Raw genomic sequence first — 57,671 nt, 5'->3', positions numbered from 1 at the left:
AGCTCGTAGACGCGCTCCATGTCTGCTGCGATGGCGTCGCTGTCCTTGCGGAGATAGGCGCCGAGCTGGAGGTTCTCTCGCACGGTGAGCCGCTTGAACAGGCGCCGGTTCTCGGGGACCATCGTGATGCCGCGGGCCACCCGGTAGCTGGTCGGGCGTTCGTTCACGACCTCGCCGTCGAGCACCACCTCGCCCGAGGTGGGCTTGAGCATGCCCAGCAGCGTCTTGAGCGTCGTCGACTTGCCGCTGGCGTTGCCGCCCAGCAGGCACACCAGCTCACCCTCGTAGATCGACAGATCCACATCGCGCAGGGCATGCACGGCCCCGTAGTGCACGTTCACCTTGCGCATCTCCAACAGCGGCGTGCTTGCACCTGCGGCAGCGTTCCCGACGCGGACGTCCGCGCGTGTCGTGCCGCTCATCGGGCGGGGCGACACTGCAGCCGCGCACACCGTTGGTTCCCCTGCATGCTCTAGGGAGCGTAGGAGAACACGATGTTCTCCATGCTGGCTTCGGCATTGGACTCGCCGCCGATGTTGCGAACGACGACGAGCTTGTTGGAGCCGCAGTCGCCGAACGAATCGCAGGCGATGCGGCCGATGAGCCCCTCGTAGCCCCGCACGCTGTCAAGGTGCTCCCGGATGCCTGCCCGATCGATGATGAGGGTGTCCCCGTCCACCCGCGATGCGGCCGCTATGGCGTCCAGCAGCAGTGTCGTGGCGTCGTAGGCATGCGCCCAGAAAGGCGAGCCGGGCTTGTGGCCGTACAGGTCCTCGTATGCGGCCACGAAGTCGTCAGCGGTCTTGCCGGTGCTCTGGTTCACATTGCCCGCAAAACGCCGGTCAGGACCCGTGAAGAACATGCCCTGAGATTGCGGCAGGGACAGGAAATTGAGGTTGAGCAGGCTGTCAGCCGCAACCAGCACGGTGTCTTCGAGGCCCGGCACTCCCGGTGCCTGGTTGGCCACGAAGTCGCCTGCTGGCTGGAAGATGGGCAAGAACAGCGCCTCGGGACGAGCTGCGGCGATCTCGGTGAGCACCGGCACCATGTCGCTGTCTTCCTTGTTGATGGCCGACAGGCGCGTGATCGTGCCGCCCTCCCGCTCGAATGCAGCGGCGAAGGCCCGGGCCAGGCCTTGGGTGAAGGGGTCGCCGTCGTGGATCGCCGCTGCAGTGCTCAAGCCCAGATCGTCATGCACGAACTTGGCCATCGCCGCGCCCTGGAACACGTCGTTGGTGACGGTGCGGTAGAAGCCCGGGCTGTAGTTCGGGCCCGGGTTGCCTTCCAGATCCGATGTGAGCGCGGGAGACGTAGCACCTCCGGAGATCATCACCATGCCGGAAGCCGTCACCAGCGGTGCCGCCGCAATGGCCGCGCTCGAACACGACGTCCCGATGACTCCGACGACATCGGAGTCGGCGACGATGGCTTGGGCAGCAGCCTGCCCGCCGTCGCTCGAGCACAGGTCGTCGAGGCTCGCGCCGAGATCAACATCGAATCCATGGATCTGGCCGTAGTCGTTCACCGCGATAGCGGTAGCGCGGTCGATCGCGAGGCCGACGATCGAATAGTCGCCGGTGATGGCTTCGAGCGAGCGGATCTGGATGGCATCGCCCTGTTGGACCTCCACGACGCCGAGCGAACTCTCGCCGGCCGCTGTGCCGGCAGAGCCGACGTTGAGTTCAGCGTCTTGGTCCGCGTCCGCGCTGCACGCGGCGGCTGCGAACGCCATGGCAGTCACGACTGCGAGCAGAACCGTCAGCCGGGGCACCCGGAGTTTCGACATCGTTCTCATCGAGCGACCGCACTGTGATGCACACGGGCACCGGCGACAGCATCGGGACGTTCGGCGCTCATGAGCCTGCCGCGCTCCTGCCGAGGTACGCCTCGATGACCTGCGGATCGGTCGACACATCGGCGTAGTCGCCCTCGGCAATCTTCACGCCGTGGTCGAGCACCACCACACGGTCGGAGACTTCGCGCACCACTTCCATGTCGTGCTCGATGACCACGATGGCGAAACCCCACTCATCGCGAAGCCGCCCGATCAGGCCCGTCAGCTCGGCCGATTCGGTGGGGTTCATGCCGGCTACCGGCTCGTCCAGCAGGATCAGCTTGGGCTGGGTGGCCATCGCCCGGGCGATCTCCAGCCGCCGCCGGTTGGCATACGACAGGGTGTAGGCGGGCTGGTCGAAGCGGTAGCCGACGAGCCGGTGACCGAAGAATGACAGCACTTCCTTGCCCCGCTCGGTGATCTCGGCCTCTTCGTTGCGGAATGCCTTGGTGAACAGCAGTGCCCCGAACACGCTCTGGCGGGTGCGGCAGTGCTGGGACACCATCACGTTCTCGAGCACGGTCATGTTGGCGAACAGGCGGACGTTCTGGAAGGTGCGGGCGATGCCCCGGGAGGTGACCCGGTTGGGGTCGAGACCGATGAGCGACTCGCCCTCGAAGAGGATGTCGCCCTCGCTGGCGGCCACCGTGGCGGTGATGGCGTTGAACAGTGTGGTCTTGCCCGCGCCGTTGGGGCCGATAACCGAGACGATCTCGCCCGGGTAGACCGCCAGGTCCAACCCGTCGAGCGCATGCAATCCGCCGAAATCCACGCTGAGGCCACGCGTCTCCAGAATCGGCTGCTGCGCCACCGTGCTCATGACTGAGCCTCGCCGTTGTCGTCTTCGGTCTGGCCTCGCAGCCAGGCGTCTTGGGCCAGCTCTTCCTGGTGCAGCTCACGGGTGCGGCGCACGCTGGGGATCAATCCCTCGGGCCGGGCCAGCATCATCCACACCAGCAGCGCCCCGTAGATGAGCAGCTTGAACTCGGAGAACTCCGCCAGCAGGCCCGGCTGCTTGGGGCCGCCGAGCACGCCGATCAGCACCGCCGAGCCGGCGATGACGCCGACGATGTTGCCCATGCCGCCGAAGATGACCACCACCAGGATGACGATCGACACCAGGATCAGGAAGCTGGCGGGGAACACCGAGCCGACCTTCGCCGAGAAGATCGCCCCGCTGAACGAGCCGAGTACGGCACCCACCACGAACGCCAGCAGCTTGACGTTGACGGTGTTGATGCCCATGGCCTCGGCCACCGTCTCGTCCTCGCGCACCGCCATCCAGGCACGGCCGATGCGCGACCGCTCCAACCGCCACGAGACGTAGATGGCGATCGCGCAGAACGCGAGCACCAGGTAGAAGACGCTGCGCGGATCGGTGCCAGCCACCTCGGCCAGGCCGAAGATCTCCGCACCAGGGATGTTGGTGATTCCCTGGGAGCCGCCGAACCATCCCGACAGCCAGTCCGACAGGAACAGCAGGCGGATGATCTCGCCGAAGCCGAGCGTGACGATGGCGAGGTAGTCGCCACGCATGCGGATGACTGGGGCGCCGATGAACAGCCCCACCAGCCCGGTCAGGAGCACAACGCCGATGAGCGCCACAAACCATGGCAGCTCCGGGTGGATCTTCGGCGATGTGGCAGCGGTGAGCACCGCTGCGCTGTAGCTGCCCACGGCAAAGAACGCCACGTAGCCCAGGTCGAGGATGCCGGCGAGGCCGACCACGATGTTCAGCCCCAGCGCCAGCAGCACGAACAGGCCGACGTTGGCGAGCAGCTCGTTGGTGAGCTTGCCGGCGAACATCGGCAAAATGACGAGCACCGCAGCGGTAGCCATGATCAAGCCCAGATGCGCCCGGTTGCGGGCGGGGCCTTCGAGCGCGTCGATGCGGGCCTTAGCCCCCTTGATGCGGCCCCTGCCCACGAACGCCAGCACTCCCGATCCGGCCGCGAGGGCAATCGCACCGGTGATGGTGAGCCCGCCGCGGGGGGCATAGAACCAGTCGATCAGCGCCTCGATGCCCATGCCCTCGGCCAGGTCGGTGGTCAGCGATTCGAGCACCGCAGCGCCGAACAGCGTGAGCACCATGGTCCACAGCACGCGCCGAACCAGAGGCGGCGCCACCCGCAGCAGCCCGCCCGCGGCGCCGACGGCTGCGCCGATGACAAGCCAGATGACCACCGCGAACGCGGTGCCACGGTTGAACGCCAGCAAGTCGGCCAGGATCGGGCTCCAGTTGACCAGCGGTTCGCGCAGGTCGAAGTTGGCGATGAGCACTGCCAGCAGCGACAGTCCCCCGCCGACGAGCGCACCGCATGCGGCCCCGCCGACGACCTCGTGGGCACCTGGACGGTGGAACGGTACGCCCTCGCGCCGGATCTGGTGCCCGACGCGGCTGCCCGCCGCCAGCGGCAGCACCACCAGCGACAGATAGCCCAAGCTGAGGATTCCCTCGATGATCGCCCGGCCGTCCAGCTTGACGGGCATGTTGGACAGCGAGATGAAGATCTGCCCGAAGGCGCCGATGGCGCCCATGCGGGCGATGCGGCGCCAGTCTTGGGCGAACGGCGGGCGCGGCGGCGCGCCGCCTGGGCCGTTGGCAGCGTGGCCGGCGGGACTGGCGACGGCCGGGCCAACCTCGGGGTCAGGCGCTGGTTCGGGCGGCGGCCCCGGTTCGGATGGCGTCGTGAGGCTCATGCCCGGTCCTCCGCGGGCAGCCGCTCGCCGAACAGGCCAGCCGGCCTCACCAGCAGCACGATGATCAGCATCGAGAACGCCACGGCGTCGCGCAGCTGCGACACCCCGCTGACCCCCAGCGGCTCCAGGATCAGCAGCGGCCCGACCGACTCGGCCACGCCGATCGACAGCCCGCCAGCCATCGCACCGCCGAGGTGGCCGATACCACCCACCACCGCCGCGCTGAAGGCCTTGATGCCCGGCAGGAAACCGGTGGTGTGGATGACGCTGCGGAACAGGATTCCCCACAGGATCCCCGCCATGCCGGCCATGGCCCCGCCCACCGCGAACACCTTCACGATGGTGCGGTTCACGTTGATGCCCATGAGCGCCGCTATCTCGGCGTCCTCGGCCACCGCCCGCATCGCCTTGCCGGTCTTGGTGCGATCGACGTAGTACCACAGGGCTGCCATCGACAACGCCGCCACCACGATCACCAGGATCTTGGCGCCCTCGATCTGCAGGAACGTGTGCTTGGCCTTCACCCAGTCCGGCACGTCGGGGTACGACTTGCTGGCCGGCCCCAGCAGCACCACCGACGCGTTCTGCAGGAAGAACGACACGCCGATCGAGGTGATCAACGGGATGAGCCGTGGCGAACCCCGCAGCGGCCGGTACGCGACCCGCTCCATGATCACCGCAGTCAGCGACGACACGATGATCGACACCACCACGATGAACACCAGCGAGCCGACGAAGTTCGACTCCCACAGGCCGGCGTCGGCCAGCTTGTTGGAGGTGATCATGCCGGTCATGGCGCCCACCATGAACACCTCGCCGTGGGCGAAGTTGATGAACCCCAGCACGCCGTAGACCATCGAGTACCCGAGAGCGATCAGCCCGTACATCGATCCTTGGGCGATGCCCGAGATCACCAAGCCGCGGAACTGCGCCCCGGTCAGCCCGGTCGCATCGGGGTTTGCCCAGCGGGCAAACGGGTTGTCGGGGTTGATCTCCTGGGCGATGAAGGCCAGCACGCCGACCGCGACCACAGCGATCACCGCCACCCGCAGGACCGTGAGAAACCAGTCGACTCTTGTACGGCGACTGCGTCGGCGGCCGGTGCGTGCAGCGCGCGAGACGCCTGCGTCAGGCTGGTTCATCCGGGCCCAGGCAGCGCGCGGCCACCCACGCCTCGCACGGGCGCAGTGCGACCGGACACGGTCCAACCGGGCCGCGCCGCGGGCCGCTGAGCGTCACCGCACGACACGATCAGGGGTACTCGAAGACTACGTTTGCCTTGCTCGTAGCGATGTCGTTCGGATCCTCATGATGGATGACGGTGATCCGCTGCGCGCCACAGTCACCGAACTCATCGCAGCTGATGGACCCGATCAAGCCGCTGTAGTCGCTGACGCCGTTGAGATAGTCCCGAACGCCTTGACGGTCGATGACCAGCGTGTCACCGTCCACGTAGGAGGCCGCCTCGACGGCCTCAAGCAGCAACGTGGTGGCATCGTACGAATGTGCCCAGAAAGCGGCTTCGGGTGCCCCGCCATACAGGGTCTCGTACTCGGCCAAGAAATCGTCCGCGGTGCGGCCTGTGCTCTCGTTGGTGTTGTCGCCGAATCGCACGTCAGGACCCGAGAAATACATCCCCGCTGTCTGGGACAGCTCCAAGAATCCGTCCGTCAGCAAGCCATCAGCTGCGAGCAGCACCACGTTCTCGAGTCCGGCGACGCCGGACGCCTGAGCGGCGACGTGATCGCCTGCAGGTTGGAAAATCGGGAAGAACAGCGCGTCCGGTCCGCCAGCCGCAATCTCGGTCAAGACAGGCACCATGTCGGTGTCCTCCTTGTTGACACCCGTGAATCCGGTGACGGTGCCGCCGAGCTCCTCATAGGCATCTGCAAATGCCTGGGCGAGGCCCTGTGTGTAGGGGTCGCCATCGTGAATGGCAGCAGCGCTGGTCAAGCCCAGTTCTTCGTAGACGAACTCTGCCATGGCGGCGCCTTGGTAGAGATCGTTGTGAGCTGTCCGGTAGTAGCCGACGCTGTAGTTCTCGCCTGCTGTGCCTGCCAAGTCAGACGTCAGAGCAGGTGACGTATTCGACGGCGAGATCATCACCATGCCTGCATTGGTGACGAGCGGTGCCGCTGCGACGGCCGCTCCCGAGCAGGATGTGCCGATGACTCCCACGACGCTGTCATCGGCCACGATCGCCTGTGCCGCCGCCTGACCGCCGTCGGCCGAACACAAGTCGTCGAGGCCGGTTCCTATGTCAACTCCGAAACCGTGAATCGAGCCGAAGTGCTCGATGGCCAGCTCGACGCCACGCTGATTGGGCAGCCCCAAGAAGGCCACATCCCCCGTGATGGCGTTGAGCGAACGGATCTGGATCTCCTCGCCCTCATTGACCTCCACCACGCCGAGCGCGCCTGCTTCAGGCCGATCTTCACCGCATGCAGCAGCAATGAGCGACAACGCGACGAGCGCCGCAAAGAGCGTCAGCAGTTTCTTGTTCATGCGCATGTTCCTCCCTGAGTTGGCCCGACGAGGCCCCGCGAGATTCCTCGCGCGCCAGTCACTCGCTGCCGCAGCCACCTGCATCGTGCACGAGCGCCAGCATGGTTCGCCAAGCTGTATGCGTCTTGCCCTGACCCTAGATGACGACTGTCACGGGAAGGTACCTATTGAGCGCACCTGTCGTACGAAGTTGGGGAGCGGGACGCGTCTCGCCGGAGGCGCTGTTCACCGTGGGCGCCATTTCGCAGTACCTGGGCGCCGCCACGGCCGTCGAACTGTTCGCTGAACTGAGGCCGGGCACCGTCGCGCTGCTGCGGGTGGCCGGTGCCGGAGCGGTGGTGGTGCTGCTGCGCCGGTCGTGGCGACGGCACTGGTCCCCGGTGGAGCTGGCGTGGACGGCGGCATTCGGGACGGCGCTGGCGTTGATGAACCTGTTCTTCTACCTGGCGATCGAACGGGTGCCATTGGGGAACTCGGTGGCGATCGAGTTCATCGGGCCGATTGCGGTGGCCGCATTCGGCGCCCGGACGCTGCGGTCTGGCGGGGCGCTGGCGCTGGCCGTCGGCGGGGTGGTGGCGCTGGCGGGATTCGCGCCGCCCGAGGCCCAGCTCGGGGCGCTGTTCTCGCTCATTGCGGGGGCGTTGTGGGCGGGGTACATCGTGCTGGGGCATCGGGTCGCTCGCGCCGGGATGGCAGTGGACGGGCTCGGTGTGGGCATGCTCATCGGGGCCCTCGCGATCAGCCCAGTGGGAATTGCGGGCCCCGGCGGGCTGGGCGCCGCGGTGGGCGCGCCGCTGCTGCTGGCAGGCGGCGTGGCGGCGGGCGTGCTGTCCAACGTCATCCCCTACGGCATCGACCAGCTCGTGATGCAGCGGCTCGCACGGGCGCGGTTCGCCCTGCTGCAAGCGCTGCTGCCGGTCACCGCGACGCTGATAGGGCTCGTGTGGCTGTCGCAGGTGCCCAGCGTGCGCGAGGTGATGGGCATCGTGGCGGTGATTGCGGCGATCGTGATCAACCGGGAGTCGGACCCGGCACCGAGCGACGTCGTTCCCTGAGCAGCCGGCCGTCGCCGACCCGTCGCTAGAAGAGCGGGCTGCGCCAGGTGGTCGCGGCCGCCAGTGCTCCGGCGAACGCCGCTGCGGCGATGAGCGCCAGCAGCCCCCAGATCACGACCGGCGATCGCCGCATCCGCGTGTCGATGGGCTCGTTCGACAGTCGCTCCGCCAGCGTCGGCGGCTGCCGCCGCCGGCTGGTGTCGCCGATCGCGAAGCCGACCACCACGCCGGTGACCAATCCCCCGATGTGCCCGCCGATCGAGATGCCCGGAATCAGGAACGAGATGATGACGTTGATGATGATGAGGCTGCCCAGCCCGTCTCGCCACGGGTTGCCGCCCCGCAGGTACTCCACGACATAGGCGGCGCCCATGACGCCGTACACCGCCCCTGATGCCCCGACAGCCGCGACATGAGGGCTGTGCAGCAGCGCACCCGCCGAACCGCCCAGCAGGGAAGCGACATACGTGCCCGCCAGCAGGGCGGGACCCACCGTGTGCTCCAGCCTGCGACCGAGCAGGTACAACACCAGCATGTTGAAGACCAAGTGACGCAGATCGGCGTGGAGGAACGTGCCCGTGACGATGCGCCACCAGTCCGCTCGCAGGAACGTGCCCGTGAGGAGATGCCTGACCTCGTAGAAGAGGGCGATGTCGGGACCGAACGTGCTGTAGCCCTCGAGGGCCGAATAACGCAGGGAACGGCGGGTGAACGACAGCACCCGCACCAAGTCGTGGGTCAGGAAGAAGACCACCACCGAGACAGCAGCGAGCGCCACGGTCGCCAGCGGCTGCCCGCCCCGCCGAAAGCCAAGTCCACGCACGGCCCTGAACCCTACGAGTTGTGCACATGCCGGCCGCAGCAGCGTTCCGCCTCGGCGCGCGCCTGCGGGCACCTGTCACCCGCTGTAGTTTCGAGCCCTCTTGCGAATGCTCGAGTATGTGCAGTCGCAGCGACGTATCAGAAGGCTTGGTTGCCATGTCGACACTGCAGGACGTGATGGCGCAGTTGCGGCTCGCCGGAACGGCGCAGAATCGCAAGGTGTATGCCCGTCATGGTGCCGCCGAGCCGATGTTCGGGGTCAGCTACAAGGACTTGGGCCGTATCGCCAAGCCGCTCAAGACCGATCATGCGCTCGCGGCAGACTTGTGGACCTCAGCCAATCACGATGCCCGGGTGCTGGCGCTGCGCGTCGCCGACGCGTCCGCGATGACCAAGACACAGGCCCGGCGATGGCTTCGTGATGTCGACAACTACATCCTCGCCGAAGCGTTGGGAGGGCTGCTGTCGCAGTCGCCACATGCACGCGCGCTCAGCGACGAGTGGCGAGATTCGCCCAAGGAGTGGCCTGCGTCGGTGGGCTGGTTCATCGTGGCCTGTACCGCCGAGCAGGCTGACATCTGGTCCGCCAGTGAATTGCGTGGCCTGGTGAGACAGATCGACGCAGAGATCGCCGAGCGGCCGAATCGGGTGCGTCACGAGATGAACGGCGTGCTCATCGCAATCGCGTTGCGAGACGAGAGCCTGCGACGCTCGGTGCTCGAGCTGGACGCCCGCATCGGACCGGTACAGGTCGACCACGGGGAGACGGGCTGCAAGACGCCTGCCATCGCGCCCTACGTCGATCGCACGCTGGAACATCGAAGGAGGATGGCCGCACGCCGAGCCGCCAAGGCAGCAGCCAAAGCGGCTGCGAAGGCCGGCGCTTAGCCCTCGCCGTCCTCGCCGCCGCTGGGGCTGTCGAGGAGCAGACGGGCGACAATCCGAGCGCCGTCAAGATCGTCCACGAATTGATCGACGGGCACGCTGCGAAGCACGTTCAGCTCCCTGACACTCGTCGCCTGTGAGCCTTCGAGACCCATCACGATGCACTTGGTGCCGGAGTCGACGGCGATTTCGACGAGCTGGCCGACCATGTACGCAGCGCTGTCATCCATATAGCGCGTGTCGGCAAAATCGAAGATCACCACCTCGTGCTCTTCCACATCGTGGTTGATCGTGTTGAACAGCTTGATCGACGAGGCTGCCGTGTACGTGCCACGCAGTGACAGCAGGCCGGTGCGGGCTGCGAACGGGTCGGGACCATCGAGGTCGAAGCTGGGGACCGCGGGAGCTGCAGCCTCGTCGGAGGCGTCGGGGTCTGGCACATTCAGGAACGTCATGTCGAGCAGCGGGGTCGAGACCACGTTGTCGAGCTCAAGACGCTCGAATTGCCGTGAAGCAGTCATCGCGGCTGCAAGCAGGCCGGCGCCGACCGCCAAGAGAAGATCGGACACGATCGACAGGCCCAAGGTGAGGCCCATGACGGCGTATTGGTCGAATTGCGTTCGCCGCACCCGCACCACGTATTGCCAGTCGATGATGTCGAAGCCGATCTTGATGAGAATCCCGGCCAGCACCGGATGCGGGATGACCTCCGCGAACCGTCCCAGCCCGAGCACCAGCGCACCCAGCACCACCGCGCACAGCGCTCCGGACACCCGCGAGCGGCCACCCGCCTTGACGTTTGCAACAGTGGCCGACGTGGCCCCCGCACCAGGCACGGCGCCGATGAACGCTGACAGGAAGTTGGCGGTGCCCACGCCGATCAGCTCGCGATTGGGGTGATGCGAATCGCGGGTCATCGAGTCGGCAACCCTCGCCGTCAGCAGGCTGTTGATGGAGCCGAGCAGGGCGAGCGTGATGGCAGGGGGCAAGGCGCCGCCGATGCCGGCCCAGTCAAAACTCGGCACCACCAAGTCGGGCAGGCCGGACGGCACATCGCCGATCACCGCGACATCGTCGATCCACAGCACGCTGACCACCGTGGCGATCAGAAGGGCAGCCACGGAAGAAGGCAGGATCCGCGCCAACGGCCGCGGCCAGAACAAGCAAATCACGATCGCCAAGGCGCCGAGCGCGGCGGCGCTGGCGTCGATGTTCCCGAGGGCATCCGGCAGGGCGCTGATCGAGGCCGCCACCCCGCCGAGCGCCACCTCGTGTCCGAGCAGCGGGATGAGCTGCACCACGATGATGATCACGCCGACCGCCGACGTGAACCCCGAAACGACGGGGTAGGGCGTGTAGGCCACGAAGCTGCCCAGTCGCAGCGCGCCCAGCACAATCTGCAGGGCCCCCGCCATCACCATGATGGCCAGCGCCTTGTTGATGTCGCCCCCGGCGTAGTCGACTACCACCACCGACATCGCCACCGACAGCGGCGCTGTCGGTCCCGAAATCTGTGTCTTGGTGCCTCCCCCGAGAGCGGTGAGCAGTCCGACTGCAACTGCGCCATAGAGGCCGGCGATGGCACCGAGGCCCGAAGCCACGCCGAAAGCCAGCGAGAGCGGCAGCATGACCACCGCTGCGGTGAGACCTCCGAAGACGTCCCCGCGTAGCTGTTCTGCGCTGTAGTTCAGCGTCGGCGTCTTCAGCGTTGGCATGTCAACGCCGAGTCAGGCCGACCGCTGGGCTACTGGCCGAGGAAGGTGTCCAGCGCGGCGAGCACAAGTGCTTTGTCGGGATCCACGAAGACGTGGGTGGCACCCGAGCTGTAGATGGAGTCGCCGATGCGTACCAACACGCCGTAGCGGTTGACCGGCAGCCCCTGGAAGGTGGCCGTGTAGTCGGTGCCGAACGATTCGTCGCCCAGACCGGGGTTCTCGCCTTCGCTGAACGCACCCACCGCACCGGTGGACGGCTCGGGGAACTCACCGCAGGCGATGACCTCCACGATGTAGTTGTTGAAGGCTTGCGAAGCCACGTCGGGCGACTCGAACCGGGAGATGGAGACATCGAGGAACGGACCCGTGAGCGGATCCGCCGCCCAGACCGACTCGGAGTACGCCACCGGCACGATCCCGCCGTAGGCCGGTGTGCCGGGACAGGTCTCAGCCCGCGGAATGTTGGTGGCGGTCTGCAGGGTGTCGAAGCCCTCGGGTGTCTGGCCTTCCAGCAGGGCGCCTTCCACCGCCGGCGGCAATGCGTTGGCCTCCGCGGCGGCTTCGGTGGTGGTGGGAGGCGGAGCCTCAGTGGTGGTGGGAGGCGGGGCCGCTGTGGTTGGCGGCGGGGCCTCCGTGGTCGGGGGCGGCGGTGCTTCGGTGGTGGTGGGCGGCGGAGCCTCAGTAGTGGCAACTGTGGTCGGCGCAGCGGTGGTGGGCGCGGCGGCCTCGGTGGCGGGAGGCGGATCGTCACCGCCGCCGCACGCGGCGGCTGCGAGGGCAAGCACAACGAACAGAGCAGAGATGCGTCGCATAGGGGCAGACTACGACCTACGGCGACGTGGGGAGAGATACACAGTGAAGTTCGGCATGACACTGGCCAATACGGGTCCGCAGGTTGATGGTGAGACGGCCATCGCGTATGCGCAGGAGGCGGAGCGAGCGGGCTTCGAATCGCTCTGGACCGTCGAGCATGTGGTGGTACCGGAGGGCTACCAGACGCCCTACCCGTACGCCGAAGACGGCAAGATGCCCGGCAAGCGCGACGACATCGACATCCCCGATCCGCTGATGTGGATGGCCTTCGTGGCCTCAGTGACGTCGGAGATCAAGCTGGGCACGGGCGTTCTGATCGTGCCGCAGCGCAACTTCGCCGTCACGGCGAAGGCAGTTGCGACGCTCGATCGCCTCTCACGGGGTCGCGTGCTGCTTGGCGTGGGCGCCGGATGGCTGGAAGAGGAGTTCGATGCGCTGGGCGTGCCGTTCGCAGACCGCGGCGACATCACTGATGAGCATCTGCACGCCTACCGAGCGCTGTGGCAGCAGGACGTCTGCTCATTTGACGGCGAGCACGTTTCATTCGACCGCGTGTACTGCCGCCCCCAGCCGTCGGGCCATATCCCGATCATCGTGGGCGGCGACAGCAAGCGTGCCGCCCGCCGCGCAGGCGAGCACGGCGACGGGTTCTTCCCCGTCTCAGGCGACCTCGCCGAGATGGCGATGCTCTTCGACCATGCGAAGCGCTGCGCGGAGAAGGCAGGGCGCGACCCCGACAAACTCGACTTCACGACAATCGGGATGGCCACTCCCGAGTGGGTGGAGAAATACGCAGCGATCGGCATCACCCGGCTCATCACCAATCCGATGTCGCGTTCCCGCTTCGATGACTTCAGCCGCGACATCATCACCGCCTACGCCGACGCGTAAGGGCCACATGCTCGACTCGCTGTTCGAGTTCATCGAGGCGTCGCCGTCGCCGTTTCATGCGGCTGCGGCGGCGGTCGAACGCTTGGCGACGGCCGGCTGTGTCGAGGCCGGCCGCAGCGAGTCATGGAGCGAACTCGACATTGCACAGGGATTCGTGGTGCGCGACGGTGGCAGCGTGCTGGCGGTGCGAGCCGGCGCCCAGGTCGACCCTGAGCGGCTGCGCTTCAGTGTCATCGGCGCGCACACCGACAGCCCCAACCTGCGCATCCGCCCCCGGCCCGACAGCGCCACGCTGGGCTACCGCCAGCTTGGCGTGGAGGTGTACGGCGGCGTGCTGCTGAATTCGTGGCTTGACCGCGACCTCGGCCTGTCGGGACGCGTCGAGGTGCAGCACGGGGACGGCGACGACCCAGCGGCCGGGTCCCGAACCGTGCTGTGGCGCTGCGACCGGGCGCTGCTGCGCGTTCCGCAGCTCGCGATCCACCTCGACCGCGACGTGAACGACGGGCTGAAGCTCGACCGCCAGCAGCACATGACCCCGGTGTGGGGGCTCGGCGAGCCGAGCTCTGCGGGATTCCGCGAGTTTCTGGCGGACGAGCTTGAGGTCGACCCCCACGCCGTGCTGGCGTGGGATGTCATGGCGCACGACCTCACGCCGCCGGCCCGGCTGGGACGAAACGGGGAGATGTACGCCGCCAGTCGCATCGACAATCTCGCATCGTGCCATGCAGCCGTCGAAGCGCTGGCCCGCCTGAATTCGCTTCCCGACGACGCGGCAGCGGTCGTCGTGCTGTTCGACCATGAGGAGATCGGCAGCGACTCCGCCACCGGAGCCGGCAGCCCGATCTTGGCCGATGCCCTCGAGCGCATCGCGGCCGCGCTGGGCGCCAGCCGTGAGCAGTACTTGCGGGCGGTGACTCGTTCGCTGTGCGTCTCAGCCGACGGGGCCCACGCGGTGCATCCGAACTATCCCGAGCGCCACGAGCCCCAGCACCTGCCGCTGCTGAACGGCGGCCCGGTCGTCAAGACCAACGTCAACGTGCGCTACGCCACCGATGCGCGCACGCACGCCCGCTTCGTAGCGGCGTGCGACGCGACCGGTGTGCCCCACCAGCTCTATTCGCACCGCGGCAACCTGCCGTGCGGCTCGACCATCGGACCGATCACGGCTTCGCGGCTGGGCATGAGCGTCGTCGACGTGGGCTCGCCCCAGCTCTCGATGCACTCGGCTCGCGAACTCGGCGGCAGCGATGACCCCGCCATGCTCACTGCCGCACTCGGTGCCTTCCTCGCAGGCCCCTAGAGGCCGAGGATGGCGTTGAGTGTGTGCATCACGGCAGCGACGTCCGGCTCGGTGAACAGGGCCGCAAGGCCCGAGCCGTACAGCGTGTCGCCAATGCGCACCACGGCGCTGTAGCGATTGACCGGGAAGCCGGCCACGTTGCCCGCGTAGTCGACGCCGAACGACTCGTCGCCCAGGCCGGGATCTGCTCCGGGACTGAACGATCCCAGCGCCGTCGTGCCCGGGTCCACGAATTCGCCGCAGGCAATCAGCTCTGCTTGGAAGTCGGCAAGCGCCATCGACGCCACCTCGGGCGATTCGAAGCGAGCGATCCAGGCGTCGAGGAACGGTCCCGTCGTGGCGTCTTGGACCCAGACGGATCCCGAATAGGCCGTCGGCTCAGCACCGCCGAACGCAGCCGTGCCGGGGCAGGTCTCTGCGATCGGCGTCGTGGTCTCGCTGAAGAGATTGTCGATGCCCTCGGGCGTTGACCCTTCGAGCAGCGTGCCGGCGAAGGCGGCGGGGGTCTGCGCAGCCGCCTCGATCTCAGCCAGATCAGGATCGACGTAGTCACAGCCATGCGGCTCGGCAACGCCGTTGAGTCGATCCGCTACCCAGCCGAGCGTGTCTTCCATGGACGTGAACGTGGTGTCGACGTGTCCCCCGTTGGGATACACCTCAAGCGTCACCTGGGTGCCCTGCGAGCAGTACACGCCGTGCAGGTCACGGACCAGCTCGGGCAGCACGACGGCATCGGCCCAGCCCTGCACGAACAGCACCGGCACATCGGCGATCGGCGCTCCGCCGGCCTGATTGGCGGCGAGCACCTCGGCCAGCGGGCCGACCGGCTTGATGCCGTCCCAGCCGTCGGGATTGCGCATCGCGCTGTCATCGAGCCCGAAGAAGGCCTCGAACACGGCTCCGAGGCAGGCCTCCTCGACGATCCCCATCTGTCCGATTGCCTCGGCAGAGAAGTAGTCCTCAAGATCGAGATCGTCGTATGCAGCCGCCATCGCGAACGCCGCCATGACGGCGAAGCCCTGCGCCGTCGTGCCGACGGTGTCCATCAAGCCGCTCATGTCGGCGGCAGGCGCAGCGGCGACGACCCCGGCCAGATCCAGCTCGGGTGCGTATGACGCCGCCAGCTGCCCGGCCCACAATGCGGCGTGGCCGCCTTGCGACAGGCCCCAGACGAGGTAGCGGTCGCTGGCGCCCAGCTCCATCTGGCGCACGGCGCGCACGATGTCGAGGGTGCTTCGGCCTTCGCTGGGGCCGACCAGGTACGGATGGACGCCCGGCGTGCCCAGGCCTTCGTAGTCGGTGGCCGCGACAATGTGGCCTGCGGCGGCGATTGCCATCGGAATCTCAGAACCGACCGGATGTGTCGCCGATGGTGCACAGACATCCGCCACGCCCGTCGTTCCGTGGGCCCACGAGACGACGGGCGAGTTGGCGGGCATGCCGGGCGGCGCGAAGACCAGTCCGCTCACCTCCACCAGGTCGCCCCGCACGCCGGTGGACAGGTACGTGATGCGCCAACCGTTCAGCTCTCCGGCATCGACCGGCTCTGCCGACACCAAGTCGCCTGCGGCCGGCTCGGCAGGCGGCGTCTCGGTCGTCGTTGGAGCAGGTGCCTCGGTCGTGGCCGGCGCCGAGGCAGTGGCGACGGCAGCTGCCGTTGTGGCGGGTGCGGTCTCGCTGATGGTCGTCGTGGTGACGGCCGCCGTGGCGGTGGTGTCCGGAGATGAGTCCGTTGCGCTGTCACTGCACGCGGCAGCGACGAGTGCAAACGCCAGCAGCGGCCCGAAGAGGCGTTTCATCTTCGAACCCTACGGCTTGGGCCGTTGCCCCCCGGACACGCCTCGCAGCAGGGGCGTCGGGTGATTTCAGGGTGGCTGGGCGAAGCCTCAGCCGTGGTGCAGGTGGTTGTCGAGGTGTGAGCAGTCGTTGAATCGGCGCAGCACCCAGTCGCCGTCGCACCGCACCACTTGGGTGACCGAGCAGTTGTCGGAGCCGCCGAAGGAGAACGGTGTGGACTCGGTGATGTGCGCCAGCACAGCGCCGATCACCCCGCCGTGAACGCACGCCGCCACGAGCTGATCCGGGTGGGCGTCGGCGATGCGCCCGAGCGCCGCCATGCACCGGCCGATGAGCTGCTCGTTCGACTCGGCGCCGGGAATGACATCCCAGCGCCGTTCGATGTGCAGGCGCTCGTACAGCGGGTGATTGTCGGCGGCGTACTGGCGGATGCGCCCCCCGTCCCACTCGCCCAGCGCCACTTCGCGCAGATCGTGCTCGATCGTCGGGGTCATGCCCAGCCGTTCGGCAAGGGGCGCGAACGTCTGCTGGGTGCGCTGCAGCGACGACACGTACAGCGCGTCGATCGGCTCGTGCGCCAGGCGGCTGGCCATCGCCTCAGCCTGTTCGTGCCCCTTCGGGGCCAACGCCGGGTCGCCTTGGTCGCCGAGCATGGGGAACGGCTCGCCGGGGATGAAGGCCTGGGACGCACCGTGGCGCACCAGCAGCACCTCGGTCGCGCCCGGCGGCCGGATCCACCGTTCCTGCTCGAACTGGCGGACTTCGGTATCGGACGGCGCGAGGTCGTAGTCGTCGTAGACCTCGCCGCCGGAATCCGGTGTCTCTGTGCGCGTCACGTCGGCAAGCTAACGCCTGCACGGCCGTGTCTCGCGGCTACTCGATCTGGTAAGCGGCCTCGCCATGGTCGCTCACGTCGATTCCGGCCATCTCGACCTCGGCCGAGACCCGGATGCCCATGGTGGCCTTGATCACGCTGGCGATGATCCACGTGGCAGCGAACGAGTACACGGTGACCACGGCGATCGAGAGGACCTGGTTCCACAGCAGCACGCCGCCGCCGAAGAACACGCCGTCGATGAAGTCGCCCCCAGGCACCGCGGAGGCATCGGCGAAGAAGCCGAGCAGCACGCCGCCGACCGCGCCGCCGACCCAGTGGATGCCGACCACGTCGAGGCTGTCGTCGAAGCCCACCCGGAACTTGGCCTCGATGGCGAAGAAGCAGACCACGCCGGCGATGGCGCCGAACGCCAGTGAGTGCATGGAGCCCACGAAGCCCGCCGCCGGTGTGATGGCCACGAGCGCCGCCACGACACCGGAGGCGATGCCAATGGTGGACACCCGCTGGTGCCGTGCGTACTCGGCGAAGGCCCAGCCCACCATGCCGGCCGCCGCTGCGATGAACGTGTTGACGAAGGCCTGCGCCGCCGCACCGTCGGCCGCCAGGGCCGAACCGGCGTTGAAGCCGAACCAGCCGAACCACAGGATGCCCGCACCCAGCATCACGAACGGCACGTTGTGGGGAACGGGCCGGTTGTCGGGCCAGCCGGAGCGCCGGCCGACGACCAGCGCCAGGGCCATGGCGGCCGCGCCGGCATTCACGTGGATGGCGGTGCCGCCCGCGAAGTCGTGGGCAGGCAGGTTGAAGATCCAGCCGTCAGCGCCGTACACCCAGTACACGACCGGCGCGTACACCAGCAGCGACCACACAGGCACGAACACCATCCAGGCCGAGAACTTCATGCGGTCGGCGACGGCGCCCGAGATGAGTGCAGGCGTGATGGCTGCGAATGTCATCAGGAAGGCGAACGTGGCCAGTCCTTCGGCATCGTGAATGCCGGCCATGCCCATCAGCGAGAAATCGCCGATGATCGGCAAGCCGCTCTCGCCCGCCGCGAGGCTGTAGCCGACCAGCACCCAGATCACCGGCACGATGCCGAGGCACCACATGTTCATGTTGAGCATGTTCAGCGCGTTCTTGGCGCGCACCATGCCGCCGTAGAACAGCGCAAGCCCCGGCACCATGAACAGCACCAAGGCCGCTGAAGTCAGTATCCAGGCAATGTTGCCTTCCATCGCTTCTCTCCTCGTCGCGCGCGGGCGCGCCAGCGGGCAATACGGCGGCTGATGCGCACATCATTGCAGGCCAGCCGCTTATGGGCCGTATTTCATACGGCGTCGAGCGCGGCGCCGAGATCGTCCAGCAGGTCCGAGACCGTTTCGAGCCCTACCGACAGCCGGACAAGGTCGTCGGGCACCTCCAAGGCCGAACCAGCCGCCGACGCGTGGGTCATCGCTCCGGGATGCTCGATCAGCGATTCGACTGCGCCCAGCGATTCCGCCAGCGTGAAAACCTTGGTCGACGCTGCAACCTGCTCGGCAGCAGCTCGCCCGCCGTGCAGCCGGAACGACACCATTCCTCCGAAGCCGCTCATCTGGCCGCAGGCGATGTCGTGCCCGAGGTGATGAACAAGCCCGGGATACAGCACCGAGCGCACCGCCGGGTGCGCGTCGAGCAGCTCGACTATCGCCTGCGCGCTGGCACCGTGGCGATCCATGCGCACACCGAGCGTCTTGATGCCCCGCAGCGTCAGGTAGCAGTCGAACGGGCTCGGCACGGCACCCACGGCGTTCTGCGTATACACGAGGTGGTCGGCCAGCTCGTCGTCGTTGGTGGCCACGAAGCCGCCCACTACATCACTGTGGCCGCCGAGGTATTTGGTGGCCGAGTGCACGACGGCATCGGCGCCGAGCGCGAGCGGCTGCTGCAGATACGGCGTGGCGAACGTGTTGTCCACCACCACGATGCCTCCCAGCTCGTGAGTGACGGCGCAGATGGCTTCGATATCGAACACCGTGAGCAGTGGGTTGGTGGGCGTCTCCAGCCACACCATGCGGGTACTCGGCGTCCAGGCGTCGCGGATCTTTTCGGGGGCGGTGAGATCGGCCGCGGCAAGCCCCACGCCGGCGTTGCCGAACACCTTGTCGATCAGGCGGAACGTTCCGCCGTAGGCGTCATCGCCGAGCAGCAGACTGTCGCCTGGGCGCAGCACACGCAGCAGCGCATCCGACGCCGCCAGCCCGCTGGCGAATGCGAACCCGTACCGGGCTCCTTCCAGCGACGCCACGCAGACCTGATAGGCGTGACGGGTCGGGTTTCCCGTTCGGCCGTACTCGTAGCCGTGCCGGGGCTGGCCGACGGCTTCCTGGGCGAAAGTGGTGGCCAGCGAGATCGGCGTGACCACCGCACCCGTGTAGGGGTCGTGGGGTTGGCCTGCCCGGATCGCCCGCGTCTCGAAGCCGAACTCGTCGGGGTCCTCGAAGCCCGACACCTGCGGATCGCCACCCAGCATCAACTGCCTCCAATTGCGTCCGCGCCGAGCGTCGCGACGGGCCTGCCCCGGTCATAGACCACGACCGCCTCGGGTCCTGCGAGCATGTCGGCGCGGGCCAGCAGCTCAGCGATTCGACCGACTGGTTCTCCGATGCCGACGGCAGGCAGAGGCGGTTCGATCGCCGCAGACACCTTTCTGCTGCCCTCCACCGCCAGCAGCCCGTCGTGGGCAACCGAGCCCACCACCTGAGCAGCAGCCAGGGGCATCTCGCCCTCGCATACCGGAACGGCACGCAATCCCGTCCGATCCATGCATCGCCGCGCAGCAGCCACGGTGTCGTCGGGCCGGACGAACACGAACTCGCCATGGACGAGGCTGCTCACCGTTCCGGGCCCAGGCTCCTGCGGCAGGAACCCCATCTGTGCCATCCACTCGTCGTCGAACACCCGGCTGAGGTAGCCCCGGCCCGAATCCGGGATGAGCGTGACCACCAGCGACTCCTCCGAGCGGCCGGCGGCATCGAGTTCCGCGGCAACAGCGAATGCGCCCGTCACGGCCGTACCGCCGGAACCGCCGATCAGCAGGCCCTCGCGCTGGGCAACCCGACGTGCCATCGCGAACGACTCGGCATCGGTCACGGGGATTCCACGGTCGACGACGCCGGGATCGTAGGTGGATGGCCAGAAGTCCTCGCCGATGCCTTCCACCAAGTAGGGCCGCCCGTCGCCGCCGACATACACCGACTCCGGCGGGTCGGCGATCACGACCTGTATGCCGGGATCCTGTTCTTTGAGGTAGCGACCTACGCCGGTGACGGTGCCGCCTGTGCCTGCACCCGCCACGAAGTGGGTGATGCGGCCTTCGGTCTGTGCCCAGATCTCTGGTCCGGTGGTCTCGTAGTGCGCTTGAGGGTTTGTCGGGTTGCCGTACTGGTTCGGCGAGTAGGCGCCCGGCGTCTCGCTCCTCAGGCGCTCAGCGGTCGAGTAGTACGAGCGTGGATCGTCAGGTGCAACGGCCACCGGGCAGACCACCACCTCTGCGCCATAGGCCCGCAGCAGCGCCACCTTCTCGGGCGCCACCTTGTCGGTGCATACGAAGATGCACCGGTAGCCGCGCTGCGCAGCGACCACGGCGAGGCCCACGCCGGTGTTTCCCGAAGTGGGCTCCACGAGCACGCCGCCCGGCTGCAACAAGCCGTCAGCTTCGGCGGCATCGATCATCGCCACCGCGGCGCGGTCTTTCACCGAGCCGCCGGGGTTGGTGGTTTCCAGCTTGGCGACGACCGGCGTTGCGATGTGCGGCTCGACCTTCCTCAGCCGGACCATCGGCGTGCGGCCCACAAGGTCCAGCACCGATGGCGCAATGTCGAGGCCCTTCAGGGCCTCGGGCATCGGCGAAGGCCCTGGGTGGGCGTCAGTCACGACATCACAGCCTACGAAGCAGCGACTCACGCTGCCGCGAACGCGGCGCGATCGAATCAGCTCAGCCGGTTGGCCGCCATGTGGCGCCGCTCAGGCGCCGAATTCGGCGGCGCGGGCCCGGAACAGCTCGACGTTGTTCTCTTTGATCTCCTCGTAGCCGCGGATCATGTCGGGAAGCTGGGCGATCTCGACGGCCCGGGCGTAGGCGGCTTCGTCGCCTGCACTCAACGTGTCGAGTGCCCGTTCGATCATCCCGCGGTACTCGTCGATCAGCTCCCGCTCCATCTTCCGATGAGCGGTCTTGCCGAAGACGTCCAGCGCCCCGCCGCGCAGGCCTTTCATCCGCGCCAGCAGGGCGAACGCGATGTCGCCTGACCGGCCGAGGCCGATCTTCTTCTCCACACCCATGCGCCGCATGATCGGCGGGTGCAGCTTGTAGGTGACATCGGTCTTGTCGCCGAACTGGTCGCGCACGGCCTGCTGGAACGCCCCCGAACGGTGCAGCCGGGCCACCTCGTACTCGTCCTTGTAGGCCATCAGCTTGTACAGGTACGTCGCCACGGCCTCGCTGAGCGCCGTCTCGCTGCCCGCTGCGGCCTCGGCCTCACGCACCTTGGCAATGAAGCTGGCGTACGCCGCTGCGTACGCGTGATTCTGGTAGGCCACCAAGTCGGGCACCCGGATGCGCAGCAGCCGTGCCAGCTCTTCGGACTGGCTGGGCACCGTGTCGATGAGATCCTGCTCACGGCCTGACGGGCCGATGTCACGCTTGACCTTGCCGACCCGCTCGACCTCGAGCGTTCCCAAGAAGTCGGGGTCGAGCACGATCTTGCGGCCGATGCGGAACGCCTGGGTGTTCATCTCCACCGCAACGCCGTTCAGCTCGATGGCCCGCTCGATCGCCGAAGCGCTGATCGGCACCACGCCCGCCTGATAGGCGGCGCCCACCACCAGCACGTTGGCCGGCATGTGCGAGCGGAACAAGCTGTCAGACAGCGTGCCCGCATCGAAGTAGACGTTGCGCTCGGGACTGGTCGACTCGTCGATGACCCGCTGGAAGGCCGTCCACTCGGGGAACTCGGCGGACGTGTCACGCACCATCGAAGTGGTGGGCACCTTCGACGACGACACGACGGCAACGGTCTTGCCCGCCAGCGCCTTGTCGAGGTTCGCCGGATTGGTGCCGGTCAGCAGGTCGAACACGATGTAGGCATCGGCCTCGCCGAGCCCGACCTTGTTGGCCTCGTCGCCGCCGTCATGATCCGCCGCCGAGGTGTCATCGCCGTTCGCACCCATTTTCCGGACCTTGAGGTTCGACAGCACCGGGCCGCCCTTCTGGGCGAGACCAGTCTGATCGAGGCCATTGGCCGTCTTGCCGTCGAGCAGGGCCGCCGTCGCCAGCATCTGGTTCACCGTGACCACGCCCGTGCCGCCGATGCCCATCATCAAGATGTTGCCCTCATCGATCCGGTCGGGCTCGGGCAGGTCGTCGCCGATGTGCTCGATCGCCACCGTGGCCTTGGTGGGGATCTTCCCCGCAGGGACCACCTCGATGAACGCCGGGCAGTCGCCGTCGAGGCAGGTGAAGTCTTTGTTGCACGACGACTGGTGAATCTGCGTCTTGCGGCCGAACTCGGTCTCGATGGGCTGCACGCTCAAGCAGCTCGACTTCTCGCCGCAGTCGCCGCAGCCCTCGCAGACGGCTTCGTTGATGAACACCCGCGTGTTGGGCTCGGCCACCTTGCCGCGCTTGCGGTCGCGCCGCAGCTCGGCTGCGCATGCCTGGTCGTAGATCAGCACCGTGCAGCCCTCGATGTCACGCAGCAGGCGCTGTGCTTCGTCCATGCGGTCGCGATGCCAAACGTCGGTGCCTGGGGCGAACTCGGCATCGGCGGGGTACTTGTCAGGGTCGTCGGTGACCACCATCACCTTGGCCACGCCTTCGGCAAGCACCGAGCGGGTCAGCTCCGGCACGGCCATGCCGCCGTCGATGTCCTGACCGCCCGTCATGGCGACCGCACCGTTGTAGAGGATCTTGTAGGTGACGTTGGTGCCGGCAGCCACAGCCTGGCGCAGCGCCAGCGAACCGGAGTGGTGATAGGTGCCGTCGCCGATGTTCTGGAACCGGTGCTCCATCGTCACGAACGGCGCGGCGCCGACCCACTGGCAGCCCTCGCCGCCCATCTGGGTGGTGCCGCGCACGTTGCGGGTGGGTGTCATGGCCGCCATGCCGTGACAGCCGATGCCGCCGCCAGCCTCGGAGCCCTCGGGCACCCAGGTCGAGCGGTTGTGGGGGCAGCCCGAGCAGAACCCCGGCGTGCGGCCGGCGGCCTTCTCGCCCTTGGAGGTGGTGACTGCGAGCGGGATCGTGATGCGCTCGGGCACAGCGGGTCCGATGCCCTCGGGACCGAGCCGGTCCACCAGGAACGGCCGGATCTTGCGCGCGATGAGATCGGCGTCCATCTCGCCGTGGCCCGGGAACCAGAAGCCGCCCTGCTGGTCGCGCTTGCCGAGCACGACGGGCGCGCCGGCCACGCCGTAGAGATTCTCCTTCATGAGCGTCTCGATGATCGAGCGCTTCTCCTCGACGGCGACGATCACGTCGAGCCCGTCGGCGAACTCGCGCAGGCTGGTGGGCTCGAGCGGCCACACCACGGCCGGCTTCCAGATGCGGACGCCGCGGCGCTCCAGCTCGATGTCGTCGAGGCCCATGCGGTCGAGCGCCTCGCGCAGGTCGTAATAGGTCTTGCCTGCAGCCACGAGGCCGATCCGGGCGTCGCGGGTGGGAACGGTCTGGCGGTTCAGCTTGTTGGCCGCCACGAACTCGTCGACTGCGACCATGCGGCCCTCGTGGATCTCGAGCTCCATGCGCACCGCGTTGGGGCCGAAAAGGGCGTCCTGCTGGGTGTGCGCCCAGGGCTTGCCCTCCCACTCGAATTCGGGACGGGTGACCGACACACGGCCGGGGCCGACCTGCACGGTTGCGTAGCCGTCGGCCACGTTGGTGACGATCTTGAGCGCCGACCAGAACCCGCTGTAGCGGGACAGCTCGTAGCCCCAGCGCCCGTAGTCGATGACCTCTTGGACCGAGCCGGGGTACAGGATCGGCGTCTGGAAGTGGATCAGCACCGGCTCGGACTCCGAAGCCAGCGTCGAGGATTTCGAAGCGGGGTCGTCGCCCGCAACGAGCAGCACACCGCCCTTGGGGTCGACACCGCAGACGTTGGCGTGCTTGATGGCGTCGCCGGAGCGATCGACCCCCGGCGCCTTGCCGTACCACATGCCCAGCACACCGTCGAAGCGGCCCTCGAAGTTGCGATTCGAGAGCTGGCTGCCCCACACGATCGTGGCGCCCAGATCCTCATTGAGGCCGGGCTCGAAGATGATGTTGTTCTGCTCAAGCTCGGTGGCATTGGTCGTCATCAGCGAGTCGATGCCGCCCAGCGGCGACCCGCGGTAGCCCGACACCATGGCCGCGTTGTTCAGCCCGTCACGGCGATCTGCCCGGAGCTGATCCAGCAGCACGCGCAGCAGCGCCTGCACGCCCGACATCGCGACGTCGCCTTCCATTCGGTCGAAGCGATCCTCGAGCTTGAAGTCTGCGAGTGCCATCGAATCCCCCTCATGCGCCGCGGCGGCGGGCGTAGCGGCCACTGGCGAGGCTACCCGTCAGCCCAAAGTGCTGCCGGTGGACTGACCCTGCACGCTCTCGGCATCCGAGAGGCGGTTGCGCTCCGGTCTGTCGGTCTTTTTGATGTGGATGAGCCGCCTGGAGCGGCAAATCCGCACCCAAAACGCCAGCGGCTCCAACGCCGGCCGGCAGGTACGGCGCCCTAGCTCTTGGGAAGCAGGGCAGGGCGCGGGAGGGTGAACGCCAGGCCGAGCGCGCAGGCATTCAAGGCCGCCGCCATGGTGAAGGTCCAGCCATAGCCCCCCGTTGCATTCAGCAGCAGCTGCGCCACGTACGGCCCGATCGCTGCACACGATCCTGCGGTTGCGAAGAAGCGGCCGACTATCGCACCGGCATGGGTACGGCCGAAGTAGTCGGCGACCAGCGCCGGGAAGACCGCCACGCTGCCGCCGTAGGACAGTCCGAACGCGATAGCCGAGGCGTACAGCAGCACCAGATTGTCGGCCACGGCAAAACCGACGAACGACAGCGTCTCGACCGCCAGCGCCAGCCCCACCGCTCGCCGCCGGTCGATGCGGTCTGACAGCGGGCCCGTCACAATGCGCCCCACGAGGCCCCCGACACCGACCGAGCTGATCACTCCCGACGCCCACTGCAATGAGAAACCGAGGCTGCGGGCGTACTGAACGCCGTGTGCGAACGGTACGAACACGACGACGAACGTCAAGGCGAACATCCCGAAGATGCGCCAGAACACCGAGGTGCGCCACGCTGCGGAGGCCGTCCACGCCGTGCGGGGATTCTCGTCGTCGGGGGCGCTGCGGCGGGTGGCTTCCACGACGAATCCCGCCGGCCTCGACACGACCCGCGAACGGGCGAGCGGGCGGTCAGCGGGATCCGGCGTGCGACCGTCGGGATACTGGCCGATCGACTCGGGATCGCGTACGAACAGCATGGCGGTGGCCGCCATGAACACGCCGCCCACTACGGCCATCACGGCGATCGCCGTGCGCCAGCCGAACTGTGAGACGAGCCACGCAGCGATCGGCGGTGCCACGATCCCGCCGGCGCTGCCGCCCGAGCCCACGATGCCCGTCGCCAGACCGCGCCGATCCGTGAACCAGCGCACCACGGTGGCGTTCGCGGGCACCCATGACGACGACATGCCGAGCGGAGCGATCACCCCCAGCCCGATGAAGACCAGCGCCAAGCTCGGAGCAGACGACAGCACCAGGTAGCCGGCGGCCAGCAGCAGGGCGCCCACGCCGATGACCTGGCGGGGGCCGATGCGGTCGGTGAGCTGCCCGCTCCACACGCTGATCGCGCTGTAGCTGAGGATGTACAGCGCGTACGCGAGCTGCAGCCAGTTGGTGGACCAGCCGGTGTCAGCGCTGATGGCCCCTTCAAACGTGCCGTAGCTGAACTGCAGGCCGTAAACGATGAACAGCACCCAGAAACCGGCCCACGCCACGCGCCAGCCGTGGAACGGACGGCCGATCAGCACGCCGACGCCGCCGGGCGGCCGTCTGGTGGGCACAGTCACGAGACGCGCGGTCTGGTGCGCTGCAGCCGCCAAGGGCGGCCGCCGCTACATGTCGCCAGGTGCCAGGAAGAACCAGATGGGCTGCTTCTCGCCGGCGTCGGCCATGGCCTTGCGGGCGGCCATGATCGTGCGGCCCGCCTCGGTGGAGGTGAAGAACCAGCGAGCACCAGCCCATGGGGCCGGTGCGTGCTCGGCCAGCGCCAGCGCGGCCGTCTCGTAGTAGCCGCGGATGTCCTGCGCCACCCGCGCCGGAATGCCCGGTATGCCGGCTTCCTTCCACGGTGTGCCCTCGGCTACACGCACGAACGACTGCACGGCCGCGCCGATGTCGTCGGCGGCCACGACGCGCCCCGCGCCGGTGCGATTGCCCAGCTTGGCCACGGCCCGGTCGTAGGCCTGCCGCAGCCCGTTGGCTTCGTCGACGGCGGGGTGCAGGCTGGGGTCGTGCCGGGGCGGCAGCTCGCACGACATGGTGGCGGTGCCGTCGTCGTCGATCGTCTCGGCGAACTTCTCCACCACTGGCTCTGGAGAGGTGAGCAGCCCGAAGGCGTGGGCCAGCACACGGTGCTGGAAGTCGGCATCGTTGGGCTTGCCGAGTGGGCGCCCGAGCGGGAAGTCGCACCAGAGCCCGCGGGGCGGGGCGGTTCCCTGGATGTGGGCGCCGATGGAGCCCAGCGCCACGGTGGCGATTCCGGCTTCCTCGAAGACGTGGGCGAGCGTACTGACCGTACGCGTGCACAGCGGTCAGACGGGTGTGAACAAGACCACGTCCACCTCGTGGTCACGCAGGAACTTGGCCCCCGCCGGCCCGGAATCCATCCGAACGCCGGACAGGTCGAACTGGTTGCCGGCGTAGGACAGGTGGATGTCGGAGACCTCGCCGATGGTGCCGTCGGCGGCGAGCTCATCGAGACGGTCGATCGGGAACACCGTGTTGAGGTCGAGGGCGATGCCGGTGGCATCGAAGTTGGGGCTCCAGTGGCCGCACATGTAGTCGCGCCGGCTGCCGTCGAGGACGCGATAGCCGATGTCGATCGGCTCGAAATCGTCCTGATCGGGATGGTGCAGTGACGCCGAGGTCACGATGGCGACCTTGGCCTCCGCCAGGGGCGGGGGCGTGGTGAACGCTGCGGTCTCGAAGTCGGGGAGCTCGAGCCCGCCCGTCAGTGCCTTGACATCGGAATCAGCCATGGCGGCAACGCTACGACGTGCCGCACTGCCTTGCTCGGCACGGAGTGCTAAGCGGATTCCTCGACGTCGAGGGAGCGTTGGCGGAGGCGGCGCATGCCTCTGAGCCATCGATCGGGGTCGGAGGCTTTGCGTTCTACGTAGGTCTGGGCCTCAGGGTGGGACAGGATCAGGAACCGCTCCTCGGCCATCGCCTCGGTGATGACCTGCGCCACGAACTCCGGCTCGACGATGCCGTCGGTGCCTCCATCGGCGAGTCGCTGCGGGGCCATGGCGGTGTTCACGCCCTGCGGGCACAGCACCGAGACCCGGATGCCGTCGTCGCCGTGCAGGATCGCCTCCATCTCGGCCAGCTTGATGCAGGCGGCCTTGGTGACCGAGTACGGCGCGGAGCCCATCGCGGCCAGCAGCCCGGCGGCGCTGGCGGTGTGCACGAGATAGCCCTCGCCCCGGGCGAGCATCGAGGGCAGCACGGCACGGGCTGCGAACACGTGGCTCATCACGTGCAGCTCCCATTGGGACTGCCATGCGTCGTTGGAGGCATCCACGCCGCCGTCGGCGCCGGCGCCGGCGTTGGAGAAGAAGACGTCGATCGGGCCATGCGCGTCGAGCGTGCGTTCGACCAGATCGGCAACGGCCGCTTCGTCGGTGACGTCGAGCCCGACGCCCTCGCAGCCGATCTCATCCGCGACCGCCTGCGCAGTCTCAGCGTTGTAGTCGGCGACGACGATGTGGCGAGCCCCTTCGGCCATCCAGTGCCGGGCGGTGGCCCCGCCGATGCCGCCTCCCCCGCCTGTGATGATCGCAACCCGATCGCGCAGTTCCATGATGGCTTCCCTTCTGCCTTCGTGACCTAGGCCGTATCAGCGGTGCCGATGCCGCCGATCTCCTCGCCCTCGTCGATGGCCTTGATGCGCGCCGCGTATGCGGTCTCGGCCAGGCCCTCGGCTCCCAGGAACCGGCCGGGGCTGGCACCGTCGATGTGGCCCATGATCCCCCGGTAGAGGCTGAACCCGCACAGCGCCGCCAGCTCGTCGGGCATGTCGCGGACGTCTTCGGGAGCGAGGCTGTAGTACTGGTTCTGCTGCTGGCGCATCCAGCCTCGGCAGTACTGCACGCTGATGCCCAAGCGCCAGTTGTCGTCAGACGTGTTGGCGCCGCCGCAGTGCCAGGTGCCGCCGTTGACGATCAGCACCGAGCCGGCCGGCATCTCGGCCGCGATGTACTCCGGCTTCTCGCCCGGCTGGGGCTCATGGTCAAAGCGGTGCGAGCCGGGAACGAGACGGGTGGCGCCGTTCTCGTCGGTGAAGTCGGTGAACGCCCAGATGGTGGTGACCATGAACGGCGGGCGGGGCCGGGGCACGTCGATCTGATCGACAAGGCCGTCGTCGGAATGCAGGCCCTGGTGCACTTCGCCCGGTCCGATGTGCATGCAGGTGGTGCCCGACAGGATCGCCCCGGGCTCCATCAGGTGCTGCGGGAACGGCAGCACGTTGCGGTGGATCGGCAGCTTCCAGAACGACCGGTCCTTGTGGAGCAGGTTGTACATGCGCTTGGTGGCGAAGCCCTCGATGCGGTTGCCCTTCGGCTGCACGTTCAGCTCGTCCTCGACCCGGGCGACGGTCTCGCGGATCTCGGCGACCAGCTCGGGTTCGATGGCGCCTTCGACGATGCAGTAGCCGTTCTCGTCGACTTCGTCGAGATAGCGCTGGAGTTCGGATTCGTTCGCTGTGAGGTCCAAGGTGCCGCTCATGGCCCCAGTCTCGCAGGGATGTCTCGCCGACGTGCCGGTGCGCGCCGGCTCTCAAGAACCCGTGACACCCGCGAAGGCAAAATCGCAGCCGTCGCGCACCTCGCTGGCGCGGCCCAGGAAGTGGCTGTCCTCGACATTCCAGGTGTGCTCGTCGCCGTGGCGCACGCGCAGGTAACCGGCGCCGTGGGTCCAGTAGATGCGGCCACCGGCGAGGGTCACGTCGTGCGCTAGCGCAATGTCGACGCGCCGGGGAACTCGGCGCCAGCCGCCCGCCTCTTCGAGATCGTGACGAGAGATCATCAGCACGCCGCCCGACACGCCGACAAACGGGATGTACTGCTCGGAGAACTTCTGGCGGTTCTGGTCGCGCACTGTCTTGTCGAGGCGTTCCAGGTACACGTACTCCGCCGACTTCCCGATGAGTTCGGCCTGCGAGTACTCGTGGGCCAGCACCAAATCCTGCACGTGCTCGGCGCCGTAGTAGTCGTCGTCGTCCATCTTGGTGATGAGCTGGCCTCCGGCAGACTCCGCGGCAGCTCGCAGCACCCCACCCAAGGTCTCCGCGCTGTCGACCCGCACGATCCGCAGGGACTGGCCGAGGTCGCCGGCCAGCGCTTCGATCTCGGCATCGCTGCCGAAACCGTCGCCGTGCAGAGCGAGCACTAGCTCGAGGCGCGGGTAGGTCTGGCCGGCGGCGGTCGTGATGACATCAGCGACGCGGTCGGGCCGGCGGGTCGGGGCCAAGATGGACACCTCGGGTGGTTGGGCGCTGATGCCCGTCGCCGAGAGGATCTGGCGCGCCCGGCTGCGCAGTGAGTGGTCGCGCAACGCGCAGCGCCGCATCTCGATGCTGAGCTGCTCGCGGCGGTGTGCATCGGCATCGACCACCTCCTCGGAGGCCATCAGCCTCGCCAGCTCCGTCCCCAAGCACGCCGCCAGCTCCGCGTCGGGCGCGTCGATGTGCACGAGCACGCCGGCCGCTGCCAACGCTGCCAACGGGCCGGCTCGTTCGACAGGATGCCGGTGCTCCGCAGCCCGGTCCACGAGGTGGTGACGCGAGCGCAGGTCGTTGAGCATCTCGCCGCCGATCTGCAGGCTGAACGCCGATCCGCGTTCGGGCGACAGCACCGAGCGGAGCGCAGTGCTGTCGGGGTCACAGTCTGCGGACCAACCGACCGGGTTGACAGCTTCAGGATTGAAAGCCTGCACGCTGAGCTGTCCCGGCAGCTCCTCCAGTACCACGACGGCCGGGAGGCGTTCGAGCGTGCTCGTGCGCAATGCCGCCTCGGCCACGCGGCGGGAATCGGCCAACAACACATCAACGTGGTGATCCCCCCCGTCTCCGACATGAAACGCCACTCGGGTCGAAGCGGCGAACACGGATGATGCCGCTCGGCCGGTCGCAGCAAGGTTCGCACCAAGCGGGTAGCGGGCCAAGCGCTGTACGTAGCGCTGGCTGCGGGGCTGCAATCCCAGCCAGATCCTCATCGCCTTGCGTGCCCGGCGTGGCCATTGCCTGCGCACGCGACGCAACGCGAACCGGAGCCGGCGAACCCGCCAGCGGATGCCTCGCGCAATCCGGCGCACATTTCTCAAACGCCAGCGGAGGTTCTTCGTACGCCACCACACCGCTCGTGCGATGGTCGCGATGAGGCGAGCGACATCTGAGGGCCGCCTGATGCGTCGCACGGCGACGAACAGCGTCCCCACGTGCCGGCGCATCCGGGCCCACAGCCGCAATGACCATTTGGCCGGCCCATGCAGCTTGCCGGCGAGCCATCCTTGCGGCTTGGGCTCGTGGGTGACCTGCAAGCTGTCGACGTCTAGCTCGACGACCGTGCCGAACTCGGCAACAGCCCGGCCCGAGCGGCGGGCACGGTGAACCGCCCAGCCGCGTGCGATGCCGACCCTGTGTCCTGACGCCAAGTCTGACGCGCCGGCAGGAGCGGTGCCGAGCTGGTTCTGCAGACGGTCGAGCATCCGGGGGCGGACCTGCGCGCCGGCGGGAACCCGTACGTGAAACGCCGCCGCTGGTTGCGCGAAGGCGGCGCCACCAGCGGCGCCCACGCTCACCCGCGGGTCGGGGTCGAGTTGGCGGCGGAGCCGCTCGAATGGTTCGCCGGGGCGCTCGTCGACCCACACCACAAGGTCATGCACATTGCTGGCGAGCACCTGCTCCACCGTTTCCAGCACGCCCTCTTCATCGGTGTGCCCCGGCTCCACGGTCACCACGAACTGGGGGATGGTGTACGAGCGGCCGGGGGGCGACGTGCGCAGCCGCCGGTCGGGAACGAGATGCGAGAGCTTGTCACGCTGCTGGGCGAGGCTGATCGTCTCGTCCTCGCTCAGCACCGCCCCCTCGCCCTGGTGCCAGCACAGCGCCGAGCGCTCGGGCACCAGCACTGCCCCTTGCGCATAGGCGCGCCAACCGAACTCGATGTCCTCCGAGCCCCATTGCGTGAACGACTCGTCAAAGCAGCCCACAGCGGTGAAGAAGTCCTTGGAAACAGCGAAGTTGCCGCCGGTGACTACCCGGAACACGTCGTCGGCGTCTGAGGCGAGGTCGTCGGTGGCCTCCATGCGACGCTCGATCCATTCGGGGCGCTGGATCGGCCGTCCCTCGAAGAAATCAGCGAGCGTCCCGGGCCGGTCACGCACGCCCGACGCCCCGATGCCGTCTACGTCGACGTGGTGGCGGAACCCCAGCGTGAGCAAGTCGCTGGCTGCGTGGTGCCAGCGGGCGTGCGCGGCCAGCCAATCGGCCTCAGGGACCATGTCGCAGTCGAGGAAGATCAGCACATCGCCCTGGGCCGCACGGGCGCCGTTGTTGCGCGCCCGGGCCAAGCCGAACCCGAGATCTTCCTGATGGACTACTCGAAGGCTCAGCCGGCTCGGCCCCGTTCCATCGATCGCAGCCAGATCGAGTTCGGCAACGTCAAGCGGCGGATCAGAGCCATCGTCCACCACGATCACCTCGAAGAGATCCGCTGGGTAGGCCTGTCGTTCGAGCCCGGCCAGCGTCAGCGCAAGCGCATCCGGCGCCTCGTAGTAGGGCACAATCACCGTCACCGGAAGCAGCGGTTCGAACACATCAAGCGGTGCCACCCCCAGCGAGCGCCAGTCGTTGCCCCGCACGTGAGCGGGCGGCGGCGTGGGGCGGTGTGGAGGCGGTGTGAACACAGGCGGTCCGTTGCGGTCAGACATCCGTCGCCGGACGTCACTCGGCCGCGTGAGTATGCCCCCGCTGGCTGTCCCTGCCCCGCACCGTTGCCCCAGGGACGGCCTTCGTAGGATGACCCGCATGGCCGACGAAGGCGGCGAGGCAAGCACAGTCGGCGAAGGCGGCGAGGCAGACACAGCACCGGTCCGGCCGCTCATCGACCTGACGTCTCGACCGACGGCGCGTACCTACCTGCGGGAGGCGTGGCGTCGGCGCGAGTTCGCCATCGTGGTGCCGGCGCAGGACCTGCGGGCCCAGAACATGGACACCACGCTGGGCCAGCTCTGGCACCTGGTGAACCCGGCTCTGCTGGTTGGGGTCTATTTCCTGGTGTTCGGCGTCATCATCGACACCCGGCGCGGGGTCGATAACTTCCTGGGTTTCCTCATCGTCGGCGTCGTGCTGTTCCATCTCACCCAGCGGGTCACCTTGGAGGCATCCACCTCGATCACGCAGAACATGGGCTTGATCCGCTCGATCCAGTTCCCGCGCATCCTGCTGCCCGCGGCGTCGGTGAACGGCCAGACCGCTGCGTTCGTGCCAGCGCTGGCGCTGGCGATCCTGGCGGTGCTGGCGACCGGCGAGCTGCCGACACTTCGCTGGCTGGTGCTGCCGGCGGTGCTGGTGGCGCAGTTCAGTTTCAACTTCGGCACTGCGCTGCTCGTGGCTCGCATCGGCACCACCATGCCCGACCTGCGCCAGATCCTGCCGCACCTGTTCCGGCTGCTGTTCTACGGCTCGGGCGTGATCTTCAGCGTCGATGCGTTCGTGCAGAGCACGGCGTGGCGGCGTGCGTTCGCGCTCAACCCGCTCTATGACGTGATCACGTGCGCGCGCTGGTGCCTGCTGGGCGAGCCGGTGGACCTGTGGGTGGTGGCCGGTCTCGTGATGTGGTGTGTGCTGATGCCCGCCATTGGATTCGCGGTGTTCCACCGGTCCGAGCAGAGGCTCGGCGCATGAGCGACCCCGCCGTCACGGTCGAGGTGCGCGACGCCCACGTCAGCTACCGGGTGTTCGAGGAGCCGGCCATGGGCCTCAAGCAGGGCTTTGCCCGGGGCCGGATGCGTCGCCAGTACCGAATGATCCCCGCAGTGCAGGGTGTGACGCTGGATCTGCGTGAGCATGAGACGCTAGGGCTGATCGGGCCGAACGGTGCGGGCAAATCGACGCTGCTCGCGGCGATGACCGGGCTGCTGCCGCTGCGCTCGGGCAGCATCCGGGGGCGGTCACGGCCGTCGCTGCTCGGGGTGTCGTCGGTGCTGCGACCGGCGCTGTCGGGGCGGCGCAACATCCTGATCGGCGGGCTGGCGCTGGGCTTCACCCGTGCCGAGGTGGAGCGCCGGATGGACGAGATCATCGATTTCGCCGGGCTGCGCGCCGACATCGATCGGCCCATGCGCACGTACTCGTCTGGCATGCGCGCCCGGCTGCGCTTTGCCATCGCCACCGCCCGCATTCCCGAGATCCTGCTGATCGACGAGGCGCTGACCGTGGGCGACGAGGAGTTCCGGCGGCTGGCGGCCGAACGCATCGACGACGTGCGCTCGGCCTCGGGCTCGGTCGTGCTGGTCACCCACAACATGAACGAGATCCGGCGCTTCTGCGACCGGGTGGTCTGGCTGGACGAGGGCCGCATCCGGGCCGTCGGCGACCCTGTCGAAGTTGTCGACAGCTATCTCGCAGCCCCGAGCCCCAACTCCCGCTGACAGGGCGGGACGGCTCGCAGCGAGTGGTGCGAGACTGAACCCATGGCGGCGGCACCGGGGGCAGACGGGCAAGGCCGCCGCATCATCCTGAACGCGTTCACGATGAACTGCGTGGGCCATATCCAGCAGGGGCTGTGGGTGCGAGACGACACCCGACAGCGGGAATACACCTCGCTCGAGCCATGGCTGGAGCTGGCCCGGATCTGCGAGGCCGGATGCTTCGATGCCATTTTCCTCGCGGACGTGATCGGGCTGTACGACACCTACCGGGGCAGCGCCGACACCTCGCTGCGCGAGGCGATACAGGTGCCCGTGAACGACCCGATGCTGCTGATCCCGGCCATGGCCACGGTCACCGAGCACCTGGGGTTCGCCTTCACCAGCAACGTGCTGCAGGCGCACCCGTTCACCTTCTCCCGCCAGATCTCCACGCTCGACCACCTCACGGGCGGGCGGGTGGCCTGGAACGTCGTCACCTCGTACCTGCAGAACGGCGCGCAGAGCCTCGGTTACCCGCGACTGCCCAAGCACGACACGCGCTACGAGCGAGCCGAGGACTACCTGGACGTCTGCTACAAGCTCTGGGAGGGCAGCTGGTCTGACGATGCCGTGGTGGCCGACACCGAGCGCGGCGTCTATACCGACCCTGACCGGGTGCGGCCGATCGACCACGAAGGCCCGTACTACTCGGTTGCCGGCCCGCACCTCGCCGAACCGTCGCCGCAGCGCACGCCGGTGATCTACCAGGCCGGCTCGTCGGATCGTGGGCGCGATTTCGCGGCCAAGCACGCCGAATGCGTGTTTGTCGTGGCGGCCTCGCGGGGCCTGACACGCATCGCCGAGGACATCCGGCGCCGGGTGAGTGCGGTCGGTCGCCACCCCGATGACGTGAAGATCATTGCCGGCCTGTCCCCCATCGTGGGCGGCACGGAGGCCGAGGCGAAAGCCAAGCACACCGACTATCTCGAGACGCTCTCGCTGGAAGCAGGTCTGGCGCACCTGAGCGGAAACCTCAACATCGATCTGAGCCACATCGACCCCGACCAGCCGCTCGAGACGCTGAACACCGAGGGCGTGCGCGGCCCGGTGAAGTCGCTGCTGGATTCGGCGCGGCCGGGCACCCGGACCTTCGGCGACCTCATCAAGCTGAACATGGCCGGGCAATTCCTGGTGGGGTCGCCCGAGCAGATCGCCGACGGCATGCAGCGCCGGCTCAACCAGGGTGTGGACGGCTTCAACCTGGTGTATGCCACCACCCCCGGCACGTTCGTGGACTTCATCGAGGGTGTGGTGCCGGTGCTGCGCGAACGAGGTCTGGTGCAGCGGGAATACCAGCCGGGAACGCTGCGCGAGAAGCTGTTCGGCCGCAGGCGCCTGCCCGACACGCACTACGCCAGCGGCTTCCGCCAGCAGCGGGTGTAGCCGATCGGCGCGGCGGCGCGGCGGCGGATAGCCGGCTCAGCCAGCAAGAAGAATGACAGCGGCGTCCGGTTCAGCCCCGCGGCGAGGCCCGTGTCGGTCCTCGCAGCGTCACACCGCCGTCGACGACCAGTGTGTGACCGGTGATGTAGCGGGCCTCGTCGGTGCACAGGAACCTGACCGCAGCGCCGACATCCCAGCCATTTCCCTCGATCTTGAGCACGCTGGCGCGCCGCCGGGCCTCAGCGAGTTCGGGGGGCATGTCGTCGCCGCCGACGAGCGGCGTGCGCACCGGTCCGGGGGCCACGCAGTTCACCCGCACGCCATCGGCGCCGTGGTCAACGGCCATGGCGGCCGTGAGCGCCATGATCGCCCCCTTGGAGGTCGAGTAGGCCGTCATGCCGCGAGGCCACAGCGCCGAGATGGACGAGATGTTGACGATCGCTCCCCCGCCCGAGTGCTCGATCATGGCCGGAATGGCGTGACGAGATGCCAGCACCATCGAGGTGAGGTTCACGTCCATCACCCGCTGCCACGCATCGACATCGCCCGTCACCACCGTGCCGTCGCTGCCGATGCTGACGTTGTTGATCAGGATGTCCAGCCGGCCCCACCGGTCGAGCGCGGCCTTCACCATTGCCTCGCAATCGGCTTCAACGGTCACATCGGCACCGACAGCGATGGCGCTACCTCCCTCGGCGCTGATCATCTCGACAGTGGCCCCGGCGAGCTCGGGCTTGCGGTCCACCGCCAGCACGTGCGCACCGGCCTCGGCCAGCAGGACTGCCGCCGCCCGGCCGTTGCCAATCCCGTCGCCGCGTGCACCCGCGCCGGTGACGATCGCCACGTGGCCGCCCAAGTCCGCAGTCGCCCGAGTTGCAGTCATCCGTCGACGCTCCGGCGGGACAAGTGCTCAGCCGTCGCCGTTGAGGCGGAGGGTGCTGCGGTCGTCCAGCGGCGTCCAGGCGTCGGCGTAGTCGCTCTGCAGCTCGTCGAGGCCGGCAGCCCACGCCGTGGGGATCCATGGGTAGCGCGACTCAAACATGAAGGCGAGCATGTCGGCCATCCGGCGGGGTTCGAGCTCGGCCGTGGTGCCGGCGTCGTAGGCCTCGATGTCGGGACCGTGGGGCAGGAAGGCGTTGTGGATGCTGACGCCGCCGGGCTCGAATCCCCCCTCGGGCTTGGCGTCGTAGGTGCCCTCGATGAGCCCCATCAGCTCGCTCATCACGTTGGAGTGGTACCAGGGCGGGCGGAACGTGTGCTCCTGCACTGCCCAGCGCTCACGGAACAGCACGAAGTCGACGTTGGCAGTGCCCGCTGTGTCTGATGGAGATGTCAGCAGTGTCCAGATGGACGGCGCCGGGTGGTCGAACAGCAGCGGGCCCAGGGGGCAGTAGTTGCGCAGGTCGTACTTGTAAGGGGCGAAGTTGCCGTGCCAGGCCACGACGTCGAGCGGCGAGTGCGGCAAATGCGTTTCGAGCAGACGGCCGCCGTGCTTGAAGACCAGTCGGGTGGGTTGATCCTCAGCCTTGTAGCCAGCGACCGGGAACAGGAAGTCGCGGGGCATGGCGAGTGCGTCCACGCCGATCAGCCCCGGGTCGGGCAGCCGGAACGGCGCGCCGTAGTTCTCGCACACGTAACCCCGAGCCGTCTCTTCCATGAGCTCGACACGGAACTTGACGCCACGCGGCACCGTGGCCAGTTCCGCAGGCCCGACGGCGAGGGTGCCGAGCTCGGTGACGAGGCGCAGTGCGCCCTGCTGGGGCAGGATCAGCATCTCGCCGTCGGCGTTGGCGAACACCTCGCCATCCATGGACCGATTGGCGACGTACAAGTGCGTTGCAGCACCCGTGCCGAGGTGGGCGTCGCCGTTGGCAGCGAGCGTGCACAGGCCCTCGAGCCAGCTCAGCGGCTCGTCGGGAACGCTGATCGGGTTCCAGCGCAGCTGGGCCACGGGAGGCATGCCCTCACGGCAAGGCGAGGTGCGGAGGTTGCCCCCCTCGATGTCGCGCAGCCCGCCGATATGGCGCACCGACGGGCGGATCCGGTACATCCAGGTGCGCAGCGCATCGGCCCTGGGCGCCGTGAAGGCACTGCCCGTCAGCTGCTCGGTGTAGAGGTCGTGTGTGACCCGTTGCGGACTGTTCTGGCCGACCGGCAGTACGCCGGGCTCTGCCTCGGTGGCGTGCTCGTTGCCGAAACCGCTCTGGTAGTCGATGCCGAAGTCGTCCCCCATCGCGCCAGCCTAGGACGGGCTTGCGAAGCGAACGGTTCTCGGTGTGCGAGAGCCGCTGGGGGCGGCAATTCCACACCGAAAAGGAGGCGGCGTCAGGGTCCGACTGGGCGCTGGCGGCGCATGGTCATCGCGAGCACCGAGGCACCGGCGGCGCAGGCGGCAAAAGCCAGCCAGACCACGCTGTAGCTGCCCGTCCACTCGATGACGTAGCCCGCAGCGAGGCCGCCAATGCTGAGACCGGACATGAAGCCGAGCATCACGAATCCCGATGCCCGCCCGGCCAACGAGACAGGGACGCCCGTGATGATGGACAGCATCGACACAGCGCTGAAGGACATCATCGTGCAGCCGGCCAGCAACGACATCACCCACATCAGCGAGTCGTGGACTGAGCCGGCCGCCAGCAGGAGCACCATGGCGACCACGGTGAAGGCGGACTGGATGGTGAGCGCGCTCGCTGGGCGGACCCGAGCCTCGGTGAGGCGGGCCCACCAGATGCGCGACGCCGCCGCGGTGATGCCTGCGAGCGCGCTGGCCATGCCTGCCCAGAAGTTGGTCCACCCCAACGACTGCTCGGCGTAGAGCACTTGGAACCTGCCGAAACCGCCGACCACGCTCCCCATCAGCAGCGAGTACCAGGTGAGCTTGGTGATGAAGGCTCGCTCGGCAGGCCTCATCTGAGCGGGCGGGGGGCGCCTCGTGCCGGCCAGGCGAGAGCGCCTGTCACCGGCGGGCTGCGGATTGCTTGCAGTCACTGAGACACGGGTGTCGGGCGAGCGGCGTTCGGCATCTGCTCCGTCGGGCTTCGCGGGAGCATCCGGCCGCAGCCACAGCTGTATGCCGACGGCGCACACCAGCGCCACGACGCCGTAGACGCCCATTGCCGCACGCCAGCCGAACCAGACGGCCAGTGTCGGCAGCGTGAAGCCTGACAGGAACGTGCCGAACATCACGCCCGACTGCTTGAGCCCGGTGATCGTGCCGCGTCGTCCTTCGGGCACACGCTCGGCGATGAGCTTGTTGGTGGCCGGATTGCACCAACCCTGCCCCAGCCCCGCGAACGCCGCTGACGCCATGAGCACCCACACGTTGGCGGCGAACGCCATGCCGAACATGCCCACGCCGGCAGTGATGATCGTCAGCACCGTCGAGAGCTTCGGTCCGACGCGATCGGTCAACCGGCCGGACAGCGGTGCGAACGCCGCTGCCACCACAGTGTTGGCAGTCAGGGCAACACTGAAAGCGCCAGTCGTGATGTCGAGCGCCGCGATGACATCGACCGCCAGCACCGCCGGCAGCATCATGGGGATCGGGCCGAGCACCATCGTCGCAACCAGCACAAAGCGCAGGCCCAAGCGTTGCAATGGTCCGTTGTGGACTTCTGCGGCATCGCGATGCGCGCCCGCCGCGCTGGGGGCGTCGACCGTTCGCATCGCTGCGAACCCTATGGCCGCTGCTCGACAACCGTGCAAACAGCGCAATCGGGCTCAGCCTCTAGCGTGCCAGCGTGAATTCTTCCCAAGTGCTGCTGCCCGCCGATGACTATCAGCGGCTTGCCGGTCGGCTCTCAGCACTCGATCACGACATCACGCCGCTGCTGTGGAGCCGTGAGAGCGTGACGCTGCAGGACGGCTCAGTTATCGCTGACGCGAGCGGCGTGCCAGCCGACGACGCCGTCTACGCACCCGCCGCCGCCTGGATCTCGATCGGTTTGCTGTTTGGTGGCAACTTGGCGCCCTTCGTCGACGCAGCGCTCGCTCCGGGGACGCTGCGCTGGACGCAGGCCTGCCTGGCGGGAACCGACGCGCCGCCGTTCCAACAGCTACTGGCTGCAGACGTTCGGCTGAGCCGCAGCGACGCTCCCAACGATGCCACCGCCGAGCACACGATGTCGCTGGTGCTGAGCACGTTTCATGACTGGGCAGGACGGATCGACCGGCGCCGGGCCGGCGACTGGCTGCAGGTTCCATGGCGGGAGGTACGCGGGAGCCGGTGGCTCATCGTTGGATTCGGCTCGATCGGCCGCAAGGTGGCCACGCTGGCCCGTGCCTTCGGTGCAGCGGTCGTGGGCGCCCGCCGCAGCGCCGCCGACGATGCCGATCTCGAGGCCACTGACGCCATGGTGACCATGGATGCCATCGCGGGCGAACTGCCGCTCGCCGATGTGGTGGTGCTCACCTGCCCGCTCACCGACGAGACTCGCGGGCTCGTCGACGCTGAGTTCCTGTCGGCTCTGCGCGACGACGTGGTGCTGGTGAACGTGGCGCGAGGCGCCGTCATCGACACCGACGCTCTCCTGGCGTGGCTGGATGGTGACCGTGGGGCGACAGCGGTGCTCGACGTGTTCGACATCGAGCCGCTGCCCGGTGACAGCCCGCTGTGGCAGCACCCCAAGGTGGTGATGACCACCCACATCGGCGGTGCCGGCAGCGGCATGACGGCCCGCAACGATGACTTGTTCATCGCTCAGCTCGAGCGGTTCATGGCCGGCGGCACACCGCACCTGCTGGTTGAGGGCTGAATCATGAAGGCTGAAACGTTGCTGCCGCTCGGCAAGCTCGACCCGGGGTTGCGCGCGCCCGACGTGCCACTCGACGTGACGACCATCGGCGAGGCCGCTGCACAAGTGGAAGCGCTGGGATATGACGCCCTCGTCGTCGAAGAGACAAAAGACGACCCGTACCAGTTGCTCGCCATGGCGGCAGTGGCGACCTCCACGCTCGGGCTCGGCACCTCGGTGGCGATGGCGTTCCCCCGATCCCCGACGGTGACTGCCATGTCGGCGTGGACACTGCAAAAGGCCTCTTGCGGACGGTCGATCCTGGGGCTGGGCTCCCAGGTGCGCGGCCACATCCGTCGGCGCTACGGCATGGAGTGGTCGGCGCCGGGGCCGTGGATGCGCGACTACGTCGGCGCTCTCCGTGCGGTATGGCGCTGCTGGCAGGACCGCACGCCGCTGGAGTACGAGAGCGAACACTACGACCTCAACCTCATGGTGCCGCTGTTCGACCCCGGCCCCATCGACCATCCCGACGTCCCGGTGCACATCGCCGCGATCAACCCGAACATGTGCGGCGTCGCCGGCGAGGTTGCCGACGGCGTGCGGCTGCACCCGGTGTGCTCGCCCCGCTACATCACCGAGGTGATGGCGCCTGCAGTCGCCCGCGGTGCCGAACGGGCCGGGCGCGACCCCAACGCAGTCGAGTGGTGCATGAAGCCGCTCGTCGCCACGGCGCCCGACGAGGCAGCCTTGGCCGTTGTGGCGAGCACGGTGCGCGAGCGCGTCGGCTTCTACCTCTCAACACCCGCCTACCGGGCAGCCTTCGATGTGCACGACTGGACCGACGAAGCGGAGCGAGCGGCGGCCCTCTCCAAGGCTCAGCGCTGGGACGAGATCTCGGCGATCGTGTCCGACGAGATGCTGCACACCATCGCCACGGTCGGCACCTACGACCAGATCGGCGGGCTGCTCGCCGAGCGGTACGGCCCCCACATCGACCGCATCGAGTTCTCGATTCCTGTCGCCAACCCCGACGACGGCGAGCAGCTGTCCGGCATCCTCGCGGAGTTGCAGGCGGCCAGCCGTCCCTGACCCGACTTCACTGGCGAGCTGTAGTGCTGCCGAGTGAGGAAAGCCGGCTGAGACGGGATTCCTACATCGAGACGACTGCCGGCGCCGCCATCGTCAGATACGCGGAATGCGAGAGGTCTAGGGTCTCGCCGTCGACCTCGCGCGGTTTCCGCCGAGAATCAATCACACAGTGAGAGGAACAGGCAGATGGGTGTTCTTGACGGACGGGTTGCGATCATCACCGGCGGTGCACGAGGGCAGGGCGCAATTGAGGGCCAGCTCTTCGCCGACGAGGGTGCGACGGTGGTGCTCACCGACGTGCTCGACGACGAGGGGGAGCGCACCGCGGGCGAACTGGGGTGCGACTACTTGCATCACGACGTGGCCGATGAGGCGGCTTGGGATTCGGTGGTTGCCGACGTGATCGCTCGCCACGGGCGCATCGATGTGCTGGTGAACAACGCCGGCATCTTCCAGGGCGCTGGTCTGATGAAGACCTCCAGCGCCGACTTCGACCGCATGCTCGCGATCAATGCCCGCGGTGTGTTCCTGGGCATGCAGAAGGTGGGTACCGCGATGGCCGAGGCCGAGTCCGGTTCGATCATCAACATCAGCTCGGTCGCGGGGCTGATGGGCACCGCCGGGTCGTTTGCGTACAGCGCCAGCAAGTGGGCCGTGCGCGGCATGACGAAATCGGCCGCAAAGGAGCTGGGGCGTCGCGGTGTGAGGGTGAACTCTGTCCACCCCGGCTACATCGACACCGAGATGCTGGCGCAGACCAATGTGTTCACCGAGGACAGCGACCGCACCCGACGCATCCTGCGCGCTGTGCCGCTGGGGCGCGTCGCCGAGCCCGCAGAGGTGGGCCGGGTGGTCTTGTTCCTCGCCTCCGACGCCAGCAGCTACTGCACCGGCCAGGAGTTCACCGTGGATGGGGGCATGTTCGGCTGAGTGCGCTCAGCCGAACCATTCGACACAGCGGCTGAGCTTGCTCTGCCGAACCATTCGACACAGCGGCTGAGCTTGCGTAGTAGTCGAAGCAACCAGATTCGTAGGTAGCCGCCCGGGGCTGAACTACTGTGACCCGCGGGTGCCTCCCACGCCGCGAGGTGTGACATGAACTACGACATCGGGAACCTCCGTGCGGACCTTCGAGCCGGCATCGTCTCGGCGATTGTCGTGTTGCCCTTGGCCCTGGCGTTCGGCGTCGTATCGGGCTTGGGCCCGATCGCGGGCCTGTGGGGAGCGGTAGCCGTCGGATTCCTCGCCGCTGTCGCGGGCGGTACGCGGGTGCAGATCTCCGCTGCGACCGCTCCGGTGGCGCTCGCTGTGTCATTCGTCCTCGTCAGGTACGCCGATTCGACGGTCGAAGCGCTCACCATCATCTTCATCGCAGGGATCCTCCAGGTGCTGCTCGGGCTGCTGCGGATCGGCAGCCTGTTCCAGTACACGCCCCACTCGGTGACATCGGGCTTCGTCAGCGGTGTCGGGGTCATGGTGGTGCTGCTGCAGGTGCTGCCGTTCTTCGGCGCCGATCCCCTGCTGGGCAACCCGATCGATTCGATCCGTCACTGGGACGACGCCGCCCGCGACATGGACTTCCATGCGTTCGGCGTGGCAGTTGCCACCTTCGTGATCTGCGCCGGATGGCCGAAGCGATGGCGCAAGCACGTGCCGGCGGCGGCCGGCGCCCTGGTATGCGGAACCATCCTCGGCGCATGGATCTTCGACGGAGCGCCGCGGATCGCCGACGTGATCGAGGCACCGTCGTTCTGGGCGATGGAGATGCCGGGTGCCGGCTTCTGGGGAGCCGTCGGGGCCGCCATGACCATCGCTCTCATCGGCTCGCTGAGCAGCCTGCTGAGCGCTTCGGCCGCCGATTCGCTGACCGGGCACCAGCACGATCCGAACCGAGAGCTCCTCGGCGTGGGACTCGGCAATGCCGTCGCCGCCATGTTCGGCGGTCTGCCGGGCGCGGGCGCGCCCGGTGCCACTCAGTCCAATATCCGGGCCGGCGCACAGACTCGTGTCTCAGGCGTCGTCTCCGCGGTGGCGACGCTCGTGCTGATCATCGTGCTCTCGGGCCTCATCGACAGCGTTCCCTATGGCGTGCTTGCCGGCATCTTGCTGTGGCTCGGGCTCAGCCTCATCGACTGGCGCTTGATCACGCACCTGTACCGGGTGCAGCCGGAGCACGTGCTGGTGATGCTGCTGACCTTGGGTCTGACCGTATTCGTCGACCTGCTGGTCGCCATCGCAGCGGGCATCGTCGCCGCTGCCCTTGCAGCCAGCCGTCGCTTCGAGCGGCTGGAGCTCGACAGCGTGCTGTCGGTGCCGATGCTCGACGCCGTGTTCTTCGCCGACAGCGACCGGGTCGACGTCAGCCAATTCGATGCGTTCTCCGCACGAGTCGGCATGGTCAAGATGCGCGGCAGCTTCACCGTCGCCTCCTCGAACCGGCTGCGGATCGCCATCAGCAAGGACATCCAGGAGCACCAGGTGGTGATCCTGGATTTCACCGAGACCAGCTACATGGACGACAGCGCTGCGCTCGTGGTGGAGCAGCTCATCGACGCCGCCATGGAGCACGACACCGAGTGCATCGTCATCGGGGTCGACAGCCTGCCGGAGGGCAGCCTGCAGTCGCTGGATGTGCTGCATCGGGTGCCGGGCGACCACTTCGTCGCCGGCTTCGACGACGCTCGGGTGATTGCCGCGCGCCTGCTCGAGATCAACATGGAGTCCAGCGCGCAGTCCTGAGCGACCTCGCCCAGTCCGCCCGGGCCACAGCTTCGCCGTTCGGCTCAGGCCATCGGCCGAGATTCACGACGCCTCGGCTGGCCGCGACGGCTGCTCAGTACAGCTCGGGCACGAAGGTCTGGTCTGACATCGGCGGCCGCACGTACCCGCCTGCCGATTCGCGCTCAGGCAACTCGACGTGCTCCCACGGCACGGCCTCGTAGGGGATCTGCGACAGCAGATGAGCGATGCAGTTCAGCCGGGCGGCCCGCTTGTCGTCGGCATCCACGACGTACCACGGTGCCTGCTTGATGTCGGTGTGGGCAAACAGCGTGTCCTTGGCGCGTGAGAAATCCACCCAGCGGGCACGGGCCTCAAGGTCCATCGGCGAGAGCTTCCAACGCCGGGCCGGGTCGGCGATCCGGCTTCGAAAGCGGCGCTCCTGCTCCTCGTCGCTGACCGAGAACCAGTACTTGATGAGGATGATCCCCGAGCGGACCAGCATCCGTTCGAACTCGGGGCATGACCGCAGGAACTCCTCGTACTCCTCTTCGGTGCAGAAGCCCATGACCGGTTCGACGAGGCCGCGGTTGTACCAGCTGCGGTCGAAGATCACCATCTCGCCCGCCGCCGGCAGCTCCTCGACGTAACGCTGGAACCACCATTGGGTCTTCTCGCGGTCGCTGGGTGTGCCGAGCGCGACGACCCGCACCACGCGGTGGTTCAGCCGCTCCATGATGCGCTTGATCGTGCTGCCCTTGCCCGCAGCGTCTCGGCCTTCGAAGATGACGACGACCTTCAGCCCGTTGTGACGGATCCAGCGCTGCAGGCGGGCGAGTTCCTGCTGCAAGAGCTTGAGCTCGCGCTCGTAGGCGCGGCGGGACAGGCGGCTGGGTCGCTTCGGGGGAAGCTCAGGGAATTCCTCGAACTCGGATGCAGTCGCGTCCGCCTCGGTTTCCGACGCCATGTGTTCGGACAGTATCCGAGCGAACTGTGGGGCGAAGACCCGAAGGCCCGGCAGCACGAAGACCCGAACGGCTCCCAAGGCGAGCACCCGATGGCCCGGCAGGGCGTGAAGCCAAGGCAGAACGGCCGCGACCGCGGGCGCAACCGCTCAGTCGCTGCCGAACGCCGCTGCTCCCCTGCGATCGAGCACCGTGGCGTAGAGCATCCCGAATATCACCACGACCGCGCCTGCCAAGGTGACGGCCGCCGGGTACTCGCTCAGGAACACCGCCGCCCACACGATGCCGGCCACGGTCTCCACGGGAGCGAACAGGGCGACTTCGCTGGCGGGCGCGTGCTTCGGTGCGTTGCTGTAGGAGAGGCGGCCGAGCGGGTTGCAGACCAGGCCCATGGCCAAGATGGCTGCCCAGGCAGGGGCGTCGAGCCCGCCCGGATCGGCGACGAGCGCAGTGGGGATCACCACGAGCAACGCAGCCAGGGCAAGTCCCATGAGACGGCTCATGTCGCGATGGCGGCGCCAGATGACGGTGCTGGCGGCGAAGCAGATCACCGCGATGAGAGCGAGGAAGTCGCCCCAGAGGTTGGGCGAACCGATTGACGTCGACACCACCATGCCGATGCCCACCACGGTGAGCGCGATGCCCGCGGTGACCCGAGGTGACGTCCTCTCTCGCAGGGCCACCCACGCGAACGCCGCGGCCAGCACCGGCGCGGATGCCACGATCGCCACCACGTTGGGCACCTCGGTGTGGGTGATGGCCGAGATGAACGTGAGCTGGCTGATCGCACCGAGCACGCCGATGGCCAGCAGCGGCCACGTATCGGCCCGCAGCGACGCCCACGAGGCTGATGCTCGGCGCAGGGCCATGGCGCCGTAGAGCAACAGCGACAGCACGCCCACGATGAAGGCGATGTCGAGCGCATCGGCGCCGGAGACACGAACCCACAGCGAATCGGTGGACACCAACAGCATGCCGAGCGCTGCGAGGCCCCAGCCGAAGCGGCGGCCGCCGTTGCGGGCGATCACGATGCCGCGCTGCGGAGGTTGATGTGGCTTCGCCGCGACCGGTCCACGACTCGGGTGCTCACGGCAGCGGGCTGCGGCGATCAGGTGCGCCCGCCGACCCGGATGCGATCCGTCGATGCACGAGCCTGGCGGCGGCCAGATCGGACAGCGCGAAGCCGACCGACTTGAACAGGGTGATCTCGCTGTCGGAGGTGCGGCCCGGGTGGCGTACGGCGGCGAGCGACGCCAGGTCGGCAGCGATGTCGTCGGCGGAGATCACCCCGGCATCGAGCGGCTGTGCCAGGTCTCCCGCCCCGAGCGCGCCGTCGAGCGTGTCGACGAACAGCGTCGCCAGCTTGACGGCCTCGTCGTCGGCCTCGCGCATGTCGGCCCGGAAGGCCCCCACCAGATCGATGTGCGTGCCCGGCCGCACAAGGGCGCCGCGCACCAGCGGGCTGGTGGCACCCGTGGCGCAGGAGATGACGTCGGCTCGCTCGATCGACTCCTCAAGCGAACCGGCCGGCTGTGCCGGCAGACCATGCTCGACGAGCTGCTGCGCCGTTGCGGCGGCGCGCTGCGGGCTGCGACCCCAGACCTCGACGGCGTCGAAATCGCGGACTGCGGCATGGGCGAGCGCCAGGTTCGGCGCCAACTTGCCGGTGCCCGCCACGAGCAGGCGGCGGGCGTCTGGGCGGGCCAAACGGTCGGCGGCGAGAGCGGAGACCGCCGCGGTGCGTCGCAGCGTGAGCTCATCGCCGTCGAGCACGGCGCTGAGCTGGCCGGTCTGGCCGTCGAACAGCAGGTAGCCGGCGCTGATGGTGGGCAGATTGGTGCCGGCATTGGAGGGGTAGTAGGTCACCGCCTTCACCCCGAGCACCTCGCGGTCCACCCAGGCGGGCATCACCAGCAGCGAACCTGTCCCGCCGTCCGGCAGGCTGACGTCATGGATCTCTCGTTGCGGCACCGAGGCGTTGCGGTCGACCAGCAGGCGCTCGATTGCCTCCATCAGCTCGTGCCACGGCGTGGACTGTTGTACCGCCGCCGCGTCGAGCGTCAGCATCAGCCGGCGGCTGCGGCCGGGCCGCCCCAGGCGACGCGCGGCAACTGCTTTTGCTTGTCAACGAAAGGCAGCGTGTCGACGGTCGCCGCGTGCGGCGTGCCGTCATGGTCGTGCAGGCGGACGGTTTTGGCGAGCCAGTCGTCGCCGGGGAGCGATTGGTCGAAGCGCACGTAGCCGACGCCGGTATCCAGCGTGGGCGACCAGGTGCCGATGGTGACGTGCCCGACCTGGCGATCTGCGTAGCTGATGCCCATGCCGGGCTCGGGCATCGCCGTGGGGCAGATCAGGCCGAACAGCAGCTGGCTGCGATCGGCCCGCTCCAGCGCGGCCTTGCCGATGAAGTCCTCCTTGTCGAGCCGGACGAACTGCCCGAGGCCAGCGCCGAAGGGCGTCAGGTCGGGTTCGATGTCGCTGCCGTTGTCCAGGATTCCGGCTTCGATGCGTCGGATCCCCATGGACGACCCGGGGCTGAATTCCATGCCGAAGCGTTCGCCGCAGGCGAACAGGCCGTCCCACAATGCGTCGTGATCGGTGGGCTCGGGCCCGCTGTTGCAGTAGATCTCGATGCCTGCCTCGCCTGTCCAGCCGGTGCGGGACACCCACAGTGTCTGTCCGCAGACATCGAAGAAGCCAGCGCGGAAGTAGCGGAAGCTGGCTGGCAGTCCCCCGCAGATCGCCGCATCAGCCACATCCAGCGACATGGGACCCTGGATCTGCAGCACCCGCGAGCGAGGGTCGAAGACCTCCACATCGAGCCCGATGGCGTGCGCCTTCAGCCAGCTCAGGAACTCGCCGTTGGCGATGACATACCAGAAGCGGTCCTCGGACAGGCGCATCAGCACCCCATCCATCAGGATCGCGCCGTCGTCGCTGCATGCGAGCCCGTACCGGCAGCGGCCGATGCCGAGATCGGTGACCCTGCACGCCAGCACGCGTTCGAGCAGCTTCGCAGCATCGCGGCCCTCGATCGCCAGCGGCTTCTCTGGCACGTCGTACAGCAGCACGCCTCGGCGCAGCTTCCAGTAAGCGGGAATGGGGTTTTCGTCGAGACTCGACTTCATCGGGTACAACCGGTCGCAGTACACCGCATGGACGGTCTCGGGGGTCCTGTAGCGGTGCGCGAACGGCGATCTGCTGATCCGGTACGGCACCAGCGAGATCGTGTCGAATGACTCGACGTAGTAGTGCTGGCTGGCCCTCACGTCAGGTCCTCCCGATGCGCACCGAGACTGCGAGGCGATCGGTAGACGCCATGGCTGACGGCACCGTCGGCGACATGCAGTTCCCACACAGACGCCTTTTTGCAGCGTGTGGGGTTCACGTCGATGCCACGGTAAGAAAAGCGCCAGAGCACCTCCGGTATGACGTCGCCGTGGCTGCACAGCACGCTGTCGCCCGTCTCGCCGCTTAGGCGCTCCACCAACGCTTCGGTTCGCCTGCCGTCGGCGCCTTCGGCCAGCTCGGCGGAGATCTCGATGTCGAGGCCGAGTCTTGCCGCAAGCGGCTCGATCGTCTGGACGCAGCGCACGCTGGGGCTCGACAGTACGCGCAGGATCGGTGCTGAGGCGAGCGCCGCTGCGATGGCCTCCGCCTGGGCGTGGCCCATCGGATCCAGCGGTCGCGCGCTGTCGTCGCCCCGCCAATCACGCCGATCGCCTGCGGAAGCGTGACGCACGAGGAAGAGCACGCCGGAAACGCTAGAGCCGCGCAGAGGTGTCTGGCGTCGCTTCGCGACCAAGAGGCTGAGCCCCGGGCCGGAGCGGCCCGCGAGCGAAGCGAGCTAGAGCGGCAAGCGCAGGGCGAAGCCGTGGCCCGAGCGGCCCGTGAGCGCAGCGAACAAGAGCGGGCAGCAATAGGTGCCCCTGGGCGGTGTGCGACGATGAGCGCGAGTTGAACAGGGGCGAGCGATGAGCGACACATCCCAGCATCCGACGCCCAGCGTCACTGAGTCCAATGCTGCGACGCCAAGCATCGCAGTGCCAGCGCTGCCCGCCAGCGAGTTCGCGTGGCACCGGCTCATTGGCGTCGACGAGCTCGACGTGGGCCGCGTCACGACGGTCACGGTCGAGCGTGAGAGCTTGTGCGTCACTCGAACCGAGTCGGGCTTCGGGTGTCTCGCCAACGCGTGCCCCCACCAGGGCGGTCCCTTGGGCGAGGGCAGCATCGAGGGGGGCTGGCTGCGCTGCCCGTGGCACGGCTACGACTATTCGCCACGTAACGGCACACCGCCTCCACCGTTCGACGACGCACCGGCTGCCTACCGCACCGAAGTCAGGTCCGACGGCGTGTACGTCGCGCTGCCGATCGCCCCCAGCCGGTCCCGCACGGTGTCTGACCAGCTCGTGGAGACAATGACGGCTTGGGGCGTGGCATGGGTGTTCGGCATGGTCGGGCACTCCAACTTGGGATTCGCAGATGCCCTGCGCGAGGCCGAGGCCGATGGCTCGCTGCGATTCATCGGGGTGCGGCACGAAGGTGCCGCCTCGTTCGCCGCCACCGCCTACGGAAAGCTGACGGGAGGCCTTGCAGCGTGTTTCGCTATCGCCGGGCCCGGCAGCACCAACCTGCTCACGGGGTTGTACGACGCAAAGATGGACCGTGCGCCGGTCCTCGCGCTGTCGGGCCAAGTGCCGTCGAGCGTCCGGGGCCGGGGCGCCTTCCAGGACACCGACCTCTCCGCGGCCTTCGCCGACGTATCTCGCTACTCGGCGACAGTCCAAGCGGGTTCCGATGCAGCCGAGCTGATGAACCTGGCCTGCAAGACCGCCTTGGTGGAGCGCGACGTGGCGCACCTCGTGCTGCCGGATGAAGTGCAGGTGTTGCCGGCGGCTGCACCCGAGCGACCGGCCGGCTCGCCGCAGGGCCGCACCGGTGACCGCGGCGTGTCGCCTGCCGCCGGTGCGCTTGATGCGGCGGCAGACGTGCTGTCGGGTTCGAAGCGGCCGATGATCGTCGTGGGTCACGGTGCCCGCAGCGGCATCGACGACATCTTGGCGCTAGCCGAGGCCATCGATGCGCCGGTGGCCACGACCTTCAAGGGCAAGGGACTGATTGCCGACCAGCACCCGCTGGCCTGCGGCGTGCTCGGCCGGTCGGGCACCCCGATCGCGAGCTGGTTCATGAACGAGGCAGACGCGCTGGTGACCTTCGGCGTGTCGTTCGCCAACCACACCGGCATCGCGTCGTACAAGCCGATCGTACAGGTGGACTTCGACCCGATGGCGCTGGGCAGGTTCCATGCGGTGACCGTGCCGATGCTGGCCGACGTAGGGGTGGCGGCCCGAGCGCTCGTCGGGGCGCTCGCAAGCAGGGCCGGCAGCCCGTCGGCCGCCGCCGAGGTGGCGGCGCGCTGGGACATCTGGCGTGAAGAGAAGCAGCGCCGGCAGGTCGACGACCGCGGCAGCGGCGTGAACTCGGCGGTGGTGTTCGAGGCCCTGAGTCGCCTTGTGCCGGCTGATGCCGTCATGACTGTGGACGTCGGCAATCACGCCTACTCGTTCGGCCGCTACTTCGAGCCGTGCGGTCAAACCGTGCTGATGTCGGGATACTTGGGCTCGATCGGCTTCGCGTTCCCGGCCGCGATGGGCTGTTGGGCCGCCACCCAGCGTGCGCCGGGCAGCGCTGAGGGCGCAGACGGTTCGCGCTGGGCCGGCCGGCCGGTGGTCTCGGTGTCGGGCGACGGCGGCTTCGGCCAGTACGCCATGGAGCTGACAACGGTCGTCAAGTACGGGATGGACATCACCCATGTGCTGCTCAACAACGGCGAGTTGGGAAAGATCTCCAAGGAGCAACGAGCGGCCGAGTTCGACGTCTGGCAGACCTCGCTGCACAACCCGGGCTTCGCTGAGTTCGCGGAGCTGTGCGGGGCGATGGGCCGCCAGGTGACGGCGGCGGACGGGCTGGACACTGCGCTCAGCGAGGCCTTGGCTCACGCGGGTCCCGCCTTGGTGGAAGTGCTGACCGACCCGCTGCTCGTCTGAGAGATCGACTCGTTTCCCTGCGCTACACCGCCGCCCCAACGGCACCCCTGCGCAGAGAACGGCAGCACTAGCGTCTCGCAACGATGACGGGGCAATCTGCGACAGACTCCGCAGCGACGAGCATCGGACTCGACGACGCGTACGCCGTCGACGGCCCCGAGGACAACCGCAAGCTGTATGCGTCGTGGGCAGAGACTTACGAGTCGGTCTTTCTCGCTGAGAACGACTACGAGTACCACCTGCATGTGGCGGCCGCTTTCTGCGGCGGTGAGAACCTTCGCAACGGTCTCGATGGGCCGGTGCTCGATGTCGGCTGCGGAACGGGTGTGGTGGGTGCCGAGCTGGCACGGCTGGGTGTCGGGGTGATCGACGGCATCGACATCTCGCCTGAGATGCTGGCGAAGGCCGCCGCCAAGATGCACGAGGGGCGTGCGACCTACCGGCAGCTCTTCGAGGCCGACCTCACTGGCCGCCTCGATCTCGGCAGCGACGCCTACGCCGGCATTGTGAGCGCGGGCGCGTTCACCCACGGCCATCTCGGCCCCGAATCGGTCATCGAGTTGCTGCGGGTAGCGCAACCCGGTGCGCGCTGCAGCCTGGGCATCAACTCGGCACACTTCGTCGAAGTCGGTTTCGGCGACTGGCTGCTGCAACGCCAGTCGTCCGGGCAGATCAGCGGGCTCGACTTCGAGTTGCATCCCATCTACGGCGGCGCGGATCCCGACGACCCCGACCGCTGGACACGCATCGCCGTCTTCACCGTGGCGTAGCCGTTCTGCAGACGTGAGAGCCACCACCCCGCGCCGAAGCGGGCCGGCGGAGAGGGAACCGGCCCGCTTCGTGAGCCTGCGACGCCAAGCGCAGCCTGGTCCTAGCTGTCGGTTCTAGTGAGGTTGTGTGCGCGTGATGCGGGTGGGCCGCCGACGGCGGTGTGGTGTCGGTGGCAGTTGTAGTCGTGGACCCAGCGCGTCAGGCGGATCCTGCGGTCGGATTCTGATCTGAACACCCGGGCGTAGAGGAACTCGTCGGCCAGGGTGCGGTTGAACCGCTCTGCTTTGCCGTTGGTCTGGGGGCGGTAGGGCCGGGTGCGGCGGTGCTTGATCCGCCGTTCGGCGAGCAGCTCGGCGAACTTGGCGGAGGTGAAGTTCGGGCCGTTGTCGGTGAGGACCTCGTCGACGGCCATGTTGTTCGCCCAGAACCAGTCCTGGGCGCGCCGCCAGAACCCCACCAGCGTGTCGGCTCGTTCGTCATCGAGCGCCTCGACGTACGCGACCCGGCTGTAGTCGTCGATAGCGACGTGCAGGTAGGTGTAGCCGCGGCGCTTGCGGCGCCGCCGTTTGGTCTTGGGCGACCCGCGGCCGTGCACCCGCCAGCCGCCCCCGGGCGGCACCTTGCCAATTTTCTTGACGTCGAGGTGCACCAGCTCGCCGGGCGCACAGCGCTCGTAGCGGCGGATCACCCGCCCGGTGGGACGGTCCATCCAGGCGAGCCGGTTCAGCCCGTGACGGCGCAGCACACGCCAGATCGTCGAGGGGGGCACTCCGGTGCGCGCAGATAGATACGCCGGGCCCCGCTTGGTCGAGCGCCGCAGCCGACAGATCCGCTCCTCGGTGCGGGCATCGGTGCGCCTGGGGGAACGGTGCGGCCGGCTGGAACGATCCCGAAGACCCGCTTCGCCCTCAGAGCACCACCTATGCCACCACTTCGCGACCGTGCCCCTCGACAGGCCCATCTGGCGGGCCACCTCGGCCTGGGTCGTCCCCGCCTCGATCCGTTCGACCAGCAACAGCCGCCCAGCGGGCGTCAAGCGAGCATTAGCGTGAGACATCGAGCCTCCTGATGTGTCCGTGTTGTTGTCGCCAACACCACGTTCGCACAGGAGGCTCAACCCATCACCCTGCTACCAACCTCTATGTCCAGAACACCTAGGTCGAGGTTGACCACGCTCCTGCATTGCTGCCGTGGCCATGGCCGCCGAAGCCTTTGCCGCCGAAACGCTTGCCGCTGTGCCGACGACCCTCGCCGGACCGGCCTTCGGCCCACTCGGGCTTCTCGCCGTTGACCCATGCGGTGATTCGCTCGGTCACGGCGTCGACATCGATCTCACGGTCGTGCTCGGCCGCCCTGTCGGCGACCGCTGTCACGAGGGCGTCGATCACGTCGGACACCGCAACGCCTTGCTCAGCAGCGATATCGGCGAGCGTCGAGCCGTCCTTGAGCTTGGCGCGCAGGGTCTCGGCGTCGATGCCAAGCACCCCGGTCAGCGTGTCACTCGCTCCGGCCCGCCAGTGGCCGCCGCCTCGGCGTGTGCCGTGCCTGTCGCAAGTGCCCCCGGAGTCGTCTGCGTCGTCGTCAGCTTGCTGCTGGTCGGCGTTGCCGTTGCTGTTCTGGGTCTGCGCGCTTGCGCTGCCCGCACCGAACGCAACGATCGCAGTCGCTGCCAGCAGCAGTGCGGCCAGCAGCGCCAGCAGCCGGCTGCGCCCGCGTCTGCGCCTCGGTGCCTCGATGGGTTCGTCAATCTTGCCGGTCTCGGTCATGCCACCAGTCCTTTCGTCGGGGTTCGTGCGACGACCCAGACGATGGCGAATGAACCTGAAAGATCCCTGAAACCAACCTGAGAGCGGCATGAGATTGTGATCGCCGCGCAGCCGCCTGCGCGCAGCAGCCTTGTTCGGCGCTCGTCAGCCGGCCTCGGAGTGGGTGACCGGCTCCTCGCCCATCCACTCGCGCAGGGTGTTCTTCAGCTTGGTCTGCTGGATGAATAGGTCGTGCTCAGGCCCTGCCGGATCGGCCGACTGGGGAGCCTTGAGGTAGAACGACAGCCACTCCTGCACGCCGCCCTGGCCGGCACGCTGAGCCAGGTCCAAGAACAGCGCCAGGTCGAGCACGATCGGTGCCGCGAGGATCGAATCGCGGCACAGGAAGTCGATCTTGATCTGCATCGGGTAGCCGAGCCAGCCGAAGATGTCGATGTTGTCCCAGCCCTCTTTGTTGTCGCCGCGGGGCGGGTAGTAGTTGATCCGCACCACGTGGTCGATCTCGCTGTAGAGCTCGGGATAGGTCTCTGGCTGCAGTATCGTGCCGAGCACGCCCAGCTTGGACGTCTCCTTGGTCTTGAAGTTCTCAGGGTCGTCCAGCACCTCGCCGTCGCGATTGCCCAAGATGTTGGTGGAGTACCAGCCGCGAAGGCCCAGCATCCGCGCCTTCAGGCCAGGTGCCACGAGCGTCTTCATCAGCGTCTGGCCTGTCTTGAAATCCTTGCCCGCAATGGGCACGCCGCGGCGCACAGCCAGTTCGGTCATGGCCGGTATGTCGACGGACAGGTTCGGCGCGCCGTTGGCGAAGGGCACGTCGCTCATCAGCGCTGCATATGCGTAGATCTGGCTGGGCGAGATGTTGTCATCGTCGGCTGCCAAGCCGGCTTCGAACGCCTCGACACTCGCGTGCACCTCTGTCGGTTCCTGGTACGCCTCGGTGGAGCCGCACCACACCATCACCAGCCGCTCGCACTCGTTCTCGGCCCGGAAACGCTCGATGTCCTCCATCAACGCCTGGGCAGCTTCGAGCTTGCCCATCGGGGGCTTGGTACGGGTGCCTTCGAGCCGGCTCACCCAGCGGCTGTCGAACACGGCGTCCATCGCGATGATGCCCTCCAGCTCGCGGGAGATCACGCCGAGGTCACGGTCTTCCAGCACGCCCGCGGTGCGGGCGCCTTCGAGCGCATTGGGCGTGATCGGATCCCAGCCGCCGAACACCAGGTCGTCGAGTGAAGCCAACGGCACGAAGTCGCGGATGAGCGGGTTGCGGCCCTCCGCCCGGCCGCCGAGCCGGATGTGGGCCAACTGACTGACCGACCCGATCGGTTCTGCCAGCCCGGCACGCGCCGCGAGCACCCCGGCGATGAACGTGGTGGCCACAGCTCCCATGCCAGGAGTGAGCACGCCCAGCTTCCCGGTCGCAGGTGCAATCTGCGGTTGGTTCATGACCCCAACGCTACGGGCAGCCTGAGCGAAGAGGTCTCCGCAACGGGCCGGGCGGGCTCAGGCGGCCAGCGGTGCGGTCGGCGTGAACTCCACGTCGAGGTGCTTGACGCCGTGGATGAACGCGGCCTGCAGCGTGTCGGGCTCGTTGACCGCAACGATGTCAGGCAGCCGGTCGAACAGCTCGCGGTACATCACCGTCATCTCCCGGCGGGCGAGATGGGCGCCCAGGCAGTAGTGCGGGCCGGGGCCGCCGAAGCCGTACTGCGGGTTCGGGTCGCGCAGCACGTCGAACTTGTACGGGTCGTCGAACACCGCCGGGTCGCGGTTGGCAGCAACGTAGAACATCGCGAGCTTCTCGCCCTCTTTCATCTCGCGCCCCCCGAAGACGAAGTCGCGGGTGAGCGTCCGGCGCATGTAGCCGACCGGGCTGGACAGCCGCACGATTTCCTCGATCGCAGTGGGCGCGACACCCTCGAAGTCGGCGGCCCAGATGGCGCGCTGGTCTGGATGATCGGTGAGGTACTTGAGCCCCCACGAGATGGCGTTGCGGGTGGTCTCGTTGCCGGCCACCACCAGCAGCACGAAAAAGCTGGCCAAGTCGGAATCGCTCAGCCGATCATCGGGCAGCTCTGCGTTGACCAGCACGCTGGTCAGGTCCTTGCCGTCACCGCCACGCTTCGCCTCGGCAACCTCCTTCATCAGCTCGGCGAGTTGGGCGCCCGCGCCCAGCAGCGCCGTCACGAAGTCGACGCCTTCAGGCTGGTACTCGGGATCTCCGATGCCCAAGATGATGTTCGTGGCTTCGAACACGCCGTCGTATTCCGACCGGGGAATGCCCATGAGGTCGCAGACGATCTTGAGCGGCAGCGCGGCGGCAACCTCCGTCACGAAGTCGCAACTGCCCTTCTCGCAGACGGCGTCCACGATGTCAGCCGCCGAGGCTTGGACGCTGCCGTCGAGGTCAGCCAGCATCTTCGGCGTAAAGCCCTTGGCCACGAGGCGGCGCAGCCGGGCGTGGCGCGGGTCGTCCATGGCGATCATGGAGCTGAAGAACTCGAGGAACTCCGGCGGTGCGTCCAGCATGGTGATGCCCGCGGCCGAGCTGAACACTTCGGTGTTGCGGGAGACGGCCGCGACATCGGCGTGCCGGGTGACGCACCAGTAACCGGGTCCCACCGGAATCAAACCGTCGTAGCCGGGTTCTTCGAACCAGTCCAGCGGGGCCTCGGCATGGTGCCGGGCGATCACCGCGTCGATGACATCGGCCGGCTGGACCCAGAACTCCGCTTCCATCATGTTCGGCACGTCGGTATTCCACTCGCGCATGGCAGCACGGTAGTGCGAGCAGCAGGCACCGCCTACGCGCTCGCAGGCGGCAACGCGGGCCGCGCTCAGGCCCATCTGGCACGATGTACCGCCGTGGCAGCGGACCATGCACCAGATCGTTCTTCGGCCGAGGGCGACGCTGACCTGAACTACATCGTGCACGGAGCCGGGGCCATCGGCTGCGTGCTGGGTGCTCGGCTGGCCCAAGCCGGCCGCCGCGTGGCCCTCATCGCCCGCGGCGAACATCTCGAAGCTCTCCAACGAGACGGCCTCAACATCTCGGGTTACACCGAGGGCCACTTCCGGCTGCCAGCCGTGCGCACCGCGCACGAGCTCGACGTGGACGAGCGCACCGTGGTGCTGCTGGCAATGAAGACACAGCACACGTTTGAAGCGATCGAACAGCACCGGGAGCTGTACGACGGAGTGCCGCTGTTCTGCTTCCAGAACAGCGTTACGAACGAGGAATGGCTGACTGAACAGGGTTTTCGGGCCTATGGCGTCATGGTGCGCATCGGTGCTCGTATCGACGAACCAGGTGTGGTCACCCACACCGGTGCGCGCCGGGCCAAGATCGGATGCTGGCCCACCGGCTCCGACGAGCTGTGCGCTGCCGTGGTGGACGATCTGGTGGCCGCCGAGATGCGCGCCACGGTTGATCAACACGTGGCCGAGGCCAAGTGGGGAAAGCTGGTGCTGAACCTCACGAACGCCTTCTCGGCGCTGATCGACTTGCCCGTGCAGGAATGGTTCTGCGATGAGGAAACCCGCTTCTTCATGGCCGATCTTCAGGAAGAGGCCGCCGACGTGCTGGACGCGGCCGGCATCTCGCCGGTCATGGACGACGGCAGGGACTTGCGCACATGGATCGAACGGATGCGCGTGCCGGGCCAGCGCGAGCCACGAGGCGATTCAGACCCGGTGATGCACAGCTACCCGTCCACCTGGCAAGACCTGCACTTCCGGCGTCCCACGGTCGAAGTGGAGCACTTCAACGGCCGGATCTGCGAACTCGGCGAGCGGCACGGCATCGCCACTCCGCTCAACCGGACGCTGAACGATCTGTGCCACGACGCTGCGGCCCGCCGGCTGGGGCCAGGCACCGAGACCGTGGCATCGCTGCGCGCCGCGGCCCGCCGCTGATCGTCACAGCGACGCGTTGGCGGGTGCCCGGGGCGGGATTCGAACCCGCACGCTCCCGTGGGAGCCGAGGGGTTTAAGCCCTCTGCGTCTGCCAGTTCCGCCACCCGGGCCACTCGGCGCGTTCATCG

At 67.9% G+C, this 57,671-nt stretch carries 47 protein-coding genes and 1 tRNA gene (1 of these 48 running past the window's edge); 14 read left to right on the top strand and 34 right to left on the bottom strand.

Annotated features, from left to right (window positions below; all coding sequences use genetic code 11):
* From ACOGI8_RS04585 to ACOGI8_RS04560, 6 genes are all read right to left on the bottom strand, one after another.
* Positions 1-422, bottom strand: partial view of an ABC transporter ATP-binding protein gene (locus tag ACOGI8_RS04585; RefSeq protein ID WP_419855711.1) — the 5' portion only. 400 nt of this gene lie to the left of the window's left edge; only the first 422 of its 822 coding nucleotides appear in the window; the start codon lies at positions 420-422; the stop codon falls past the left edge of the window.
* A gap of 50 nt (positions 423-472) precedes the next feature.
* Positions 473-1,795 (bottom strand): branched-chain amino acid ABC transporter substrate-binding protein, encoded by a 1,323-nt coding sequence (locus ACOGI8_RS04580; protein WP_419855710.1) that lies wholly within the window; start codon positions 1,793-1,795, stop codon positions 473-475.
* A 58-nt stretch (positions 1,796-1,853) separates the two neighbouring features.
* The gene (locus ACOGI8_RS04575) at positions 1,854-2,654 is read right to left on the bottom strand and encodes an ABC transporter ATP-binding protein (protein ID WP_419855709.1); all 801 of its coding nucleotides are present in this window, start codon (positions 2,652-2,654) and stop codon (positions 1,854-1,856) included.
* A complete protein-coding gene (locus ACOGI8_RS04570; RefSeq protein WP_419855708.1) occupies positions 2,651-4,534 on the bottom strand; it encodes a branched-chain amino acid ABC transporter permease in 1,884 nt (627 codons plus the stop codon). The genes ACOGI8_RS04575 and ACOGI8_RS04570 overlap by 4 nt, the downstream gene beginning before the upstream one ends.
* Positions 4,531-5,676, bottom strand: coding sequence for a branched-chain amino acid ABC transporter permease (locus ACOGI8_RS04565; protein WP_419855707.1), 1,146 nt, complete (start codon positions 5,674-5,676; stop codon positions 4,531-4,533). Before ACOGI8_RS04565 ends, ACOGI8_RS04570 begins: the two co-directional genes overlap by 4 nt.
* Positions 5,677-5,785: 109 nt before the next feature.
* Complete coding sequence (locus ACOGI8_RS04560; protein ID WP_419855706.1) at positions 5,786-7,039, bottom strand: branched-chain amino acid ABC transporter substrate-binding protein; 1,254 nt, start codon at positions 7,037-7,039, stop codon at positions 5,786-5,788.
* Between the two features lie 140 nt (positions 7,040-7,179).
* Between ACOGI8_RS04560 and ACOGI8_RS04555 the strand changes: the two genes are divergently transcribed.
* Positions 7,180-8,094: an EamA family transporter gene (locus tag ACOGI8_RS04555; protein WP_419855705.1), complete on the top strand. Its 915-nt coding sequence runs from the start codon at positions 7,180-7,182 to the stop codon at positions 8,092-8,094.
* Between the two features lie 25 nt (positions 8,095-8,119).
* Here ACOGI8_RS04555 and ACOGI8_RS04550 read toward each other — a convergent pair whose 3' ends face one another.
* Positions 8,120-8,917: a rhomboid family intramembrane serine protease gene (locus tag ACOGI8_RS04550; protein ID WP_419855704.1), complete on the bottom strand. Its 798-nt coding sequence runs from the start codon at positions 8,915-8,917 to the stop codon at positions 8,120-8,122.
* Between the two features lie 155 nt (positions 8,918-9,072).
* On the opposite strand from ACOGI8_RS04550, the gene ACOGI8_RS04545 reads away from it, so the two are divergent.
* Entirely contained in the window at positions 9,073-9,804 is a 732-nt protein-coding gene (locus ACOGI8_RS04545) for a DNA alkylation repair protein (RefSeq protein WP_419855703.1), read from the top strand.
* On the opposite strand, the gene ACOGI8_RS04540 is transcribed toward ACOGI8_RS04545, so the two are convergent.
* Both ACOGI8_RS04540 and ACOGI8_RS04535 read right to left on the bottom strand, forming a co-directional pair.
* Complete coding sequence (locus ACOGI8_RS04540) at positions 9,801-11,516, bottom strand: SulP family inorganic anion transporter (RefSeq protein ID WP_419855702.1); 1,716 nt, start codon at positions 11,514-11,516, stop codon at positions 9,801-9,803. The genes ACOGI8_RS04545 and ACOGI8_RS04540 overlap by 4 nt on opposite strands.
* 29 nt (positions 11,517-11,545) lie before the next feature.
* Positions 11,546-12,328, bottom strand: a complete 783-nt coding sequence (locus tag ACOGI8_RS04535) for a hypothetical protein (RefSeq protein WP_419855701.1) — start codon at positions 12,326-12,328, stop codon at positions 11,546-11,548.
* A 55-nt stretch (positions 12,329-12,383) separates the two neighbouring features.
* On the opposite strand from ACOGI8_RS04535, the gene ACOGI8_RS04530 reads away from it, so the two are divergent.
* Both ACOGI8_RS04530 and ACOGI8_RS04525 read left to right on the top strand, forming a co-directional pair.
* Complete coding sequence (locus ACOGI8_RS04530; protein WP_419855700.1) at positions 12,384-13,220, top strand: LLM class F420-dependent oxidoreductase; 837 nt, start codon at positions 12,384-12,386, stop codon at positions 13,218-13,220.
* Positions 13,221-13,227: 7 nt separating this feature from the next.
* On the top strand, positions 13,228-14,523 hold the full coding sequence (locus tag ACOGI8_RS04525; protein WP_419855699.1) for a M18 family aminopeptidase: 1,296 nt from the start codon (positions 13,228-13,230) through the stop codon (positions 14,521-14,523).
* Here the strand turns inward: ACOGI8_RS04525 and ACOGI8_RS04520 are convergent.
* The 12 genes from ACOGI8_RS04520 to ACOGI8_RS04465 form a co-directional block, all read right to left on the bottom strand.
* A complete protein-coding gene (locus tag ACOGI8_RS04520; RefSeq protein WP_419855698.1) occupies positions 14,520-16,322 on the bottom strand; it encodes a lipase family protein in 1,803 nt (600 codons plus the stop codon). The two genes, ACOGI8_RS04525 and ACOGI8_RS04520, sit on opposite strands and share 4 nt — an antisense overlap.
* Positions 16,323-16,409: 87 nt before the next feature.
* Complete coding sequence (locus tag ACOGI8_RS04515; RefSeq protein ID WP_419855697.1) at positions 16,410-17,156, bottom strand: histidine phosphatase family protein; 747 nt, start codon at positions 17,154-17,156, stop codon at positions 16,410-16,412.
* Between the two features lie 37 nt (positions 17,157-17,193).
* The gene (locus tag ACOGI8_RS04510) at positions 17,194-18,393 is read right to left on the bottom strand and encodes an ammonium transporter (protein WP_419855696.1); all 1,200 of its coding nucleotides are present in this window, start codon (positions 18,391-18,393) and stop codon (positions 17,194-17,196) included.
* A 92-nt stretch (positions 18,394-18,485) separates the two neighbouring features.
* Entirely contained in the window at positions 18,486-19,670 is a 1,185-nt protein-coding gene (locus ACOGI8_RS04505) for a cystathionine gamma-synthase (protein ID WP_419855695.1), read from the bottom strand.
* Complete coding sequence (locus ACOGI8_RS04500) at positions 19,670-21,043, bottom strand: pyridoxal-phosphate dependent enzyme (protein WP_419856363.1); 1,374 nt, start codon at positions 21,041-21,043, stop codon at positions 19,670-19,672. Before ACOGI8_RS04500 ends, ACOGI8_RS04505 begins: the two co-directional genes overlap by 1 nt.
* A gap of 120 nt (positions 21,044-21,163) precedes the next feature.
* The gene (locus ACOGI8_RS04495; RefSeq protein ID WP_419855694.1) at positions 21,164-24,727 is read right to left on the bottom strand and encodes an indolepyruvate ferredoxin oxidoreductase family protein; all 3,564 of its coding nucleotides are present in this window, start codon (positions 24,725-24,727) and stop codon (positions 21,164-21,166) included.
* A 179-nt stretch (positions 24,728-24,906) separates the two neighbouring features.
* Positions 24,907-26,247, bottom strand: a complete 1,341-nt coding sequence (locus ACOGI8_RS04490) for an MFS transporter (RefSeq protein ID WP_419855693.1) — start codon at positions 26,245-26,247, stop codon at positions 24,907-24,909.
* 45 nt (positions 26,248-26,292) lie between these two features.
* Positions 26,293-26,928, bottom strand: a complete 636-nt coding sequence (locus tag ACOGI8_RS04485) for a hypothetical protein (protein ID WP_419855692.1) — start codon at positions 26,926-26,928, stop codon at positions 26,293-26,295.
* A 63-nt stretch (positions 26,929-26,991) separates the two neighbouring features.
* Positions 26,992-27,546 (bottom strand): glycine/sarcosine/betaine reductase selenoprotein B family protein, encoded by a 555-nt coding sequence (locus ACOGI8_RS04480; RefSeq protein ID WP_419855691.1) that lies wholly within the window; start codon positions 27,544-27,546, stop codon positions 26,992-26,994.
* Complete coding sequence (locus ACOGI8_RS04475) at positions 27,486-28,262, bottom strand: SDR family NAD(P)-dependent oxidoreductase (RefSeq protein WP_419855690.1); 777 nt, start codon at positions 28,260-28,262, stop codon at positions 27,486-27,488. The genes ACOGI8_RS04480 and ACOGI8_RS04475 overlap by 61 nt, the downstream gene beginning before the upstream one ends.
* 26 nt (positions 28,263-28,288) lie before the next feature.
* Complete coding sequence (locus tag ACOGI8_RS04470) at positions 28,289-29,188, bottom strand: phytanoyl-CoA dioxygenase family protein (RefSeq protein WP_419855689.1); 900 nt, start codon at positions 29,186-29,188, stop codon at positions 28,289-28,291.
* Positions 29,189-29,239: 51 nt separating this feature from the next.
* The gene (locus ACOGI8_RS04465) at positions 29,240-32,392 is read right to left on the bottom strand and encodes a glycosyltransferase (protein WP_419855688.1); all 3,153 of its coding nucleotides are present in this window, start codon (positions 32,390-32,392) and stop codon (positions 29,240-29,242) included.
* A 97-nt stretch (positions 32,393-32,489) separates the two neighbouring features.
* Here ACOGI8_RS04465 and ACOGI8_RS04460 point away from each other — a divergent pair, with 97 nt between their 5' ends.
* Genes ACOGI8_RS04460 through ACOGI8_RS04450 form a run of 3 tightly spaced genes read left to right on the top strand, consistent with a single transcriptional unit; the run spans position 32,490 to position 35,536 of the window.
* On the top strand, positions 32,490-33,368 hold the full coding sequence (locus tag ACOGI8_RS04460; protein WP_419855687.1) for an ABC transporter permease: 879 nt from the start codon (positions 32,490-32,492) through the stop codon (positions 33,366-33,368).
* Positions 33,365-34,114, top strand: a complete 750-nt coding sequence (locus ACOGI8_RS04455; RefSeq protein ID WP_419855686.1) for an ABC transporter ATP-binding protein — start codon at positions 33,365-33,367, stop codon at positions 34,112-34,114. Before ACOGI8_RS04460 ends, ACOGI8_RS04455 begins: the two co-directional genes overlap by 4 nt.
* Positions 34,115-34,156: 42 nt before the next feature.
* Positions 34,157-35,536 (top strand): LLM class flavin-dependent oxidoreductase, encoded by a 1,380-nt coding sequence (locus ACOGI8_RS04450; protein WP_419855685.1) that lies wholly within the window; start codon positions 34,157-34,159, stop codon positions 35,534-35,536.
* 70 nt (positions 35,537-35,606) lie between these two features.
* Here ACOGI8_RS04450 and ACOGI8_RS04445 read toward each other — a convergent pair whose 3' ends face one another.
* The 3 genes from ACOGI8_RS04445 to ACOGI8_RS04435 form a co-directional block, all read right to left on the bottom strand.
* Positions 35,607-36,419: an SDR family NAD(P)-dependent oxidoreductase gene (locus ACOGI8_RS04445; protein ID WP_419855684.1), complete on the bottom strand. Its 813-nt coding sequence runs from the start codon at positions 36,417-36,419 to the stop codon at positions 35,607-35,609.
* Between the two features lie 27 nt (positions 36,420-36,446).
* Positions 36,447-37,769, bottom strand: coding sequence for a homogentisate 1,2-dioxygenase (gene hmgA, locus ACOGI8_RS04440; protein WP_419855683.1), 1,323 nt, complete (start codon positions 37,767-37,769; stop codon positions 36,447-36,449).
* A gap of 92 nt (positions 37,770-37,861) precedes the next feature.
* Positions 37,862-39,202 (bottom strand): MFS transporter, encoded by a 1,341-nt coding sequence (locus tag ACOGI8_RS04435; RefSeq protein WP_419855682.1) that lies wholly within the window; start codon positions 39,200-39,202, stop codon positions 37,862-37,864.
* A gap of 74 nt (positions 39,203-39,276) precedes the next feature.
* Here ACOGI8_RS04435 and ACOGI8_RS04430 point away from each other — a divergent pair, with 74 nt between their 5' ends.
* From ACOGI8_RS04430 to ACOGI8_RS04415, 4 genes are all read left to right on the top strand, one after another.
* Positions 39,277-40,290, top strand: coding sequence for an NAD(P)-dependent oxidoreductase (locus ACOGI8_RS04430; protein ID WP_419855681.1), 1,014 nt, complete (start codon positions 39,277-39,279; stop codon positions 40,288-40,290).
* 3 nt (positions 40,291-40,293) lie between these two features.
* Positions 40,294-41,361: a TIGR03617 family F420-dependent LLM class oxidoreductase gene (locus ACOGI8_RS04425; RefSeq protein WP_419855680.1), complete on the top strand. Its 1,068-nt coding sequence runs from the start codon at positions 40,294-40,296 to the stop codon at positions 41,359-41,361.
* 186 nt (positions 41,362-41,547) lie between these two features.
* A complete protein-coding gene (locus tag ACOGI8_RS04420) occupies positions 41,548-42,291 on the top strand; it encodes an SDR family NAD(P)-dependent oxidoreductase (RefSeq protein ID WP_419855679.1) in 744 nt (247 codons plus the stop codon).
* A 165-nt stretch (positions 42,292-42,456) separates the two neighbouring features.
* The gene (locus ACOGI8_RS04415) at positions 42,457-44,100 is read left to right on the top strand and encodes a SulP family inorganic anion transporter (RefSeq protein ID WP_419855678.1); all 1,644 of its coding nucleotides are present in this window, start codon (positions 42,457-42,459) and stop codon (positions 44,098-44,100) included.
* Between the two features lie 94 nt (positions 44,101-44,194).
* Here ACOGI8_RS04415 and ppk2 read toward each other — a convergent pair whose 3' ends face one another.
* The 5 genes from ppk2 to ACOGI8_RS04390 all read right to left on the bottom strand — a co-directional run bounded on the left by ppk2 (position 44,195) and on the right by ACOGI8_RS04390 (position 48,798).
* The gene (ppk2, locus tag ACOGI8_RS04410) at positions 44,195-45,046 is read right to left on the bottom strand and encodes a polyphosphate kinase 2 (protein WP_419855677.1); all 852 of its coding nucleotides are present in this window, start codon (positions 45,044-45,046) and stop codon (positions 44,195-44,197) included.
* A 147-nt stretch (positions 45,047-45,193) separates the two neighbouring features.
* Positions 45,194-46,072 (bottom strand): DMT family transporter, encoded by an 879-nt coding sequence (locus ACOGI8_RS04405; RefSeq protein WP_419855676.1) that lies wholly within the window; start codon positions 46,070-46,072, stop codon positions 45,194-45,196.
* A 58-nt stretch (positions 46,073-46,130) separates the two neighbouring features.
* Positions 46,131-47,111 (bottom strand): ornithine cyclodeaminase family protein, encoded by a 981-nt coding sequence (locus ACOGI8_RS04400; protein WP_419855675.1) that lies wholly within the window; start codon positions 47,109-47,111, stop codon positions 46,131-46,133.
* Positions 47,111-48,313 (bottom strand): aminomethyltransferase family protein, encoded by a 1,203-nt coding sequence (locus ACOGI8_RS04395; protein ID WP_419855674.1) that lies wholly within the window; start codon positions 48,311-48,313, stop codon positions 47,111-47,113. Before ACOGI8_RS04395 ends, ACOGI8_RS04400 begins: the two co-directional genes overlap by 1 nt.
* The gene (locus ACOGI8_RS04390) at positions 48,310-48,798 is read right to left on the bottom strand and encodes a SixA phosphatase family protein (protein WP_419855673.1); all 489 of its coding nucleotides are present in this window, start codon (positions 48,796-48,798) and stop codon (positions 48,310-48,312) included. Before ACOGI8_RS04390 ends, ACOGI8_RS04395 begins: the two co-directional genes overlap by 4 nt.
* A 298-nt stretch (positions 48,799-49,096) precedes the next feature.
* Between ACOGI8_RS04390 and ACOGI8_RS04385 the strand changes: the two genes are divergently transcribed.
* Both ACOGI8_RS04385 and ACOGI8_RS04380 read left to right on the top strand, forming a co-directional pair.
* A complete protein-coding gene (locus ACOGI8_RS04385) occupies positions 49,097-51,091 on the top strand; it encodes a thiamine pyrophosphate-binding protein (RefSeq protein ID WP_419856362.1) in 1,995 nt (664 codons plus the stop codon).
* Between the two features lie 83 nt (positions 51,092-51,174).
* Entirely contained in the window at positions 51,175-51,861 is a 687-nt protein-coding gene (locus ACOGI8_RS04380; protein ID WP_419855672.1) for a class I SAM-dependent DNA methyltransferase, read from the top strand.
* Between the two features lie 101 nt (positions 51,862-51,962).
* Here ACOGI8_RS04380 and ACOGI8_RS04375 read toward each other — a convergent pair whose 3' ends face one another.
* From ACOGI8_RS04375 to ACOGI8_RS04360, 4 genes are all read right to left on the bottom strand, one after another.
* Positions 51,963-52,919: an IS481 family transposase gene (locus tag ACOGI8_RS04375; protein ID WP_419855671.1), complete on the bottom strand. Its 957-nt coding sequence runs from the start codon at positions 52,917-52,919 to the stop codon at positions 51,963-51,965.
* Positions 52,920-53,016: 97 nt separating this feature from the next.
* Positions 53,017-53,628 (bottom strand): hypothetical protein, encoded by a 612-nt coding sequence (locus ACOGI8_RS04370; RefSeq protein WP_419855670.1) that lies wholly within the window; start codon positions 53,626-53,628, stop codon positions 53,017-53,019.
* A 144-nt stretch (positions 53,629-53,772) separates the two neighbouring features.
* Positions 53,773-55,074, bottom strand: coding sequence for an inositol-3-phosphate synthase (locus ACOGI8_RS04365; protein ID WP_419855669.1), 1,302 nt, complete (start codon positions 55,072-55,074; stop codon positions 53,773-53,775).
* A gap of 57 nt (positions 55,075-55,131) precedes the next feature.
* Positions 55,132-56,400: a cytochrome P450 gene (locus ACOGI8_RS04360; RefSeq protein ID WP_419855668.1), complete on the bottom strand. Its 1,269-nt coding sequence runs from the start codon at positions 56,398-56,400 to the stop codon at positions 55,132-55,134.
* A 93-nt stretch (positions 56,401-56,493) separates the two neighbouring features.
* Here ACOGI8_RS04360 and ACOGI8_RS04355 point away from each other — a divergent pair, with 93 nt between their 5' ends.
* Positions 56,494-57,543: a ketopantoate reductase family protein gene (locus ACOGI8_RS04355; protein WP_419855667.1), complete on the top strand. Its 1,050-nt coding sequence runs from the start codon at positions 56,494-56,496 to the stop codon at positions 57,541-57,543.
* Positions 57,544-57,567: 24 nt separating this feature from the next.
* Here ACOGI8_RS04355 and ACOGI8_RS04350 read toward each other — a convergent pair.
* Positions 57,568-57,653, bottom strand: a tRNA-Leu gene (locus ACOGI8_RS04350).
* Positions 57,654-57,671 lie beyond the last annotated feature (18 nt).

This window comes from Candidatus Poriferisodalis sp. (assembly GCF_965204195.1).
Lineage (GTDB): Bacteria > Actinomycetota > Acidimicrobiia > Acidimicrobiales > Poriferisodalaceae > Poriferisodalis.
Note: the sequence above shows the minus strand (reverse complement) of the source record. Positions and strands in the feature narration are given on the sequence as shown.

Excerpts from the sequence above, each read along its gene's own strand:
- ACOGI8_RS04525 (WP_419855699.1), top strand. The coding sequence starts at position 13,228 with ATGCTCGACTCGCTGTTCGAGTTCATCGAGGCGTCGCCGTCGCCGTTT.
- ACOGI8_RS04455 (WP_419855686.1), top strand. The coding sequence starts at position 33,365 with ATGAGCGACCCCGCCGTCACGGTCGAGGTGCGCGACGCCCACGTCAGC.
- ppk2 (WP_419855677.1), bottom strand. The coding sequence starts at position 45,046 with ATGGCGTCGGAAACCGAGGCGGACGCGACTGCATCCGAGTTCGAGGAA.
- ACOGI8_RS04480 (WP_419855691.1), bottom strand. The coding sequence starts at position 27,546 with ATGGCTCAGAGGCATGCGCCGCCTCCGCCAACGCTCCCTCGACGTCGA.
- ACOGI8_RS04460 (WP_419855687.1), top strand. The coding sequence starts at position 32,490 with ATGGCCGACGAAGGCGGCGAGGCAAGCACAGTCGGCGAAGGCGGCGAG.
- ACOGI8_RS04380 (WP_419855672.1), top strand. The coding sequence starts at position 51,175 with ATGACGGGGCAATCTGCGACAGACTCCGCAGCGACGAGCATCGGACTC.
- ACOGI8_RS04535 (WP_419855701.1), bottom strand. The coding sequence starts at position 12,328 with ATGCGACGCATCTCTGCTCTGTTCGTTGTGCTTGCCCTCGCAGCCGCC.
- ACOGI8_RS04500 (WP_419856363.1), bottom strand. The coding sequence starts at position 21,043 with ATGCCCGAGGCCCTGAAGGGCCTCGACATTGCGCCATCGGTGCTGGAC.
- ACOGI8_RS04475 (WP_419855690.1), bottom strand. The coding sequence starts at position 28,262 with ATGGAACTGCGCGATCGGGTTGCGATCATCACAGGCGGGGGAGGCGGC.
- ACOGI8_RS04540 (WP_419855702.1), bottom strand. The coding sequence starts at position 11,516 with ATGCCAACGCTGAAGACGCCGACGCTGAACTACAGCGCAGAACAGCTA.
- ACOGI8_RS04465 (WP_419855688.1), bottom strand. The coding sequence starts at position 32,392 with ATGTCTGACCGCAACGGACCGCCTGTGTTCACACCGCCTCCACACCGC.
- ACOGI8_RS04425 (WP_419855680.1), top strand. The coding sequence starts at position 40,294 with ATGAAGGCTGAAACGTTGCTGCCGCTCGGCAAGCTCGACCCGGGGTTG.
- ACOGI8_RS04555 (WP_419855705.1), top strand. The coding sequence starts at position 7,180 with ATGACGACTGTCACGGGAAGGTACCTATTGAGCGCACCTGTCGTACGA.
- ACOGI8_RS04510 (WP_419855696.1), bottom strand. The coding sequence starts at position 18,393 with ATGGAAGGCAACATTGCCTGGATACTGACTTCAGCGGCCTTGGTGCTG.
- ACOGI8_RS04415 (WP_419855678.1), top strand. The coding sequence starts at position 42,457 with ATGAACTACGACATCGGGAACCTCCGTGCGGACCTTCGAGCCGGCATC.
- ACOGI8_RS04400 (WP_419855675.1), bottom strand. The coding sequence starts at position 47,111 with ATGCTGACGCTCGACGCGGCGGCGGTACAACAGTCCACGCCGTGGCAC.
- ACOGI8_RS04375 (WP_419855671.1), bottom strand. The coding sequence starts at position 52,919 with ATGTCTCACGCTAATGCTCGCTTGACGCCCGCTGGGCGGCTGTTGCTG.
- ACOGI8_RS04435 (WP_419855682.1), bottom strand. The coding sequence starts at position 39,202 with ATGCGAACGGTCGACGCCCCCAGCGCGGCGGGCGCGCATCGCGATGCC.
- ACOGI8_RS04445 (WP_419855684.1), bottom strand. The coding sequence starts at position 36,419 with ATGACTGCAACTCGGGCGACTGCGGACTTGGGCGGCCACGTGGCGATC.
- hmgA (WP_419855683.1), bottom strand. The coding sequence starts at position 37,769 with ATGGGGGACGACTTCGGCATCGACTACCAGAGCGGTTTCGGCAACGAG.
- ACOGI8_RS04365 (WP_419855669.1), bottom strand. The coding sequence starts at position 55,074 with ATGAACCAACCGCAGATTGCACCTGCGACCGGGAAGCTGGGCGTGCTC.
- ACOGI8_RS04560 (WP_419855706.1), bottom strand. The coding sequence starts at position 7,039 with ATGAACAAGAAACTGCTGACGCTCTTTGCGGCGCTCGTCGCGTTGTCG.
- ACOGI8_RS04420 (WP_419855679.1), top strand. The coding sequence starts at position 41,548 with ATGGGTGTTCTTGACGGACGGGTTGCGATCATCACCGGCGGTGCACGA.
- ACOGI8_RS04520 (WP_419855698.1), bottom strand. The coding sequence starts at position 16,322 with ATGAAACGCCTCTTCGGGCCGCTGCTGGCGTTTGCACTCGTCGCTGCC.
- ACOGI8_RS04570 (WP_419855708.1), bottom strand. The coding sequence starts at position 4,534 with ATGAGCCTCACGACGCCATCCGAACCGGGGCCGCCGCCCGAACCAGCG.
- ACOGI8_RS04580 (WP_419855710.1), bottom strand. The coding sequence starts at position 1,795 with ATGAGAACGATGTCGAAACTCCGGGTGCCCCGGCTGACGGTTCTGCTC.
- ACOGI8_RS04360 (WP_419855668.1), bottom strand. The coding sequence starts at position 56,400 with ATGCGCGAGTGGAATACCGACGTGCCGAACATGATGGAAGCGGAGTTC.
- ACOGI8_RS04450 (WP_419855685.1), top strand. The coding sequence starts at position 34,157 with ATGGCGGCGGCACCGGGGGCAGACGGGCAAGGCCGCCGCATCATCCTG.
- ACOGI8_RS04470 (WP_419855689.1), bottom strand. The coding sequence starts at position 29,188 with ATGAGCGGCACCTTGGACCTCACAGCGAACGAATCCGAACTCCAGCGC.
- ACOGI8_RS04565 (WP_419855707.1), bottom strand. The coding sequence starts at position 5,676 with ATGAACCAGCCTGACGCAGGCGTCTCGCGCGCTGCACGCACCGGCCGC.
- ACOGI8_RS04370 (WP_419855670.1), bottom strand. The coding sequence starts at position 53,628 with ATGACCGAGACCGGCAAGATTGACGAACCCATCGAGGCACCGAGGCGC.
- ACOGI8_RS04575 (WP_419855709.1), bottom strand. The coding sequence starts at position 2,654 with ATGAGCACGGTGGCGCAGCAGCCGATTCTGGAGACGCGTGGCCTCAGC.
- ACOGI8_RS04505 (WP_419855695.1), bottom strand. The coding sequence starts at position 19,670 with ATGCTGGGTGGCGATCCGCAGGTGTCGGGCTTCGAGGACCCCGACGAG.
- ACOGI8_RS04530 (WP_419855700.1), top strand. The coding sequence starts at position 12,384 with ATGACACTGGCCAATACGGGTCCGCAGGTTGATGGTGAGACGGCCATC.
- ACOGI8_RS04545 (WP_419855703.1), top strand. The coding sequence starts at position 9,073 with ATGTCGACACTGCAGGACGTGATGGCGCAGTTGCGGCTCGCCGGAACG.